The organism is Ruegeria sp. I1, assembly GCF_056532675.1.
The window spans coordinates 171,425-229,095 of record NZ_JBQFNM010000006.1 but is presented as its reverse complement, the minus strand read 5'-3'; the positions used below and the strand labels follow the sequence as shown (position 1 = coordinate 229,095).

The 57,671-nt window shown below is 56.1% G+C and carries 54 protein-coding genes and 1 riboswitch (1 of these 55 cut by a window edge); of the genes, 38 read left to right on the top strand and 16 right to left on the bottom strand.

The genetic code is table 11. The annotated features are described in order from the left end of the window. Positions 1 to 168: 168 nt before the first annotated feature. The 5 genes from ACR0DH_RS13365 to ACR0DH_RS13345 all read left to right on the top strand — a co-directional run bounded on the left by ACR0DH_RS13365 (position 169) and on the right by ACR0DH_RS13345 (position 7,307). Entirely contained in the window at positions 169 to 981 is an 813-nt protein-coding gene (locus ACR0DH_RS13365; RefSeq protein WP_480549780.1) for a type IV pili methyl-accepting chemotaxis transducer N-terminal domain-containing protein, read from the top strand. A 141-nt stretch (positions 982 to 1,122) separates the two neighbouring features. Further along, entirely contained in the window at positions 1,123 to 2,739 is a 1,617-nt protein-coding gene (locus ACR0DH_RS13360) for a phosphate ABC transporter substrate-binding/OmpA family protein (protein WP_480549778.1), read from the top strand. Between the two features lie 157 nt (positions 2,740 to 2,896). Continuing rightward, positions 2,897 to 4,465 (top strand): phosphate ABC transporter substrate-binding/OmpA family protein, encoded by a 1,569-nt coding sequence (locus ACR0DH_RS13355; RefSeq protein WP_480549776.1) that lies wholly within the window; start codon positions 2,897 to 2,899, stop codon positions 4,463 to 4,465. Positions 4,466 to 4,566: 101 nt separating this feature from the next. Beyond that, positions 4,567 to 6,408: a serine/threonine protein kinase gene (locus ACR0DH_RS13350; RefSeq protein ID WP_480549774.1), complete on the top strand. Its 1,842-nt coding sequence runs from the start codon at positions 4,567 to 4,569 to the stop codon at positions 6,406 to 6,408. A gap of 80 nt (positions 6,409 to 6,488) precedes the next feature. After that, complete coding sequence (locus tag ACR0DH_RS13345; protein WP_480549772.1) at positions 6,489 to 7,307, top strand: PP2C family protein-serine/threonine phosphatase; 819 nt, start codon at positions 6,489 to 6,491, stop codon at positions 7,305 to 7,307. 192 nt (positions 7,308 to 7,499) lie between these two features. Here the strand turns inward: ACR0DH_RS13345 and ACR0DH_RS13340 are convergent, their stop codons facing one another. Both ACR0DH_RS13340 and ACR0DH_RS13335 read right to left on the bottom strand, forming a co-directional pair. Further along, positions 7,500 to 8,120: an HD domain-containing protein gene (locus tag ACR0DH_RS13340; RefSeq protein WP_480549770.1), complete on the bottom strand. Its 621-nt coding sequence runs from the start codon at positions 8,118 to 8,120 to the stop codon at positions 7,500 to 7,502. A gap of 189 nt (positions 8,121 to 8,309) precedes the next feature. Continuing rightward, positions 8,310 to 8,621: a hypothetical protein gene (locus ACR0DH_RS13335; protein ID WP_170535406.1), complete on the bottom strand. Its 312-nt coding sequence runs from the start codon at positions 8,619 to 8,621 to the stop codon at positions 8,310 to 8,312. Between the two features lie 127 nt (positions 8,622 to 8,748). Next, positions 8,749 to 8,954, bottom strand: a riboswitch (cobalamin riboswitch). A 170-nt stretch (positions 8,955 to 9,124) separates the two neighbouring features. On the opposite strand from ACR0DH_RS13335, the gene speB reads away from it, so the two are divergent. From speB to ACR0DH_RS13320, 3 genes are all read left to right on the top strand, one after another. After that, positions 9,125 to 10,087 carry an agmatinase gene (gene speB, locus ACR0DH_RS13330; protein ID WP_480549902.1) on the top strand — a complete coding sequence of 321 codons (963 nt, stop codon included), beginning with the start codon at positions 9,125 to 9,127 and terminating at the stop codon, positions 10,085 to 10,087. A gap of 111 nt (positions 10,088 to 10,198) precedes the next feature. Further along, the gene (locus ACR0DH_RS13325) at positions 10,199 to 11,617 is read left to right on the top strand and encodes a tyrosinase family protein (protein WP_480549768.1); all 1,419 of its coding nucleotides are present in this window, start codon (positions 10,199 to 10,201) and stop codon (positions 11,615 to 11,617) included. A gap of 18 nt (positions 11,618 to 11,635) precedes the next feature. Then, on the top strand, positions 11,636 to 11,947 hold the full coding sequence (locus ACR0DH_RS13320; protein WP_480549766.1) for a hypothetical protein: 312 nt from the start codon (positions 11,636 to 11,638) through the stop codon (positions 11,945 to 11,947). A gap of 19 nt (positions 11,948 to 11,966) precedes the next feature. Here ACR0DH_RS13320 and ACR0DH_RS13315 read toward each other — a convergent pair whose 3' ends face one another. Together ACR0DH_RS13315 and ACR0DH_RS13310 are read right to left on the bottom strand one after the other, a co-directional pair. Beyond that, entirely contained in the window at positions 11,967 to 12,761 is a 795-nt protein-coding gene (locus ACR0DH_RS13315; protein ID WP_480549764.1) for a maleate cis-trans isomerase family protein, read from the bottom strand. Continuing rightward, positions 12,761 to 13,903, bottom strand: coding sequence for a M24 family metallopeptidase (locus ACR0DH_RS13310; protein ID WP_480549762.1), 1,143 nt, complete (start codon positions 13,901 to 13,903; stop codon positions 12,761 to 12,763). The genes ACR0DH_RS13315 and ACR0DH_RS13310 overlap by 1 nt, the downstream gene beginning before the upstream one ends. Before the next feature lie 68 nt (positions 13,904 to 13,971). Between ACR0DH_RS13310 and ACR0DH_RS13305 the strand changes: the two genes are divergently transcribed. Then, complete coding sequence (locus ACR0DH_RS13305; protein WP_480549761.1) at positions 13,972 to 14,196, top strand: hypothetical protein; 225 nt, start codon at positions 13,972 to 13,974, stop codon at positions 14,194 to 14,196. A gap of 68 nt (positions 14,197 to 14,264) precedes the next feature. Further along, positions 14,265 to 14,714: an Lrp/AsnC family transcriptional regulator gene (locus ACR0DH_RS13300; protein WP_353009789.1), complete on the top strand. Its 450-nt coding sequence runs from the start codon at positions 14,265 to 14,267 to the stop codon at positions 14,712 to 14,714. 55 nt (positions 14,715 to 14,769) lie between these two features. On the opposite strand, the gene ACR0DH_RS13295 is transcribed toward ACR0DH_RS13300, so the two are convergent. Genes ACR0DH_RS13295 through ACR0DH_RS13285 form a run of 3 tightly spaced genes read right to left on the bottom strand, consistent with a single transcriptional unit; the run spans position 14,770 to position 18,270 of the window. Beyond that, a complete protein-coding gene (locus ACR0DH_RS13295) occupies positions 14,770 to 15,939 on the bottom strand; it encodes a M24 family metallopeptidase (RefSeq protein WP_480549759.1) in 1,170 nt (389 codons plus the stop codon). Continuing rightward, entirely contained in the window at positions 15,929 to 17,122 is a 1,194-nt protein-coding gene (locus ACR0DH_RS13290) for a diaminopropionate ammonia-lyase (protein ID WP_480549757.1), read from the bottom strand. The genes ACR0DH_RS13295 and ACR0DH_RS13290 overlap by 11 nt, the downstream gene beginning before the upstream one ends. Next, positions 17,119 to 18,270, bottom strand: coding sequence for an amidohydrolase (locus ACR0DH_RS13285; protein WP_480549755.1), 1,152 nt, complete (start codon positions 18,268 to 18,270; stop codon positions 17,119 to 17,121). The genes ACR0DH_RS13290 and ACR0DH_RS13285 overlap by 4 nt, the downstream gene beginning before the upstream one ends. 518 nt (positions 18,271 to 18,788) lie before the next feature. On the opposite strand from ACR0DH_RS13285, the gene ACR0DH_RS13280 reads away from it, so the two are divergent. Then, on the top strand, positions 18,789 to 19,952 hold the full coding sequence (locus ACR0DH_RS13280; protein WP_480549753.1) for an iron-containing alcohol dehydrogenase: 1,164 nt from the start codon (positions 18,789 to 18,791) through the stop codon (positions 19,950 to 19,952). Positions 19,953 to 19,980: 28 nt separating this feature from the next. On the opposite strand, the gene phnX is transcribed toward ACR0DH_RS13280, so the two are convergent. The 3 genes from phnX to ACR0DH_RS13265 all read right to left on the bottom strand — a co-directional run bounded on the left by phnX (position 19,981) and on the right by ACR0DH_RS13265 (position 22,911). Beyond that, entirely contained in the window at positions 19,981 to 20,766 is a 786-nt protein-coding gene (gene phnX, locus ACR0DH_RS13275; RefSeq protein ID WP_480549751.1) for a phosphonoacetaldehyde hydrolase, read from the bottom strand. 256 nt (positions 20,767 to 21,022) lie between these two features. Further along, positions 21,023 to 21,913: an amidohydrolase family protein gene (locus tag ACR0DH_RS13270; protein ID WP_480549749.1), complete on the bottom strand. Its 891-nt coding sequence runs from the start codon at positions 21,911 to 21,913 to the stop codon at positions 21,023 to 21,025. Next, the gene (locus tag ACR0DH_RS13265; RefSeq protein WP_480549747.1) at positions 21,910 to 22,911 is read right to left on the bottom strand and encodes a nuclear transport factor 2 family protein; all 1,002 of its coding nucleotides are present in this window, start codon (positions 22,909 to 22,911) and stop codon (positions 21,910 to 21,912) included. The genes ACR0DH_RS13270 and ACR0DH_RS13265 overlap by 4 nt, the downstream gene beginning before the upstream one ends. 146 nt (positions 22,912 to 23,057) lie before the next feature. Between ACR0DH_RS13265 and ACR0DH_RS13260 the strand changes: the two genes are divergently transcribed. The 15 genes from ACR0DH_RS13260 to ACR0DH_RS13190 all read left to right on the top strand — a co-directional run bounded on the left by ACR0DH_RS13260 (position 23,058) and on the right by ACR0DH_RS13190 (position 37,436). Then, a complete protein-coding gene (locus ACR0DH_RS13260) occupies positions 23,058 to 24,107 on the top strand; it encodes an ABC transporter ATP-binding protein (RefSeq protein ID WP_170535381.1) in 1,050 nt (349 codons plus the stop codon). Between the two features lie 84 nt (positions 24,108 to 24,191). After that, entirely contained in the window at positions 24,192 to 25,418 is a 1,227-nt protein-coding gene (locus ACR0DH_RS13255) for an ABC transporter substrate-binding protein (RefSeq protein WP_480549745.1), read from the top strand. Between the two features lie 65 nt (positions 25,419 to 25,483). Then, positions 25,484 to 26,512, top strand: coding sequence for a carbohydrate ABC transporter permease (locus tag ACR0DH_RS13250; protein ID WP_480549743.1), 1,029 nt, complete (start codon positions 25,484 to 25,486; stop codon positions 26,510 to 26,512). 1 nt (position 26,513) lies between these two features. Next, a complete protein-coding gene (locus tag ACR0DH_RS13245) occupies positions 26,514 to 27,395 on the top strand; it encodes a carbohydrate ABC transporter permease (RefSeq protein WP_170535375.1) in 882 nt (293 codons plus the stop codon). Between the two features lie 135 nt (positions 27,396 to 27,530). Then, the gene (locus ACR0DH_RS13240) at positions 27,531 to 28,061 is read left to right on the top strand and encodes an ester cyclase (RefSeq protein ID WP_480549741.1); all 531 of its coding nucleotides are present in this window, start codon (positions 27,531 to 27,533) and stop codon (positions 28,059 to 28,061) included. Between the two features lie 11 nt (positions 28,062 to 28,072). Next, positions 28,073 to 29,404, top strand: a complete 1,332-nt coding sequence (hisD, locus tag ACR0DH_RS13235) for a histidinol dehydrogenase (RefSeq protein ID WP_480549739.1) — start codon at positions 28,073 to 28,075, stop codon at positions 29,402 to 29,404. Further along, entirely contained in the window at positions 29,401 to 30,453 is a 1,053-nt protein-coding gene (locus tag ACR0DH_RS13230; RefSeq protein WP_480549737.1) for an ester cyclase, read from the top strand. Before hisD ends, ACR0DH_RS13230 begins: the two co-directional genes overlap by 4 nt. Position 30,454: 1 nt before the next feature. Then, positions 30,455 to 31,222: an SDR family NAD(P)-dependent oxidoreductase gene (locus tag ACR0DH_RS13225; RefSeq protein ID WP_480549735.1), complete on the top strand. Its 768-nt coding sequence runs from the start codon at positions 30,455 to 30,457 to the stop codon at positions 31,220 to 31,222. Further along, positions 31,222 to 32,241 (top strand): LacI family DNA-binding transcriptional regulator, encoded by a 1,020-nt coding sequence (locus ACR0DH_RS13220; protein ID WP_480544596.1) that lies wholly within the window; start codon positions 31,222 to 31,224, stop codon positions 32,239 to 32,241. Before ACR0DH_RS13225 ends, ACR0DH_RS13220 begins: the two co-directional genes overlap by 1 nt. Continuing rightward, positions 32,238 to 33,212: a nuclear transport factor 2 family protein gene (locus tag ACR0DH_RS13215; RefSeq protein WP_480544597.1), complete on the top strand. Its 975-nt coding sequence runs from the start codon at positions 32,238 to 32,240 to the stop codon at positions 33,210 to 33,212. Before ACR0DH_RS13220 ends, ACR0DH_RS13215 begins: the two co-directional genes overlap by 4 nt. A gap of 150 nt (positions 33,213 to 33,362) precedes the next feature. Beyond that, on the top strand, positions 33,363 to 34,322 hold the full coding sequence (locus tag ACR0DH_RS13210) for a cupin domain-containing protein (protein ID WP_480549733.1): 960 nt from the start codon (positions 33,363 to 33,365) through the stop codon (positions 34,320 to 34,322). After that, positions 34,319 to 34,921 carry a class I SAM-dependent DNA methyltransferase gene (locus ACR0DH_RS13205; protein ID WP_480549731.1) on the top strand — a complete coding sequence of 201 codons (603 nt, stop codon included), beginning with the start codon at positions 34,319 to 34,321 and terminating at the stop codon, positions 34,919 to 34,921. Before ACR0DH_RS13210 ends, ACR0DH_RS13205 begins: the two co-directional genes overlap by 4 nt. A gap of 9 nt (positions 34,922 to 34,930) precedes the next feature. Further along, positions 34,931 to 36,052, top strand: a complete 1,122-nt coding sequence (locus ACR0DH_RS13200) for a cobalamin-independent methionine synthase II family protein (protein ID WP_480549729.1) — start codon at positions 34,931 to 34,933, stop codon at positions 36,050 to 36,052. After that, entirely contained in the window at positions 36,049 to 36,744 is a 696-nt protein-coding gene (locus tag ACR0DH_RS13195; RefSeq protein WP_480549727.1) for an alpha/beta fold hydrolase, read from the top strand. The genes ACR0DH_RS13200 and ACR0DH_RS13195 overlap by 4 nt, the downstream gene beginning before the upstream one ends. After that, positions 36,741 to 37,436, top strand: coding sequence for an RraA family protein (locus ACR0DH_RS13190; RefSeq protein WP_480544605.1), 696 nt, complete (start codon positions 36,741 to 36,743; stop codon positions 37,434 to 37,436). The genes ACR0DH_RS13195 and ACR0DH_RS13190 overlap by 4 nt, the downstream gene beginning before the upstream one ends. Positions 37,437 to 37,519: 83 nt before the next feature. Here ACR0DH_RS13190 and ACR0DH_RS13185 read toward each other — a convergent pair whose 3' ends face one another. Further along, positions 37,520 to 38,542: an AraC family transcriptional regulator gene (locus ACR0DH_RS13185; RefSeq protein WP_480852361.1), complete on the bottom strand. Its 1,023-nt coding sequence runs from the start codon at positions 38,540 to 38,542 to the stop codon at positions 37,520 to 37,522. Between the two features lie 114 nt (positions 38,543 to 38,656). Between ACR0DH_RS13185 and ACR0DH_RS13180 the strand changes: the two genes are divergently transcribed. The 10 genes from ACR0DH_RS13180 to ACR0DH_RS13135 all read left to right on the top strand — a co-directional run bounded on the left by ACR0DH_RS13180 (position 38,657) and on the right by ACR0DH_RS13135 (position 49,150). Further along, on the top strand, positions 38,657 to 40,420 hold the full coding sequence (locus ACR0DH_RS13180) for an acyl-CoA dehydrogenase family protein (RefSeq protein ID WP_480549723.1): 1,764 nt from the start codon (positions 38,657 to 38,659) through the stop codon (positions 40,418 to 40,420). A 22-nt stretch (positions 40,421 to 40,442) separates the two neighbouring features. Continuing rightward, a complete protein-coding gene (dmdD, locus tag ACR0DH_RS13175; RefSeq protein WP_480549721.1) occupies positions 40,443 to 41,252 on the top strand; it encodes a methylthioacryloyl-CoA hydratase in 810 nt (269 codons plus the stop codon). A 16-nt stretch (positions 41,253 to 41,268) separates the two neighbouring features. After that, complete coding sequence (locus ACR0DH_RS13170) at positions 41,269 to 42,882, top strand: AMP-binding protein (protein ID WP_480549719.1); 1,614 nt, start codon at positions 41,269 to 41,271, stop codon at positions 42,880 to 42,882. Between the two features lie 184 nt (positions 42,883 to 43,066). Then, a complete protein-coding gene (locus ACR0DH_RS13165; RefSeq protein WP_480852364.1) occupies positions 43,067 to 43,741 on the top strand; it encodes a hypothetical protein in 675 nt (224 codons plus the stop codon). Further along, positions 43,738 to 44,406: an ABC transporter ATP-binding protein gene (locus ACR0DH_RS13160; RefSeq protein ID WP_480549715.1), complete on the top strand. Its 669-nt coding sequence runs from the start codon at positions 43,738 to 43,740 to the stop codon at positions 44,404 to 44,406. Before ACR0DH_RS13165 ends, ACR0DH_RS13160 begins: the two co-directional genes overlap by 4 nt. Next, positions 44,403 to 45,572, top strand: a complete 1,170-nt coding sequence (locus tag ACR0DH_RS13155) for an ABC transporter permease (protein WP_480549713.1) — start codon at positions 44,403 to 44,405, stop codon at positions 45,570 to 45,572. Before ACR0DH_RS13160 ends, ACR0DH_RS13155 begins: the two co-directional genes overlap by 4 nt. A gap of 16 nt (positions 45,573 to 45,588) precedes the next feature. Next, positions 45,589 to 46,359: a DUF4198 domain-containing protein gene (locus tag ACR0DH_RS13150; protein ID WP_480549711.1), complete on the top strand. Its 771-nt coding sequence runs from the start codon at positions 45,589 to 45,591 to the stop codon at positions 46,357 to 46,359. Then, positions 46,356 to 46,691, top strand: a complete 336-nt coding sequence (locus ACR0DH_RS13145; protein WP_480549709.1) for a hypothetical protein — start codon at positions 46,356 to 46,358, stop codon at positions 46,689 to 46,691. Before ACR0DH_RS13150 ends, ACR0DH_RS13145 begins: the two co-directional genes overlap by 4 nt. Positions 46,692 to 46,693: 2 nt before the next feature. Further along, positions 46,694 to 47,587, top strand: a complete 894-nt coding sequence (locus ACR0DH_RS13140; protein ID WP_480549707.1) for a metal ABC transporter substrate-binding protein — start codon at positions 46,694 to 46,696, stop codon at positions 47,585 to 47,587. Positions 47,588 to 47,656: 69 nt separating this feature from the next. Then, on the top strand, positions 47,657 to 49,150 hold the full coding sequence (locus ACR0DH_RS13135; protein ID WP_480549705.1) for a cryptochrome/photolyase family protein: 1,494 nt from the start codon (positions 47,657 to 47,659) through the stop codon (positions 49,148 to 49,150). Between the two features lie 66 nt (positions 49,151 to 49,216). Here ACR0DH_RS13135 and betA read toward each other — a convergent pair whose 3' ends face one another. The 5 genes from betA to choX all read right to left on the bottom strand — a co-directional run bounded on the left by betA (position 49,217) and on the right by choX (position 55,211). Beyond that, on the bottom strand, positions 49,217 to 50,860 hold the full coding sequence (gene betA, locus ACR0DH_RS13130) for a choline dehydrogenase (RefSeq protein WP_480549900.1): 1,644 nt from the start codon (positions 50,858 to 50,860) through the stop codon (positions 49,217 to 49,219). Between the two features lie 11 nt (positions 50,861 to 50,871). Then, positions 50,872 to 52,323 carry a betaine-aldehyde dehydrogenase gene (betB, locus tag ACR0DH_RS13125; RefSeq protein WP_480549703.1) on the bottom strand — a complete coding sequence of 484 codons (1,452 nt, stop codon included), beginning with the start codon at positions 52,321 to 52,323 and terminating at the stop codon, positions 50,872 to 50,874. A 33-nt stretch (positions 52,324 to 52,356) separates the two neighbouring features. Further along, complete coding sequence (gene choV, locus ACR0DH_RS13120) at positions 52,357 to 53,379, bottom strand: choline ABC transporter ATP-binding protein (RefSeq protein WP_480549701.1); 1,023 nt, start codon at positions 53,377 to 53,379, stop codon at positions 52,357 to 52,359. Between the two features lie 2 nt (positions 53,380 to 53,381). Next, positions 53,382 to 54,212 (bottom strand): choline ABC transporter permease subunit, encoded by an 831-nt coding sequence (gene choW, locus ACR0DH_RS13115; RefSeq protein ID WP_170535328.1) that lies wholly within the window; start codon positions 54,210 to 54,212, stop codon positions 53,382 to 53,384. An 81-nt stretch (positions 54,213 to 54,293) separates the two neighbouring features. Then, on the bottom strand, positions 54,294 to 55,211 hold the full coding sequence (gene choX, locus ACR0DH_RS13110) for a choline ABC transporter substrate-binding protein (RefSeq protein WP_170535326.1): 918 nt from the start codon (positions 55,209 to 55,211) through the stop codon (positions 54,294 to 54,296). A gap of 113 nt (positions 55,212 to 55,324) precedes the next feature. On the opposite strand from choX, the gene betI reads away from it, so the two are divergent. Beyond that, positions 55,325 to 55,909, top strand: coding sequence for a choline-binding transcriptional repressor BetI (betI, locus tag ACR0DH_RS13105; protein WP_480549698.1), 585 nt, complete (start codon positions 55,325 to 55,327; stop codon positions 55,907 to 55,909). A gap of 185 nt (positions 55,910 to 56,094) precedes the next feature. Next, a protein-coding gene (locus ACR0DH_RS13100; RefSeq protein WP_480549696.1) for a vanadium-dependent haloperoxidase crosses the window boundary here: on the top strand, positions 56,095 to 57,671 show its 5' portion. Its footprint extends 223 nt past the window's final position; only the first 1,577 of its 1,800 coding nucleotides appear in the window; its start codon is at positions 56,095 to 56,097; the stop codon falls past the right edge of the window.

The window sequence follows — 57,671 nt, the reverse complement described above, 5'->3', positions numbered from 1 at the left end:
CCAACCACAATACAGCTCGATTTATTGCCATTGTTAACACAATCGGTGGGTAAAAAGTGAGAGAAGGTAAGGTTAGCCACTATGAAAATGAACCGACGAGTATTTCTTAATAGCGCATCGTTGGCTGCATGTGTCGCGATAGTACCCGTGGGGGGAAGTGCGCTGGCAATGGCGGCCGGGCAGGTTGCGCATCGCATACTGGCCGCAGACAAGCTGAGTTTCTTGACCGAGAAGGTTGCGAAGGCAGTTGTGCTGCTTAGCCTGGGTGCCGAAGTCGAAAAGGATCTGGCTGAACTGCAAGAAGCCCATGATGAGTTTGACGACATTCTGTTGGGCTTTCGCGAGGGCAAGGGATCTTCGGGCGTTGACCGTGAGCGGTTTGTTTCCGTGAACAACGCGCTGAAAGAGGTCGAAAAGCTTTGGATGCCTTACCGCAAGGCGATCGAAGAGATTATCGAGGCGGGAAAGGTGGATGATGAGCATCTGCACCTAATTGTCGACAATGATGAGGTTCTGGAAAAAACCTGCCACGAAGTCGTTCGTAAGCTGGAAGAGGCCTATGGCGACGTGGATATCGATCTGGCACTGGCATTGGCACTGGACTTTGCAGGACGTCAGAGAATGCTGACACAGAAGATCTGCAAGGAAATCGCACTGGCAGCAACAGGTCAGGACACCGAAGAGCACCACAAGAAATTCAAGAAGAACGCCAAGAAGTTCGGCAAGATTGTCGACGTTCTGATTGAAGGTGGAAGCAGTTCGATCACGATGGCCAAACCGCCAAGCAACGCGGCGCTTGAGGCATTGACCGAAGTTCAGACCCATTGGGCAAAACTGCAGCCGGTTGTCGAGCAACTTGACAGCGTAGACGTGCCAAACGTCGATGACGTAGCTCACTTCTGTGCCGAGATGGATGTGCTTGAGATTGAGTCCGAAAAGGCCGCGCTTCTCTATGAAGAGGCCATCAAGCTGGATTCCTGAACGCTAACCCATGTCTCACGTGATTTGGCCCCAAACTACAGCACCTGAACGGAACTCGTAGCAAAACCAAATTGCGACTACTTTGATGCCTAAAACATGCATCGGAAAAATACTAAATGAGTGCTAACTCGAGGAGTTAAAATGTTAAATTCACCATTCACGCGGCTTTGTGTTGCCGCATCGATCATCTCAGGCGCTGTCACCACCGCGTCATTTGCACAAGAGGTTCGCCTGGTCGGGAAGGACAGCAATATCGACGTGATCGGCAATCTTCTGTCGTCAAAAGACGGGAAGTATCTGGTCGAAACGGATATCGGCGAGTTTGTGATCAATCAGGATCTGGTGACCTGCGAAGGTGAGGCTTGTCCGACCGAGCAGACCTATGTCTACGACCTTGAAATTTCCGCCCCCGATGAGATCGCAGAGGTTCTGGTTCCGATCATCGCAGAAGGATATGCCGCTGCCGCTTTGGAAGCAGAGGCCCAGCTTTATGACGAAAACGGAGAGCCGGTAGATACCGAAACCGTTGACGTGGGCGACCACAAATACGGCGAGGAGCATGACTTTGCATTGCTGCTGACCGATCTGGAAGGCGATGATGTTGCAACATTCGGCATCCATACAGCCAATGGCGCACGCCTGTTCGAGCGTCTTGCCAAGAAAGATGCCTCGATCATCTTTACCGAAACCTCTGCACGTAAGGCTGATCGCTCGATCGTGTCCGAAAGCAGTGGCGGCAATCTGCGCGACTTTGATCAGGAGCGTGTTATCGCGGTGGACGGTTTTGCAATGATTGTGAACCCGCTGAACCAGATCCCTGATCTGAGCGTCAAGCAGGCTCGTGACATCATGTCCGGTGATATCGTGAACTGGTCTGAAGTTGGCGGTTCGGATGCACCCATCCATGTCTACTCGTTCGACCCTGATACCGAAGCGTATCATCACATCGAAAAGCTTCTGTTCAAGAAGTCCGACAAGACGCTGACGAACGAGTCGAGCATTGTGCACGACCGCACGGAGTTGACGACCGCGATCATGGAAGATGTGGCCGGCTTCGGTATCGTCAACTACGCTGCTAAGCGCGATGCACGTGCCGTTCCGCTGCGCACAACCTGCGGGATTGTTCAGGACCCCAGCCTCTTCAATCTGAAGACCGAGGAATACTATCTTCAGGAACGTGTTGTGGCCTATAACCGCTCGGATATCGACGGCTATGCCCGTGAACTGGTTGATTTCCTGGATGATGGCAGCCTGGACGGCCTTGTCGCTAAAGCGGGCTATATCGACCTGTCGATCACTTCGGACAGCCAGGAGCGCGCCGCAGAACGTCTGGTCGCCGAGCTGGAGGAGGGTGAGAATGAGTATGAGGCAGAGCTTGTCGAAGACCTGCTGAAAAACATGAACACCCACGCACGTCTGTCGACAACGTTCCGTTTCGCGCCTGGCTCGAAGCGTTTCGATAACAAAGCCGAGCGCGACCTGATGCGTATGGTGAACTATCTGGCCGAAACCAAGCCGAGCGAAGTTGTGATCGTCGGGTTTACTGACAACAAGGGCCCCTTCGACTCGAACCTGCTGATTTCACAGGAACGTGCTCAGGCTGCGTTGGACCATCTGGTCGAGGTTGCCACCGGTGGCGAACTGGACGGGATCACCCTGAAGGCAGTTGGTTATGGCGAACTTGAGCCTGTCGCCTGCAATGACAGCCCACGTGGCCGCGCGATCAACCGTCGCGTCGAAGTATGGATCGCTGGTTAAGGTGAGTACAGGCAAGCCGCGGCGATCTCGTCGCGGCTTGCGCATCACTGGTGTAGTTTCTTCAGGGTTCGAGGCGAGTATGAAAAGTTGGTCAAAATATGCTGCAGCAATAGCGTTTGGTTGCATCGCGTCTTCGGGGCTTGCGCAGGAAGTAACGTTGACCGCGAAAGACGGCTCTAGGTCAGTGACTGGTGAGCTGGTTACGATCCAACCCGGCAAGTTCATCGTACGATCGAATGTCGGGGTTCTATCCCTCAATACAGCAGAGTTTCACTGCAGTGGCGCGGCTTGCCCAGCAAGCCTGCCAACAGACACCGATCTCGTTGTGGCTGGTGGCGCCGGTTTGGCCGACATCCTTCTTCCGTTGCTTGCCGAAGGTTTTGCCGCTGAACAGGAGCTCTTCTCGGATGTTTTTGATCTGCAAGGCGTCCCCCTGGGCGAACAACATGCGTTTGGGCAAGACGATACAGTTTCTGACGCGATCGGATCTGAGGCTTTCGACATTCTGATCATGGATGAAGAGGCCAGCCCAGTTCATAGCATTCTTGTGAAAGAGGCTTCGGGTCAGAACCTTTTTGAATCCTTGATGACGCGTGAAAGCGATCTGATCGTCAGCGAAGAACCGGTTTCACCCCGGAACTATACGCAGGCCAAAAAAAGTGGTCTGGGCGAGCTGACCTCATTTCAGCAGGAACATGTTCTGGCGGTTGATGGCTATACGGCTACTGTCAATCCTGAGAACGATCTGTTGTCCCTGACAATCGAGCAGATATCGCAAATTCTGTCGGGTGAGATTGTAAATTGGACTCAGTTTGGTGGGCCCGATCACAAGATCAACGTCTACACGTTACCACAAAATTCAGAAGCGTTTCACAGGGTCGATGGGCTTATCCTTTCGCCCTTCGAACGCGATTTTCTGACCGATAGCAACATCGTAAACTCGAACCGAGAGCTTTCCCGAGCGATTGAAACTGACCCATATGGCTTCGCCGTCATGCGGTTTTCGAATATTCGTGACTCACGCCCGGTGCCGTTGCGCAGTGAATGCGGAATCATTCATCAGCCCAACCAGTTTTCAATGAAGACCGAAGAATATGGGCTGCAGAACCGGGTGACCGTCTACAACGGCAGCGATCTTTCGGGTGTGGGTACGGCATTGGTCGAATTTCTGGACAGCCCAAGAATAGATGGGTTTGTGTCCAAATCCGGTATCACCAGCCTTTCGGTTATCGCTCAGAGTGAAGACGAGAAGTTTGCCAGACTAAAATCAGACGTTGCCGAGATGACAGTCTCGGCCAATGCGTCCGAACTCCGCTCGTATGTGAGTGACAAGCTGACAACCACACGTCTGTCGACAACATTCCGCTTCTCGCCCGGGTCTTCGTTTCTGGACAACAAGGCAAAACGGGATATCGAACGGATTGCTGAATACATCCGCGATGTCGAACCCCACAAAATCGTCTTGGCGGGATTTGCGGATGCTGGCGGCAGCTACGGGAAGAATCGTCAGCTCTCGCTCGCCCGCGCCAAGCAGGTCCTGAGGGAGCTTTCATCAAGCATGGAAGCCAACGGTCCCGTTAACACAGTGATCGAAGTACGCGGTTATGGGGAAATGGCCCCTGTTGCATGCAATACCAACCCAGTGGGTCGCGCAAAGAACCGCCGTGTCGAAGTCTGGAGTGAAGTGAGCAGCCCTGATGCGGAGATACGCGCATGGGGTGGATAATGAAAAGAACTGCGGTTTCTGAGGTCAGTTTCCCTCAAGCTTCGGTCGCAAAAAAAGCACGGGCGCGTCTGCATCCGGCTACAGCAAGGTAAGTGTTTCTTATGGTACAATCAGCCCACACAAACGATCAGTTCCCGGACGAGCTTGCTCCGGGTACCAAATTGCTGTCCGGTCAATACACGATCATGCGGTTTCTCAACAGCGGTGGCTTTGGCATCACTTACCTTGCCAAGGACAGCCTTGAGCGCACGATCGTGATCAAGGAATGCTTCCCCGAGGCGATCTGCCGTCGCAGCCAGACAGCGGTTCGCCCGCGGTCCCAGTCGCATACATCTTCGTACGAAGCGCTGGTGAAATCCTTTGAAAAAGAAGCGCGCAATCAGTCAAAACTTGTGCATCCGAACATTGCCGGTGTCCACCAGGTGTTCAGAGACAATGAGACCGCCTATATGGCGATCGATTTCATCGAGGGCAAAGATCTTCTGGACACGATCGAAGAACGTAAGACGATACCGCCCGAAGAGGTTGAACAGCTGTTGCGCACCACGCTGGAAGCCGTCGGTTTCATTCATAGCGAAGGCATGCTGCACCGGGACATCTCGCCAGATAACATCCTGATCAACCAAGACGGCGAACCGATGATTATTGATTTTGGTGCCGCCCGTGAAAGCGCCGCCAAATCTGACCGTGCAATGTCTATGCTGAGGGTCGTAAAGGAAGGGTATTCGCCGCAAGAGTTTTATCTGCAAGGCGCGGAACAGGATCAGTCGAGCGATCTTTATGCGCTGGCGGCTACGTTTTATCATGTCATCAAAGGGGCTGCCCCGCAGGACAGCCAGACCCGGCTGGCGGCTTTGGCTCAGAATGGCAAAGATTGCTATGAACCACTTGAGGGTGCGGTCGAGGGTTATCCTGTCAGTTTCTTGCGAGCGATTGATCGTGCCCTGAGTATTCCGCCCGAAGACAGGTTCCAATCTGTTCAGGAATGGCAGGATGCGATTGAAGAAAGGATGCCGATCGAAGCGAAGCCCGAACCGGTTGCTACGGTCGACTTCAACGATAAGGTCGCGGTCAACAGCAAAGCGCCGCGCAAACGCTCAAACTCTATGCTGATGATCGCGCTGATCGTCGCCGGGGTAGTCGGTGGAGCAGGGTACTATTTCAGCCAGGGTGGTGAAGCGGATCAGGATGTGGTCGCGATTGCTGCTACCCAGCAGGCGGCTCCGCAACCAGCCACCGATGAAGAGCCTGAAAGCAGCGGCGCGACGGCACAGGAATCGGAACCGGAACCCCGGCCTGCAGCCGCAGAGCCAGAAGTGGAGAGTGTTGCTTCGGAACCAGCGACGACAGATTCAAACTGGATAGCGTGGACTGGTCCCGCTGTGGATCTGCCGTTTGCGACCGTTACAACATCGCAGCCGCAGGGCAGGTTCTCGATGGTATCGCTGGTGCGATCTGACCTTGATCAGGCGACAACGGATTGGTTGAAATCCGGCACGATCATCTATTCCGTAAATGGTCATTTGGTGGTGGATGACAACTCGATCATTCGCGCAATCCAATCACGTGAGGCTAATCCCGAAAGTGGCGAGATTCTCGTGGATATGCGGGTCAGAACCGAAGAAGATAGCCCGGTTTCTGAAAAGAACCTGACCCTTCAAACGGGTAAGGTGGTTGAGCTCACAAATGGAGTTCAGTTCATTACGGTCACCAATGGCAATGGGAAATGGATCAGTAAGGTATTGCGTGCTCCGGCGTCGGCCAAATCAGTTCGCGTGGGCGATATTGTCGTATCAGAAACCGCTTCGCAGATTTCCATCGAGGGTGAGAACGGTATTACCCAGTTGTTCGAAGAGCTTAGCAATACAGGTGCAGAGCTTGCGTTGTTGACCATCGCGCGGAATGGCGAACTGCAATCGGTGGATCTGCCACTTACGCATTAATGCTTTGGCGGCTTTTATAGTTAAGAGCCGCCTACATTGCCTTGAAGGAAATTCAAGTGTCTCATTCTGAAAGATCTCTGATGCAAGTTCACGAGCCCAGATTTCAACAGGCGGAGGAACGCCTGCGTGAAGCCTTCGATATTTCAACCGTGCTTAACCAGGGTGCCCGCGAGTATCAGGAAGATGCCATTCTTTCTGAAAAGCCGATCGGATCGGAGTTAGGGTTCGTGGTTCTGGCAGATGGTATGGGTGGCCACGCGGCAGGGGATGTTGCCTCTAACCTGATCGTTTGTGAGGTGATGAAAGGTTGGTTGGCCGCCGGGCTGAACAAAGACTCGTCAAATTCGGAAGTTGTCGCATTCTTACATGACAGTGCCGAGCGCGCGAACAAGCAGATTTTCGAAGCCAGCCGCAACGATCTGAATGTAAAGGGAATGGGAGCTACGCTTCTTATACTGATCTGCATCGAAGATCGCGCGTATTGGTTTTCCGTCGGGGACTCGCCGCTCTATCTCTGGCGGTCTGGCGAGCTAATACAGCTGAACGAGGATCATTCAATGGCGCCTCAAATCGATATGATGGCGAAACTTGGCATGTTGGATCCCGATTTGGCCCGAAATCACCCCGATAGAAACATGCTTACGTCTGTCATACATGGTGGCGACATCGCGAAGATCGATTGCCCTTCAGACCCGTTTAAGCTTCTGCCAGATGATATTCTCATTGCAGCTTCGGATGGGCTTCAGTTTCTAGAAGACAAGGACATTCAAGAGGTTGTCACGCGCAATCATGAAGTGAGTTGCGACGCTATTGCGGATAAGTTGATCAGAGCCTTGATTAGCCTTGATGATCCAGATCAGGACAACATAGCTTTCTCTGTTGCAAAGGTTTGTTCTTAGGCGTTGATAGCTGGCGTTGAACTGATGTCGTGGCGCATCTGCACTTATTGTAAGCTGCCTTGTCGCAACTGATTTCTTCGATTTTCGTAGTGGCGATTGGCCCGTTTTTGTGCTGAACGAGTATCAAATCACCTCTACCAACTCCGCATGTTTGAACAAAGCAGGCCGTGATTTGACTAGATCGAATACATCCTACGCCCATCGCATTTCAGCAACGGCGTCATCGGTGAGCGGAACCCGGACGCCAGGTTGAACAACAGCCGGATCATAGGGTGTGCGATCAAACACCTCACGCACCATATCTGCAAAGAAAGACAGTGGTTTGCTGGGATAAGCGGGATCAAAACTCGATTGATCCCAGCGTTCACAGAACTCGGCACAGTCATCGAAATAGATGCTGTCACGATGAGCTTGGCGTTTTTCGGGGTTCGCGCCTACGTGCTCTCCGAAGTAAACAAGCTGAAAATCCCCATGGGTATGCACGCACCACGTGACCTGTTCGCGTAGGAAGGGTTTGAGGATTGAGGCCGCATATTCATCGTGATTATGCGGCGCATAGATGTCACCGATATCATGCAGCAAGGCGCCAACGATCCAATCTATGTCTGCCCCGTCAAACCAGGCGCGGGTTGCTGACTGCACCGAATGGCCAAGACGTGTGACTTGATAGCCGGACAGGCTTTTGTCGAGCCTCTCCATCGCCTCCAGCAAACGATCTGCCGTTCCTTTGCAGTACTCACGCTCCAGAGTATCGAGGAAGGTGTAGTCCTCTTTGTCCCCGTCCTTCATCTGCGTGAATTTCACCTGATCCATAGCATGTCCTTTGGCGTTTACGTGTGGGTCAGCGGGCGCAAGCAAGCGTGTAATTCCGGACTATCCACGCAAACACCGGACTCGGCAAATGAAACCTGTTGTGCCGGTGAAAATTGTAGTCGCCGGAGGTGGGTATCGACGTCTTTTAAGAGCACAAAGCCGTGCGATAATCCCGCAGCCCGTTCTATGTCACAGCGGCATGCGAAAAGATCGGCGGGCCTGCGCTCCGCCACGCCTTTCACGTTTTGGCATGGCAAGCGGCAAAGGTCTGAATGGTTGCTCCAGCGAAGTCAAAAGCAAGTCGCAGAACGCTGCAACGGCAGGTGAGTGATCTTTAAATGGTGCAGCTGTTTCGTAAGCATGCCTCGCAGCTACTTCATAGCAGGCATTGCCAGGAACACCCGCGATCCATTGCATATAGCCAAGCTGTCCCATCTGACGTGCTTCATCCGCAGGCATGGGGCCTGTATCGAGTTGAATAATCGTCCGTTCCAATAACATCGCGCCCTCCGCGCAAAAGGGACGAGTGTGGCTGGTCACGGTGATGTGCCGGGGACGCTTGGTCCTTCGGTCGTCTCTGCCGTTCCCAAGGCACCCCGCCCGGGTTCAAGTTGACTGCGGCGCATGGCATCACACACCGTAGATGGCAGGTCTCCTGACTTGCGGGTCAACGCTTTCCCGTTCCTTCCCGAACCCTAGGGCTCAGTGGTTTCCAACGGGGTCGCTCGCCGCTTACAGTTGCGGGGGCAGTCACGGAATTGGGTATGAACCCGCACCGTGTTCCCTTTTCAGCCGACTCGAACCGAGCCGGACACCATCGCTTTCACTGTCTCATACGCGATTCACTATGTCCACTGGGTTTGGCGCAATCTGACAACGCTGAAAATGTCCGCCAAAGCTGAAACGGCAGTGAGTTCAATCCATGCAAAAGGCTTTACAGGGCGTGGCATTCGGGTGCCTTAATGTTTACAGAATTTGACGATCTGAACAGAAAGAGCGCGTATATGTCGAACCATGGCTACGACTCCGGCCGATTGAACCTGCCTTTCGTTGGTATCTGTACCTTTGGCAAGTATCCCTATGTCGAGGATTGGGACGCGATTGACGCCGACGTTGCGGTTCTTGGCGCCCCGTTTGATTTTGGCTGTCAATGGCGGTCCGGGGCGCGGATGGGGCCACGCGCGATCCGTGAGGCGTCGACGCTGTTCTCATTCGGCCATGCTGGCGCTTATGACCACGAAGATGATGTCACCTATCTGGATCCGGCCAAAGTAACCATTGTTGATATCGGCGATGCAGACATCGTGCATACCGACACAATGAAAAGCCATGCAAATATCGAGTTTGGGGTGCGCAAAATACTGGAGGCGGGGGCGCTACCGGTCGTCTTGGGCGGCGATCATTCGATCAATATCCCCTGCATCAATGCCTTTGATGATCAAGAACCAATTCATGTGGTGCAAATCGACGCGCACCTGGATTTTGTCGATGAACGGCATGGGGTGCGCTATGGCCACGGAAACCCAATGCGCCGTGCCGCCGAAAAACCCTATGTCACCGGCCTCAGTCAGATCGGCATTCGCAATGTGTCGTCCACCGCTAAGGATGGCTATGCGGATGCCCGCGCCATGGGATCAGACATCCAATCTGTCCGGCAATTCCGCAAAATGGGGGTCGATGGGATGCTGGCCCGCATTCCAGGAGGCGCGCGGTATTATGTGACTATAGACATTGATGCCTTCGACCCATCCATCGCCCCAGGTACAGGTACACCAAGCCATGGCGGATTCATTTACTACGAAGTGCTAGAGCTCATGGCAGGTCTGGCCAAGCGGGGCGACATTGTCGGACTCGATCTTGTTGAAGTCGCACCGGATTATGACGCCACCAGCTCCACCCAAATCCTTGCGGCGCAGCTGCTGATGAACATCATCGGGCGGGTGCTTCATGAGAAAGAGCAGCGTTAGATCCGCCAATCGTCATCTATGCGTGCAGAGCGTTTGAGCGTGCCGCCGCCATTGGCGGTGGTTTTGTGCTATACTGGGCGCATTGAAGCACTCCTTAAGGGGGATTTTTAGATGACTACGATTGCCAAACTGAATTTTCTTAGAAAACAAGCCGGATTGCCGCTGATCCGTTTCGACCTGATCAGATTGCGCGAGGAGGATATTCAGGACCTGCGCGACGCCTATGCTGCGATGTACGAAATCTCGGACATCGCGATGGGTGATCGGCGCGGATATTTCGCTCTGGCGCGTGGGCATGGTTATGATCAAGACCTTTGCCATGACGATGACCGCACGTTTCTGACCTGGCACCGGTCCTATGTTTATTCCTTCGAAAAAGCGCTCAACAGCGCGCTGCAGTGGAAGCGCGGGGATGACGAACTAGAACTTACTCTTCCCTATTGGGATTGGACCCAGTTTGCCACGGCGACACATGCCTCGAACGGGCTGCCCAAAGTGGTGGATGATGCGACCTACACAAACAGTGCCGGGGATGATGTTCCAAACCCGCTTGCCCGCGCACACAGCATCTATCGTAGCATTGCGCTGGGTTTGACCGGCGACGAGGTCTTTACACGCAGATACACAACGCGCCTGCGCAGCAATATCCCGTTGCTGGAGGATGAGGTTGAGCGCTATTTGACCAACCCAAACTTTGAAGCCTTCCAAGCCGATTTCAACTTCGCGGCTCATGGCGGTATCCACGTCCTGACGGGGGGCACGGATACATCGTCGCCCTTGCCCCGCTCGATTGGAGATATGGGTAGCACAGTGTCTGCCTCATATGACCCGGTATTCTGGCTGCACCATGCGATGTGCGACAAGGTTTGGGCAGATTGGCAGGCGCTATGGCCCGGGGCCAATGTTCCACAGCATGTTCTCGACACAGTCGTATATGACGGTCGGGTGGGCCGCGATTTGATCGACGCGGAAACCTCGCTCAGATACATCTATTCCGAGGATTCCGTTGAAGCCGCGATTGGTGCTTTGGGAACCTCGGACAGCGCACCCGTGGCCACATTGTCAGCGGCAGCAAGTCATGTCACCGAGGTTCGGCTGGGCACAGTGAAAGCCGGATTTGTCAGGGCCGAACTTGAATTCCATCGCATGCGACCGCCGACCGAAAGCTTTGAGCTGCGTGCCTATGTCGACAACGCCAATTGCGATGCCTCAACTGGGTACAAAGACAAAAGCTATGCGGGGCGCCTTGTGTTTTTTGGCCATGGCACCTGTCCGGGCGCGCCGGGTCACTGTAACCCTGCCTTAGCCGTCCGTGATGACTATGATCAAAGATACAAGCATCCGCTTAGATATGAACACACGCGGTATCGGCTGGACATCACACGCGGTTTGCGGCGCTTTATTGGTCGAAAGAAGACGGTAAAAAACCTGAAGATTTACCTTGTGACGCTGGATGACAAAGGTGAGTCCGTCGCGCCCGAGACGCTGGTCTATGATCAATGTTCGCTAAGAACCTATGCCAAAACCTAAACTGCTGGGGTCGGATCCTTGGACGTTAGACTTACGGATAAAGCTGTCAAAGACAGGGTTCTAAGGATCTGGCTGCGCCGTGTCCCAGAAGCGGGTGGTTTTCTTCAGGCCTGGCATATTGATGCAAACGAGAATGAGCGGCAGATCGGCAGCGCAACTTTGTATGGCAGAGGGGTCGGATCGACGGCGCAGGAACGCGCAATGCTGTTGTTTCGCCTGCCTCCGGATACCGATGATCTGAAGCTTTCAGTTGGGGATCGCGTTCAAGTTCGTATTGAAGAAGGAAGCGACTTCAAAGAGCTGAATCTCGATGTATCTGAGGTCGAGTAGTGTTTGGAATTTGAAGAACTTAGCCAGTTTTGCTTAGATGCCTACCAGGGTGTTCGAAGATTTGTCCGAATCCTTCAAGCTTATCCATAATTCCTGCGCGGCGTAGACAGGACCAGAATTGCGCCTGGTTCGATGTGATGACCGGTTTGCCTGCTGCCTGTTCAATCTCATCCACCACTTCCAATGATCTGATACCCCCACAGGACAAGAAGATTGCATCGGCTTCGGGCCGGTCGATCTCTAGGGCAAATTCTTTCCAATAAGATGGCTCGACCTTGCCGAACTCAATACCGGTTGCAAGACACAGGCCTTGAATGTCCAGAACATCGAACCCTGCGGCTAATAGATATTCGGCCTCGGCGGTGTTAACGTCATCCAGATAAGGTGTGCCAACGACGATCTGTTTGGCACCAACCTCACGCAGGGCGTCCATGACGCCAGTGACAATGCACATCGGTTGCGCATATGGCGCGCCTTTGCGGATTTCTCGAAAGACGTTCTCTTCGCGGCAAACAATCGACCCCGACGTGCAGCTGTAGCTGATAACGGATGGTTTCACATCGGGCTGTAGGCGCGAAGCGGCGTCGGCCATGTGATCGATGTGGCGGGCCAGAGTTTCATTTGTTGTATAGTCGTCAGTCTTCAGGCGGGTGATATGAATGCCCACACCTTCAGGGGCCATCGCATTTAAATCCGCCTCGCTGGCAAGATCGGTCGACATCAAAATGAAGCCCAAGCTGCCACGATGAGCGATACCGCCTCCCATAAGCGGCGTGCGAGCTATCGAGTGCACAATATCTCCGGTCTTAAACATCAGACGATGACCTCCTCAATTGCCTTGGGGTGATGTGTAACCTGTTCCCAGCCGGTTTCGGTAATGATGAACGTATCGCCAACCTGTGCGCGAAAGTCATCGGTCGAAACCGCGCCATCGACGGCAAAGACCATACCGGGCTGAATGACGGTCTCGTCCCCGGTTACCAGCTGCGGTGCCTCAAGAAAGCTGAATCCTGTAGCCCGGCCGCAGCGAAACGGATATTCAAACCCGGCGTCCTGAATGACTTCGGCATAGGTGGCATGCACACTTTCTGCGGACACACCGGGTTTGAGCGCATCCAGCGCAGCCTGTTGGCTGGCGACGGCGACCTCGTAGATTGCGACCTGCTTTGGGTCGGGATCGCCGATCCAGAACATGCGGTCAAATCCGACCTTGAAGCGATGAAAATTGGTCAACCCGCAGAAACACATGAACACCGGCTCGCCATGGCGCATAATACGGTTTGTGGCGCGATGATGTGTCTTGGTCAGTTGATCGCCCGAGGCCAAAATCTGCAGGAAATGCATGTTGGGCGACATGTCGCTGTCTTCGTAATGCGCCGCTAAAAGTTCTGCCGCTTTGCGGGTTCCTGCTTGCGAGGTGGCAATCGCAACCTCATACTCGGGCACCCCATCCCCGATGGCTGCACGACCCGCCGCCACCATGGTCGAAGCGACTTCACCCGCGTGACGGGCCAGTTGCAGCTCGTAAGGTGATTTGATCATTCGCATATCGGTCAGGATCGGGGTCGCACTGGCCAATCGGTCTGTTCCGACAAGCTCATCCACGTATGCGCGTACAATGGGCGGCATATGGTCCGGTTCAATCCCAACCTTGGTGGCGCTTTTGACTGCGTTGGGCAGTTCCGCGCGCCATTCTTCGCCCATCCCATCATTCCAGGCTGCGATCCGGTCCACACGCGCAGAATACCTGGCCGCATTCAGATCAATCGTCGGTGTGATCAGTAGCGAAGGACCATCTTTTGGAACTGCCAATATGGTTGGACGGCCAAACTCCATATGCAGATAGTCATAATATCCAGTCAGGTAGTAGACATTGTCGTCATCGGTGATCAGCGCGATGTCGATTCCCGCCTTGGCCAGTTTGGTTTGAAACCGGGACAGCCTTTCGTCAAACATATATGGCTTCCTTGCGTGTTTGGTTTTTTGGCATCGTTCCACAGATGGTTCGGCGACGTGCATGTCTCATGAGCCAGCATACAATTCGCAAAGCAACCTTTGATATGAATTCATCATGGTTGGGGGAGATGGAAATACGCTTACCGTTCAGGACAAAACCATCCCTCAGATGCAAAGACGTAACTGCATTTTTTGGGTTTGTTTCTGCCAACATGGCTTCCGTGGTGCGCTGGATTGAGCATTTATTCAAGAAACATTCTGTCGTCATCTTAGACAATGATGGCGAGGTTTGACGTCGAACACTATTCGTTAGGTGAGGTTTCGCGTTGCTAGTGGCGCCAAGTAAGAGCATTGTGATCGTATGGATGACAAAGACTTAGAGCTGCTCGCGCTGGTGCAGAAAAACGCACGTCAAACCGCCGAATCCTTGGGTTTGGAAATCGGTTTGTCGACCCCGGCGGTTCAGAAACGTTTAAAAAAGCTACGCGAAACGGGCGTGATCGAGAAAGAGATTGCGGTTCTCTCGCCGCCCAAGCTTGGGCGGGAACTGACGGTTATCGTCGAAGTTAAATTGGTTCGGGAAAGCCGTTTGCATCTGGACAATTTCAAGCGGTTGATGCGGAACAGCCCGGCGGTCCAGCAATGCTACTATACGACAGGTGAGGCAGATTTTGTTGTGATCGTCGTTGTAGCGGACATTAAGGAATATGAGGCGTTTACACAGGAATATTTCTTTGACGATTCCAATGTGAACGGGTTCACCTCTTCCATTGTTATGGATCGTGTAAAAGTATCGCTTGATATCCTGTGACGGCGCGATTGCGCCCCCAGACGTTGAAGTCGGGAAGCGCGTCGATAGTAAATCTCTAGATCACGATTAGGCTCTGCGGTGCGCGGGTGGTCAAAAGCTCTGCGCCGTGTTTGCGGATAACGATGTTTTCTTCATGCACCATCATCAAGCCGGACCCGTAAGACAGCGATGGCTCAAGCGTCAGCACCATGTCGTCTTCAAGAACTGTTTCATCGAAGGCCGCGTGCGAAGGTTGTTCAGTCAGTTGCAGTCCCAACCCATGTCCCAGGCGGCCAATATCGCCGCCCGAGGGGTCGATTTCAGCGATCACCTCTGACATGGCCCGAAACAGATCTTTGCAAGTGTTTCCGGGTATTGCGGCCTCTAACCCGGCTTCGGTCGCGCGCCAGAGCGTATCATAGGCCTGGCGGGTCGCATCATCGGCGTGACCGATGGCCCAGTTGCGGTCAAAGTCGCAGAAATATCCATCCCAGACGCAGCCGGTATCCAGCATCACCACATCACCCGCCTGAAGCGGGCGGCGAGAAGGAGGCGAGATGACATCTGCATATCCGCCAGATGCGGCTGCCCCCACGAGATAGGGCGCATTATCTGCACCCTGTGCCAGCGCTTCGCGGCGAAAGGCGCGGAATACATCTTCCAGCGGCATGCCCTCGGACACGAGTTCGGGCACCCGTGCAAAGGTGGCTGAGCCGATGGCGCAAATATGGGCGAGTTTTTCGATCTCGGCCTCGGATTTCACCATGCGCAGATGTTGCATCAGGCGGGTTGCGTCGGCGATGTGCAAGCCGGGCAGGGCGGCAACCAGCCGCTCCCAATCCCCAAGAGGCATGCGCAGCTGCGTCTCATGCCCTTTCAGGACACCGATCCTGTCACCAGCTTTTGCCAGCGGCGCAAGAAGATCGGTTAGCAGGCTGATGCCATCATCTTCGGGGCAGGGTGCGCTCCATGTGCGGATATCATCCAGCCAGGTTTGACGCATCAGCTCTGCCCCAATCTCGGGGATGATCGCGATAGGTTTGCCCGCAGCGGGGACGAATAGAAACCAGGGGCGCGTTGGGCTTTGCCAAAACAATGTCTGGAAGCCGGTAAAGTAGGCGACTTCGGGTTCCGTCATCAAAAGAAGACCGGCAAGGCCGTCTTGGATCATTCGGTCCTGGGCTTTTGCGGTGCGCGCCGCGAATTCTGCTTCGGGGAAGCCGCGTTCGGGGGCGCTAGGCTGCATCGCGGCCTTCCATAATCATCTGGAAAATGGCCGGATCTGTCACACCTTCGGACCCGATCAGCAACACGCGAGACTCGCCGTCCAGACCCAACTGCGCCGATACATCGTCATCCGTGCGTGCCATGATCAAAGCCGCCAGACCGGCAACCGCGCTCTCACCTGCTTCAAGCGCTGTGTCTCCGGGCAACGGCCGCGCCAACAGCCGTACTGCCGGTGCAACAACGCTTTCCGGGATCGTCAGGAAATCGGTGGCTTCCTCGGCGAGGATCTCCCACGCCAGAGGCGAAGGTTCGCCGCAGGACAGACCCGCCATGATCGTCTCTTCAGCGATCGCGACAGAGGTGGCGGCACCCGCCTTTGCGCTTTCGAACAGGCAGGCCGCCAGTTCTGGTTCAACGATGATCACGCGCGGAGAGCTCTCGCCCCAATATTGGCGCAACGCGGCGGCAACACCTGCTGCAAGCCCGCCAACACCACCCTGCAAGAAAACATGGGTCGGTGCCTGATCCAATGCCTCACAGATTTCGCGAGTCATTACCCCGTAGCCCGCCATGACATCGCGTGGCGGTAGGGAATAGCCGGGCCACGAGGTGTCGGAGACCACAAACCACCCGTTCTCGTGGGCCTCGGATTTCGCCAGAACGACCGATTCATCATAATCGCCCGCGATCCGGATCACGTCCGCCCCCAAATCGCGCATGGCTTCGGCACGGCCTTCGCTGACCTCCGCGTGAATATAGATGCGGCAGGGCGCGCCAAAGCGCTGACACCCCCAGGCAAGCGAGCGTCCGTGATTGCCGTCGGTGGCCGAAACCAGCGTGATTTTGGCCACTTCATCGCTGTATTTACCCTGACGGATGTCCGACAGGCTAGCCTCGGCTCCAAGGCGCTTTGAAATCTCGCGCTGCAGCACACGCAGGGCCGCATAGGCCCCGCCAAGGGCCTTGAAGCTACCAAGGCCAAAGCGCGGGCCCTCATGCTTGTACAAAACCTCGCCAACACCGATCTGCTTGGCCAGGGTTTTCAGGGACACAAGGGGTGTGGGCGCATAGCTGTCCCAGGCCATGATCTCGGATTGGGCTGTGGCGAAATCTGCTGCGGTAAGGACTCTGTCTGATGCATCACCGGTTTTGCGGGTCACAGCGACATGGCCCAGATGGGCTTTTGGAAGAAGGTCGGTCACGATTTGTCCTCTTTGGCAGGTAGGCGATCCCGCACCAGCGCGGCCCAGAAGGCTGCGCCGATTGGCAGAAGCGCGTCGTTAAAGTCATAATCCGCAGCATGCAGCGGTTGGCCATGCGCACCCTCGGTGCCATTGCCAAGCAACAGAAAGCAGCCCGGCACAGCGGCAGAGAAATGGGCGAAATCTTCCGAAAAGCTCATCGGTGGGCGCTGACCATCGGCTTCAAGCCCGGCAGCCTGCGCGGCGCGCAGAACCGCATTGACGGGTTCGGGTGCGTTTATCGTTTCGATGAATTCCGTGTTGAATTGCATCGTCGCCGTCACGCCGTGTGTGGCGGCCACACCATCGACGATCTGGCGCATGAAATGTTCGACGGCCTGACGATCCTCGGGCAGCCGTGCCCGAACATCGCCTTTCAAAACCGCGTTCCCCGGCAGGACGTTTCTTTGCCCATCGGTTGTGAACTCGGTCACCGACACCACGGCGCCCGCACTGGGGGCCAGTTTGCGCGAGACGATGGTCTGCAGGGCCAGCACCATTTCAGCACCCACTGTGATCGCATCCACCCCCATCTGCGGCATCGACGCATGACCGCCTCTGCCAGTGATCTGAATTTCGAACAGGCTTTCTGAGGCGCAAATTTGACCCGGACGGGTCGAAACCTGCCCCACAGGGGCACCGGGCAGATTGTGGATGGCGTAGACCTCTTGAATCGGGAACCGCTCCAGCAGCCCTTCCTCAATCATCGCTTGCGCCCCCAACCCGTGTTCTTCGTTTGGTTGGAAGATGAACACGACCGTGCCGTCGAAATCTGTGTCACTGACCAGCATTTCTGCGGCCCCCAACAGCATCGCCATATGGCCATCGTGACCACAGGCATGCATGACGCCGGGATTGGCGGATACATAGTCATGAGTGCTTTGTTCCGCGATTGGGAGGGCATCCATATCGGCCCGTAACCCGATGGCGCGGTTTCCGGTTCCGGCCTTTAGAATGCCGACGACCCCGACACCTTCGTGCACTTCGAGCCCCAACTCGCGCAAACGAGCAGCAATGACCGCCTTAGTGCGGTGTTCATCGAAACCAAGCTCTGGGTCCCGATGGAATGCTTGCCTGAGTTTGATGAGATTCTGTAGATGCACGTTCAAAATGACTCCTGTGGACCGCTACTGAGACGATAGCCTGGGCGATGATTTCTTGGCGTCGATCATTCGACAATGTGTGATTAAAATTGTCACAAACCTCGCAAATCATGAGGCTTTCCCGAGAGTAGCGCAAGTTGCGCCAGCGGTGGGGTGGCGAATCGGATTTTTGATATCTAGCCGTTTCCAAAAGTGCACACTCGTTGGGTTGCTTACTGCGCTTGTCTGCGACGAAGCCATTGATCTCGGCAGGCAAGTTGCGTGTTCTCGGTTGGAGGATGGTGAGGTGTTTAAGGGCAAGAATTTGATGCTCAAGCCCGTCTACATGTCCATCGATGACTTCAAAACAGCGAGATACCGCCGTGGTTTTGCAGAGGTCTGGCCCGGGCATTCAGGCTCCGATGCGCATTTACACTGGTTGAGTAAAAAATTTGTCGGTTCAGGGACATCTGTGTCGTTTCTTTCTACCCAGATGAAGGTGCGTCGTTACACTCTGTTGGAAACACAGACGGCAGGAGATGCATATGCCACCATTCAACGTAGGCCGGGTTCCTCCGGCAACTTTCGGTGCGGGCAGGATTGCGAAAGTACCAAAAATCGTCAGCGAGTTAGGTGGCGGTCCGGTGCTGATTGTATGTGACGCCTTTCTTGCTGAAATCGGGGCCACCGAAAGGTTGACCAAAGGGTTGTCTGCCGAAGGCATTGCCTTTGACTTGGCAGCCGATGTGTCCGGTGAGCCAAAAGAAGCGTTGGTGGATAGTCTGAGTGCGCGTGCACGCGAGATTGATGCCGGTGTGGTTGTTGGTCTCGGCGGCGGTGCGGCGATGGATGCGGCCAAACTGGTGGCTGCGATAGCCCGGTCCGGTCGAGCCGCTGCCGAATTTGCGCTGGCGGCTCAGCCGTTGCCCGCAGGTGGCATCCCGGCAATAGCGATCCCGACCACCGCCGGTACCGGTTCAGAGGTGACCAGAACGTCCGTAATCTCGCAGGCAGATGGCAGCAAGATTTGGTTCTGGGGAGAAGAACTTATGTTCGCGCAGGCCGTGCTGGATCCTGAACTGACGCTTAGCTTGCCAGCGACCCTCACAGCTTGGACCGGCATAGATGCTGTTGCGCATGCCCTAGAGGGTGCGACAGCGCGTAACACCAGCCCTGCAGGCCAGCTTTACGGTTTGGAAGCGCTTCGTATTCTAACCGATGCCTTGCCGCGGGCCGTGGCGGACGGCACCGACCTTGAGGCGCGCGGACGTGTTCTTTGGGCCAGTATGGTTGCGGGTCTCGCGCTGCACAATTGCAACACGCATATGGGCCACAATATCAGCCACGCTCTGGGGTCTTTGGTGCGTATCCATCACGGGCTGGCGACGGGTCTGGCGTTAGAGGCCAGCCTGCCGTGGCTGGTTGCACACCCTGAAGGTGCTGAAAACTATGCGCGCGCAGCGAAGGCGATGGGGGCAGCAGAAAGCGCCGAGGCTTTGCCAGAGGCTTTGTCAAACCTTATGCGCAGGTGCCAGATATCGCCAGAGCTGCCCGCAGAATGCGCCAGCGTGACAGTGGAGGCCTTGGCGACCGAAATGCGAATCCCGGCCAATATTGGTATGGCCCAAAACGCGGCCTGTTCGGTCAACGACGATGATCTGGATCAGATGGCCTCACTGATGCTGCGTAAAACAGTAGTGAACGCATGACACTCTGGTCGCACCGATTGACTTGATGCTAAGCGGAGCTGCTTAGCTGCCTGACCAATGCTGGCAAGTCAGCAACTGTGTCGATGACATAGTTGGCCCCGGCGTCCGTGAGGATTTTCGTTGCCTGGACGCGCAGGTGGTCAACCTCTGCATCGGATAGCGCATTCAACTCTTCCGGCGTTTTGCCGACGGCATTGCCCGAAAGGGATACTCCGACTGTGACACAACCGGCTGCAACGCCTTCCTTGATGCCCGGTTCGGTATCGTCAACTTTGATGATCGCCGAAGGCGGGTAGGCCACCAGATCAACCATGCATTTGTACATGCCCAGAGGGCCAGGGCGACCTTCGGGTAAGTCGTCTGAACACACCAGATTGTCGGGTGAGTACCCCTGACGTGCCGCAACAGGGAGCACGTGCTCCATGATGGAGCGGGTATAGCCTGTGGTCGAGCCGATCTTCAGGCCCATGGCACGTAGCTCATCAATCGCAGTTTTGCCGCCCGGTACAAGATCAGCGTAATCGGCAGCGACCTTTTCATTCATGGGCACAAAAACCTCATAAACTCTGTCGACATCTGTATCAGAAGGCGCTGAACCATATTGACTTTCCCACTGAGCAGCGATGTCGGGCATGTCCATCATCTGACGAATGTGATCCCATTTCGGAGCGCCCATCGGTGCGCGGGTCTGTTCAATTGTTGCCTCGATACCGAATTGAGCGAATGCTTTGACGAAGACACCCATGGGCGCGAAGGAGCCAAAATCGACCATGGTTCCTGCCCAATCAAAAACAACAGCTTTGAAGGTGTTCATTGGAATTCCTTGTGTTCGAGGCGTTGGCCGTTTTGTGGCATAGAACGACTATAGTTGCACTGTTTGAATGGGATGTGACGGCTGGTGGTGTTGCAGAAGCAGAGAACCCCTAAAATCCCAGGTTCAGAAGACAAATGAAACCCGACTGCTTTCTAACTCACATCCATTGTGAAACTTAAGCTTGGATCTTGCTGGGCATCGTGCATAGGCCCCTAAAAGTCGGCCCATTCTGACCCCGTTGTTTCATACAGGAAGTTCATTTGGCCGACGTATAAAGACCATAGAAGTGCGCGGCTGTGTCCCGAAACACGAGCGCATGCGCGTCGACTGGGATCAGCTTCTGATATGCCCGCATCAACGTGACGTAGTCGCCGTAAAGCTTATCGACGGGGAAGTTCGATCCGAACATGACCCGCTTGGGTCCGAATTGATCCAGGCATTCTTCGACCATCGGACGAATGCTATCAACGGTCCAGCCATGATCGAACATTCCCAATCCAGATAGTTTGCAGGTGACATGGGGTAGCTCGGACAGGCTGCGCAGTCTCTGGGCCCAGTCCTTCAGACCGGCCGAGCTTCGGTCATGGGGTGATCCTGCGTGGCAAAGGGCAACAGGTGTGTCAGGCGCTTGTTCCAACACGCGGGCGGTCTTGTCCATCAGCTCAGGAATAAGCTGCAGGTCAAAGCTGAGGCCTCGCTGACCGGCTTCTGTGAGGCCACTCAAAAAGCCAGGGTGATCCAGCAGAGTGTTGGTGCCGGTCTGCGCATCCTCTCCTGGCGCGCGTCCAATGATTTGGCGAACACCCCGGACCGTCGGCAAGGTCTGAAACGTATCCAGTTGCGTAGACAAATCCGCTGAGATGAGATCACAAAACACCACCTGCGCCATGGGCCAGTCGGGATTGGCATCAGCGACGGATTGCACCCACCGGGCTTCCTGTAACCCGCTTTCAGCGCCCACCTGAATATGAACCGAGGCGCGAATACCGCAATCTGCGGCCTCCGACCGGAATTCGGATAACAGATAGTCGCGCTGAATAGGTGTCGGGTCGCCAAAGAACCGTTTCACCCCGCGCGCCATAAGCCAGGGATAGTGGACAGCGCTCAGGTCCCAAAGATGATGATGGGCGTCGATCCAATCGGTCATGTTCTGGGCACCTCGGCCATTCGGGCCAGAATATCGACCCCTTGTTGCTTCCAGAAGTGAAGAAGGTCGATGAATATCCAGTTTTCGGCCAGTTTATCCCCGGAGCGCCGATAGATGTCGATCACCCGGAACTCACCCGCCTTATCGGTCGCAGGCATGCCCATGAAACCGCCGGTGGGACGTGCAGTGAAGTTCGGCCAGCCAAAGAACCCACCATAGTGCCCTTCAGCCATACGGCAGATGTGATTGGTCTTGGAACGCTCAGCGAACGATGCCCGGAACGGTCCTGCATGTTGTTTCGCATAGCGTTCGATCGTGTAAGTCGCGCCGATGCCAGAGGGGCCCCACCAGATCATATCCTCACACCATGTGCGGCGCAGCTCGTCCTCAAGGCTCAGGCCGCTGTCCCAACGGCCAAGATCGGAGATCATTGCGTTGATTATGGCAAGGGTCCGGTTGCCTTCTTCGGTGGGCTGCGGGCCGAACATCAGGCCATCATGTGTCATCGGTCCCGGCTGAACCAATTGGGCGGCGGTTTGCGGCGGGAAGGGGTGCAGACCGGCCTGCATCATCAGATGAGGGATGTCGAAATACATCGCTGTTTCGGTGATTTTGCCGTTCTCAACCCTGTTGAACTCGCAATATCGCAGAAAGGCCATCTTGCCGGTGGGCGGGATGCCCAGCCAGCTTGTGTCGAACAAGCCCATCAGATGACCCATTGAGACGACCCAAACCGAGTTGAACCCGTCGATCTCGTTTGCGCCTGCCATGAACACATCCATTCGGCGCTGTAAACCGGTCAGGCTGGCGCTGAGTGGTTGCCAGAATGCACGGGCGACTTCATCGATTCCCTGTAGTTCGTTGAAGGGGTGGAATCCCCGCCAAACAAGCCCGTCAGCGCAGTATCTTGAGAGTGTTCCCACGACGGTTGCGTCCTCGCATCGACTCAGCGCTTCGTAAAAACTGAGGACGAGTTTCTTCTCGGATTCATATGGCATTCTGTTATCTTTCAATGTGTTAATGAGGGCTTGGTGGTGCTGTCCACAGAGTTTGCATTCGCATGCAAAAAAAGCTTGCCATAGGCTTTTCTGAATGTCTATGTTTCTGCAAGCGTATGCACAATGAATGCGCAAGGGAGGACAGAATGGCCGAAATCCAACTTCGCAATGTCGGTAAACGTTGGGGATCATTTGTCGGCGTGGACAATTTTGATCTGACAATTGCCGACAAGGAGTTTCTGGTTCTTCTTGGCCCGTCAGGATGTGGCAAAACCACGACCATGCGCATGATTGCAGGGCTTGAAGATGCCAGCGAAGGTGACATTCTGATTGACGGTGCACGCGTCAATGACATGGAGCCCAAGGACCGTGATGTCGCCATGGTGTTCCAGTCTTATGCGCTCTATCCGAACATGAATGTCTATGAGAACATTCGCTTTCCGCTGAAAGTTCGCGGCATTGACCCCGCCACCCATGATGAAAAGGTGCGTCGCGCTTCGGCGATGGTTGAGTTGGACGATTTCCTGCACCGCAAACCGGCCGAACTGTCCGGTGGTCAGCGTCAACGGGTTGCCCTGGCGCGTGCTATTGTGCGGGAGCCGAACGTGTTCCTGATGGATGAGCCGCTGTCGAACCTTGACGCCAAGCTGCGCGTTTCGACGCGCGCTCAGATCAAGAACCTGAGCCATGAGCTTGCAGTCACCACCATCTACGTGACCCACGACCAGATTGAGGCGATGACGCTGGCGGATCGCGTGGTGATCATGAAGCAGGGTGTGGTTCAGCAGGTTGGCTCACCCACCGATATCTACGATGAACCCGCCAACACATTTGTAGCCAGCTTTATCGGCAACCCGGCGATGAACCTTGTCGATGGTGAGGTTCAGGGCGGCGTGTTCCGCGCCCAAAGCACCGAGGTGCACGGGCTGAACGCGCCTGATGGCCCCATCACACTGGGTTTTCGCGCCGAAGACGCAAATGTTGTGGAAAGCGGCGGTGAGATCAACGCGCCAATCTACACGCAAGAGCTTTTGGGCGACAGCACCATGGTCTCGGTTCGGATCGGTGGTGCGCTGGTCTCGGTCAAGGCTGACAAGACCTATCGGGCTGAAATCGACGATCAGGTTTCGATCCACATCCATACCGATCACTGCCATCTGTTCGATGCACAAACAGGTGCGCGCCTGACCGGCTAAACGGTGAAATCAAGCCCGCAACGACGGGTCAAACCCGGGTGCAGACTTCGAAGATGCACCCATTCCATCTAGGGAGGAATACTCATGTTTCTAAAGAGAATTGCATTGGCTGGCTCAGTCGCCGCCTTTGCCGCAAGCGCAGGATATGCCTGCGAAATCGGCGGTCGGGTCAACATTGTTGGCAACGAATTTGCGGCCATTCAGGCGGTTGCGGCCGGTGCCAAGGAATGTACCGGCGCGTCGGTTGAATCCAACCTGACATCCGAGCACCAGACGATCAACGTGGCTGGTCTTTCGGGCAACCCGTCGGAATACACAAGCGCCATTATCGCCAACAGCTCGATTGTGGCTTTGATGAACGAAGATGTCATTCGTCCGCTGAACGATCTGGTGGAAAAGCATGGTCAGGATCTGCAGCCGGGACAGCTGATCAAGATCGGCGATGACATCATGGCCGTCGCCTTCATGGCGAACGCGCAGCACCTGATGTACCGCAAGGACGTGCTGGAGCAAGCGGGTGTCGAAGTGCCGACGACCTATGAGGAACTGCTTGAGGTGGCCGAGGCCATTCGTGAGCAGGGCATCATGCAGAACCCTGTTGGCGGTGCTTACCAATCCGGTTGGAACCTGGCGCAGGAATTCAACAACATGTTCCTTGGCTATGGCGGTCAGCACTTCCAGCCCGGCACAGCCGAGCCCAATGTGAATTCTGAGGCTGGTGTGAATGCGCTGAACATGATGAAGGCGCTGTCGGAATACATGAATCCCGACTTCCTGACCCATGATTCCAACGCCACCAACGCTGAATACCGCGCCGGCAACGTTGCGATCATGAACATGTGGGGATCGCGTGCCTCGCAGCAGACCACCACCGAAGGCGTGCTGCAAGAGGTGATCGATGGTCACGCAATTGGTGCACCGCTGACAGTGGGCGGCGGGGAAACCCCGGCATCGACCCTATGGTGGGATGGCTGGACCGTCGGCAAGAACATCTCGGATGAAGAGGCCGAGGCCACCTTCATCGCCATGAAACACGGCATCCGTCCGGACATGCTGAATGATGAGACCACGCCGCTGGCGGTTTGGCTGATCGAAGGCTACGAGCCCGCTGCTGATGCAGAAGGCGTGTTTGCAGCGGCTAAAATGGGCACACCCGCCTATCCGATGCTGCCGTACATGGGTCTGATGCACAGTGCGCTTGGCAACGAACTGGCCGACTTCATGCAGGGCAAGGAAAGCGCTGAACAGGCCCTCGCCGATGTCGAGGCCGCCTATCGCGCCGCAGCCATCGAGCAAGGCTACCTGCAGTAAAACGCAGCTTGTGCGGGCGCCTCTGGTAGCCGCCCGCACAAACACACCGATGCAAGGATTGCGACATGCGCCATAAGACATTCCTTTGGTTCTTCCTGCCCACAGGACTTGCGATGTTGCTGTTCATCGCGATGCCCATCGTGTCGGTCGTGATCCAATCGATCTTTGCACCACATCCCGCCGTTCTGTTGGAAGTAGAAAACTGTACACCGCTGATCGGCTGCACAACAGAAACGACCATCGACCAAGAGGCCACTGCCGCCCTGCGGGAGGCTCAACCTTTGGGTCGGTTTGTTGGGCTGGGCATCTATTTTGACCGCGGTCACCTGGCGATCCAGGAAATCAGCCAGATGTGGGCGGCCAATGAGACTTTTGGCGGCTTTTTCTCGGACCTAGGTAACCTGCCATTCTATCGTGCAATGGCGTTTACGCTGACGTTTACCTTCATTGTAACGCCGCTGACGATCCTGCTGGGTCTGGTCATTGCACTGGCTGTGAATTCGTTGCATCGGCACCTCAAAGGGCTGATGATCTTCTTCTCTCTTCTGCCCATGATCGTCACTCCGCTGATCGGTTCGCTGATCCTGTTCTGGATGATCGACAGTCGCGGTGTCATCGGAAACGCCCTTGTGTACATGGCAGGAGACCCGAATTTCAGCCTCAAGGCCTCGACCGGGCTGATGTGGGTGGCCTTGATGGTTTATGGCGTCTGGAGCTCGGCCCCATTTGCCTTCGTCGTGTTCTATGCCGGGCTGCAAACGCTGCCACAGGATCAGATCGAAGCTGCACAGATTGATGGCGCAACCCGCTGGCAACAGGTCAAGTTCGTGGTCGTCCCGCACCTGATGCCTCTGGTCACGTTTGTGGCTCTGATCCAGCTGATGGATAACTTCAAGGTGTTTGAACCAATCATCGGCTTCAGCGCTCAGGCACACGCGCAATCTCTCAGTACCTTCATATTTGATGACCTTGGCGGTGAAACCCGCCAGCTCTCATCTGCCGCCGCAACCTCTGTGATGACGATAATCGGCGTCGCCATTCTTCTGTCGCCCGTGCTTGTCCGCACCTGGCGCGACTTTAAAGGAGCACGATAACATGGCCAGTCGCGCACAAAGAATGCCAACAAGCCTTCGGGTCGCCTCGTCCCTGTTCGTGCTCCTTTGGTTTGTCCTAGCGGCCTTTCCGTTCCTGTGGACGGTATGGGGGTCGTTTAAGGTTGAGCTTGATTTCTTCTCAATCGCAGATTGGACCAATGCCCTAACCGGTGCCCGGACTGAGGCTGTCTATGGCTCGCCCTTTACCACCACCGGGTACGAGGGCGCGTGGATCCAAGAGGAGTTCTGGCGCAATGTTCTGAACACAGGGATCGTCTGTTTCTTTGTGGTAACCATCTCGCTGACGATTGGCACGCTGGGAGGTTATGCCCTGTCGCGGTCGTCCTACAATTACACCTTCTGGTTGCTGATTACCGCGCTAATCTTCCGTGCCATGCCGCCGATCACGCTGGTTTCAGGGTATCTGCTGCCGTTCTTTGAATGGAACATCTGGGGCATTCTACCGACCACGATCATCGTACTGGTGGCGATCAACCAGCCGTTCACCCTGTGGATGTTGCATTCCTTCTTCAAGAACATTCCAAGCGAGTTGGACGAAAGTGCCAAGGTTGATGGCTGCAACCAGTTCCAGGCCTTCCGCCGCGTGATCATTCCGGTGATGTGGCCGGGCGTGATTACCACCGGGCTGTTTTCCTTCCTGCTGGCCTATAACGACTTTGCCGTGGGCGCGATGCTGCTGTCTGAAAGCAATCGTACCATGGTGCCTGCCATCGCGGCCTTCCTCGGGACCACCCAAACAGAAGGCAATGTGATGTTTGCGGTCGCCGCAGTGGTTTCAGCCACCGTGCCTCTGTTCATCCTGGTCATGTTCTTCCAGCGCCAGATTGTCGGTGGCCTGACCGCCGGGGCGGTCAAGGGCTGATGAGCGCGAGTGCAAGACATAACGCCGTTGCGCGCCACCCGGCACTCAACCGGATGCCAAGGGATTTTCTGATAGCCGATTGACCCTCCCAGGCGACGCAGAAAACCTCTTGGCAACCAAATAAGGAATAGAAACATGAAGGGTTCGCGCCCCGAACAAGCCGTGCTGACCAAAAACACGGATATGTGCAAAACGGAAGAAACCCGCGCTGTCATCGAAGGCATGGTTGACGGGTTGAACGATCACCGCATCGACGATATTGGCGAATTCTTCGCCCAAGGCTTCCGCTGGATGGGTAATCAAGGCTGTGGCACCAAAACCGGCCTGCAGGAGTTTCAGGAAAACTGGCAACGCCCGTTCCAGGCCGCGTTCTCGGACAAGACCTGCATCGATGAGGCGCGTCTTTACATGGGGGAATGGGCGGCCGCCTTTGGCCGTCAGGAAGCCACCCATTCTGGTGAGTTTCTGGGGATAGCCCCCACCGGGAAAAGAGTTGAAATCCGGTACATGGATTTCTGGAAAGTCGTCGACGGCAAGATCGTCGACAACTGGGTGAATGTCGATTTCGCCCATGTTGCTGCTCAGCTTGGTGTTGATTTGTTCAACGGGCAGGGCTGGGAAACATTCGACCGGGGAGAGAGAACTCCGCCCCGGCCCGACAACTGAGGATCAGGACAATGGCTATCGAATATCTCAAACGCGGCAAACCCGAGGCTGACAGAGCAGAGGATGACGCCAAAACACGCGCAGTCGTCGAGGCAACGTTGAAGGATATCGAAACGCGCGGCGATGCGGCCGTACGCGAGTTGTCCGAGAAGTTCGACAATTACTCGCCGGAAAGCTATCGCCTGAGTCAGCAGCAGATCGATGACCTGATCGCCTCGCTGTCTGATCGCGAGCTGGCGGATATCAGGTTTGCGCAAGAGCAAGTGATGAACTTTGCGCAAGCGCAGCGGGATTCGATGCTGGATATCGAGGTTGAGACGCTACCGGGCGTGATCCTTGGCCATAAGAACATCCCGGTTCAATCCGTGGGTTGCTATGTGCCTGGCGGCAAGTTCCCGATGGTGGCCTCGGCGCATATGTCGGTGGCCACAGCCAAGGTGGCAGGTGTGCCACGGATTATCGCCTGCACCCCGCCGTTCAATGGCAAACCAAATGCAGCCGTGATCGCGGCAATGCATCTGGGTGGCGCGCATGAGATCTATGTGATGGGCGGTATCCAGGCCGTCGGTGCAATGGCGATCGGGACTGAGACGATCGAGCCTGTGCATATGCTGGTGGGCCCCGGCAACGCATTTGTCGCCGAAGCCAAACGTCAGCTCTTTGGCCGTGTGGGTATCGACCTGTTCGCAGGGCCGACCGAGACTATGGTCATCGCCGATGAAACTGCCGCCGATGCGGAACTTTGCGCGACCGATCTGCTGGGTCAGGCTGAGCACGGATATAACAGCCCCTGTGTATTGCTCACCAATTCGCGCAAGCTGGCCGAAGATACGCTGGCCGAGGTTGAGCGCATTCTGGGTATCCTGCCAACCTCGGGCACCGCGCGGGTCAGCTGGGATGAGTATGGCGAGGTGATCGTCTGCGACACGTATGACGAGATGCTGCAAGTGGCAGATGACATCGCGTCCGAGCACGTGCAGGTGATGACAGACCGTGATGACTGGTTCCTGGAGAACATGACCTGCTATGGCGCGCTGTTCCTCGGGCCGCGCACCAATGTGGCAAATGGCGATAAGGTAATCGGCACCAACCATACCCTGCCTACCAAGAAAGCCGGGCGCTATACCGGTGGTCTCTGGGTCGGTAAGTTCATGAAAACTCACAGCTATCAGAAGGTCACAACCGATGAGGCCGCGACCATGATTGGCGAATTCGGCTCGCGCCTGTGTATGCTCGAAGGCTTTGTGGGTCATGCCGAGCAATGCAACATCCGGGTACGCCGCTATGGCGGGATCAATGTGCCCTATGGCGAAGGCGCACCCTATCGCGAGGCCGCAGAATGAGTGATGTGCATTCAGCGAACAAAGCGCTGATTGCGCCGCTTCGTGCGGCGATGCACGATTTTGATGATGTGCGGGTGCAGGCAACGCTAAACGGCGCGTTTGCCCCGGACGCCATGGTTCACATGCCGCATCCTTTCGGGGATCTTAAGGGGCCGCAGGCGCTGTATCAGATCTGCCATGCGCCACTGTTGAAGGCGATGCCTGATCTGGAACGGCGCGATTGGATCGTAGTTGGCGGGTGCACCGAACATGGCGATGACTGGATCGGGTGCGGGGGCCACTACTACGGCACTTTTGTCGCCCCTTGGCTGGACATTCCGCCAACAGGTCACTTGACCCATATGCGGTTCCACGAATTCTACCGGATCGTCGATGGTCAGGTGGTCGAGCTTCAGGCGATCTGGGACATTCCCGAGGTCATGATGCAGGCCAGGGCCTGGCCGATGGCTCCATCTTTGGGGCTGGAATTCTGCGTGCCGGGCCCGGCAACTCAGGATGGTATCGTACCGGGCCCGTGGAATGAGGCGCAGTCGAAGTCCTCCTGTAATCACATTATCGACATGCTGGACCATCTCAAGAAACATCCAAGCCAGGGTGGGCCAGAAGTGATGGAGATGCAGCGGTTCTGGCATCCACGCATGAATTGGTACGGCCCCGCCGGAATCGGCACCGGGCGCGGGATCGCCGGGTTCCGCAACTGGCATCAGATACCGTTTCTCAACGGCATGCCGGATCGCGGAAAATACGTCGACGACATCACGTATCATTTCTTTGGAGATGCGGATTACGCCGCCGTGACAGGTTGGCCAAACATGATCCAGACCGTCACCCATGATGGGTGGATGGGTATCGCGCCGTCGAATAGGCGGATCAGTCTGCGATCGCTTGATTTCTGGCGGCTTGAGAATGGCTTGATCCGCGAAAATTGGGTATTGGTCGACCTGTTGGATGCCTATCGGCAGCTGGGTGTTGACGTCTTTGCGCGTCTGCGCGAATTCAACAAGGCCCGCGTTCCGGGTGAAATACCATTCCCGGTTGGCGAGGTTTAAAATGGCTCAATTCCCCACGACACCCAGTTTCAAGTTGACCGGCAAACACGCACTGGTCGCCGGGGCCTCATCCGGCATAGGCCTAGCCTGCGCCGTGGCACTGGCCGAACACGGGGCCGAGGTGACCCTTGCTGCGCGCCGCACAGATGCCCTGAAAGAGATCGCCGCAGATATGACCGCGCGCGGGTGGTCTGCCAAAGTGCTCGAACTGGATGTAACCGATATCGAGGCGACAACTGCGGCCGTGGCCGAACATGGCCCCTTTGACATCCTTCTGAACTCTGCCGGTTCGGCGCGCCACAGCAAGGCGGTCGACACACATGCCGAAGATTTCGATGCGGTGATGAACATCAACGTCAAAGGCGCTTATTTTCTGACGCAAGCCGTGGCCAAAGGGCTGTTGGCCGCAGGGCGTCCCGGTTCCCTGATCAACATATCCAGCCAGATGGGCCATGTCGGCGGGCGCGAGCGGGCGGTCTATTGCGCATCGAAATTCGCGGTCGAGGGGTTCAGCAAGGCGATGGCGTTGGAATTCGCACCCGCAAAGATACGCGTCAACACAATCTGCCCGACCTTCATTCTGACCGATCTGACGCGCCCGACTTTCGATGACCCGGACAAGCGCGCCTGGATCCTCGACAAGATCAAACTGGGCCGTCCGGGCGAAATCGAAGATATCATGGGCGCGGTTGTCTATCTGGCCTCGGATGCATCGGGGCTGGTGACCGGAACATCTATGATGGTGGATGGAGGTTGGACAGCGGATTGATGGCAGTGCAAAAAGTCACATCGATGGATGTCGCGCGACTGGCCGGTGTAAGCCAGTCCGCCGTCAGTCGTGTGTTCACGCCAGGTGCGTCCGCATCCGCAAAAACCATTGCGAAAGTCCGCAAAGCTGCGGACCAATTGGGGTATCGACCCAATGTTTTAGCCCGCGCGGTGGTCTCGGGCAAAAGCCGCATCATCGGGCTTGTTGTCGCGTATCTGAACAATCAGTTCTATCCTGAAGCGCTTGAGAAGCTAACCAACACGTTGCAGGAGCGCGGCTATCATGCGTTGGTGTTCATGGCCTCGAACTCGGCTCAGAACATAGACAAGGTTGTCGGAGAAATTCTGGATTTTCAGGTTGACGGGATCATCGCCGCCTCGGTTGCGCTTTCATCCGATCTGTCTGCGCGCTGCCAGTCAGCCGGGGTGCCCATGGTTCTGTTCAACCGGGGGCAGGACGATCCGTCCATGTCGTCAGTGACATCGGACAATCTGGCCGGAGGCCGGAAAGTGGCCGAGTTCTTGTTGGCTGCCGGACACAAGAAAATCAGCTACATCGCCGGGTGGGAAGGCGCTTCGACCCAGCGAGATCGTGAGACAGGGTTTGTCGCGGCTCTGAACGAGGCACGCGTGACACTACACAGCCGCGAGATCGGCAACTTTGGTACAGAAGAGTCCAAAGAAGCCGCCCGCCGAATGTTCGCCTCAGACCCACCCGATGCTGTCTTTGTGGCCAATGACCATATGGCGATTGCCGTGATGGACACGCTGAGGTTCGAGTTGGGTTTGAAGATCCCTGAAGACGTTTCCGTAGTGGGGTATGACGATGTCGCCGTCGCGGCCTGGCCCAGCTATGACCTGACAACGGTCCGGCAGCCCGCCAACCGCATGGTGGCTGAAACCGTGGACATATTGCTCAGCAAAATCGACGACCCGGAGATAGAACCCAGGCAGCTTGAGATTGACGGACCGCTGATCATTCGCGGGTCTGCCCGCATACCTGAAGGATGGAAGACATGAAGGGATTTGATCCCAAATTCAAAGACTTTCCCGACTATATTATCGGGATCACCAAAGAGATCTGGGAAGATCGCGGCATTGCCACGCTGCATGACTACTACGGTGCGGATATCGTTGTGCGCACCCCCGGTTCTGTGGTCGTCGGCAATCAGGGCGTGATTGCGGCCACGATGGCAACGCTGGCCGAATTTCCCGACCGCACGCTGCTGGGCGAAGATGTCATCTGGTCGGGTACGCCGGAACAAGGGATGTTGTCGTCGCATCGCATCATTTCGACGGCGACCCATTTGGGCAATGGTGTCTATGGCAATGCAACAGGCAAGAAACTGGTCTATCGTATCCTGGCTGATTGTCACGCGATCAACAATAAGATCGACGATGAATGGCTGATCCGGGATCAGAGCGCCATCGTGCAGCAAATGGGTTGGGACCCCAAGGACTATGCCCGCGACTTGATCATGCGTGAGGGCGGCCCCGAGGCCTGTGTGCAGCCCTATACCCCTTTAAATGAGCAGCCGGGACCGTACAAAGGCAGCGGCAATGACAACGAATGGGGTGAGAAATACGCCGATATCCTGAACCGGATCATGAACGCAGATATGGCCGCAGTTGAGGCCGAATACGACCGGGCCGTTCAGTCGGAATATCCCGGTGGTGTAACTGGACACAGCTGGGGCCCGGTAGATCGGTTCTGGATGGGACTGCGCGCCTCATTCCCAAATGCCGAATTCGCCATTCAGCATCAGATCGGTCGAGAGGACCCGATGATGCCTCCGCGTGCGGCGATCCGCTGGACCTTGCACGGCACGCATGACGGCTGGGGCGTGTTTGGCAAACCAACCGGTGCCGAGGTCTTTATCCTTGGCATCAGCCATGCAGAGTTCGGCCCCTGGGGCCTGCGCCGCGAATACACTCTGTTCGACGAAACATCTGTCTGGAAGCAAATTCTGTTGAAAACCGGCGATCTGTAACATGCGACATCTGATGTCAAATCTGGACGCACGACAGTCGATGCGGCGCTACCACGCCCATCGGGCCAGTCTGCGCGCGCGGCGGTTAAATAACCGCCCGCCCGGATTTGGGGTTTTGAACCAGAAACCCCAAACAAAAGGAAGACAGAGATGAGTACAATTCAAAGCCGCATTGTTCGCTATGGCGAGTTGCAACCCTGCAAAACCGCGTTTATTGACGCACATACGCCGGGCTCGGACCAGAAAGAGAACTTTACCATTGTGGGCGGTGGTGTTTCAGAAAGCCCGGACCAGCATGTCCACATCACCGACAAGATCGGGTTCAATATCGGCGCGGCGGGGCAACCGCCGAAATGCCGCAACTCGCTGCACAGCCACACGACGGCCGAGGTGTTCTTTGTCGCCAAAGGCCGTTGGCGGTTCTTCTGGGGCCGCTATGGCACGGCGGGTGAGTTCATCGCAGAGGAAGGCGACATCTTCAACATCCCAACGGGCATCTTCCGTGGGTTTGAAAATGTGGGTCAGGATTATGGAATGATCATGTCGATCCTTGGCGGCGACGATGCGGGCGGAGGCGTAACATGGGCCCCTCAGGTTATCGAGGATGCGCAAGCCCATGGTTTGATGCTGGGCAACAACGGGGTTCTGTACGACAGCAAGAAAGGCGAGGAACTTCCTCATAACGTGCAGCCTATGCCGTTGCTGACCGAAGAGGAACTGAAGGCTTACCCGGAGGTTCCGGTTGGGGAAGTGATCGGCAAATATGTCGCCCGGTATTGGGACCTGATGGCTTTGGCGGCCAATGAACCTGCGGTGGTGATTGGCGAAAACGGCCTGATCAAAGATAAGCCGGGTTTTGAGGTCGATTTCCTGACCCGTGGATCGGCAGTGAACGGCCCGTTGAAAGCTGAAAAACCTGTGGTTCTGATGCCCGCAAGCGGTCATTGGCGGATAGCGATCAACGATGTTGAGACCACATTGTCCAACGGTGATACCGCGCTGGTCTTACCCGGCGAAACCTATAGCGTCGCACCGTCCATGACCGGGCAGGCGGGCCTGTACCGGATCACAGCCACCGACGATCCGGCCGGTGCCACCTGGGTCGGATGACGGTAAACCCCGACGATACCCATGCCGTCTATGAACGGCAGGCCAGGGCCTATGACGAGCAACGCTCGCGGGCCCTGTTCGAAGCGCGCTGGCTGGCGCGCTTCACCGCCAACCTGAAACCCGGTGGTCATGTGCTGGACCTGGGGTGTGGTGCGGGCGAGCCAATTGCGCGTTGGTTCATGGCCGAGGGGTTTAACGTCACGGGTGTTGATTTTTCTGAGGCTATGCTTGAAATCGCCCGCAGCCGTTGGCCCAAAGGGGATTGGCTACAGGCCGATATGCGGGATTTTGAGCTGAGCCAAAGGTTCGACGGGATTATTGCCTGGAACAGCTTTTTCCACCTAACCGCGGACGAACAAAAAGCCTGCATTGCGCGAATGGCGCGCCATCTGCGCAGCGGCGGTATGTTGATGCTGACTGTGGGGCATAGCGCGGGTGAGGCGCAAGGGACCGTTGGTGGTGAACTGGTTTACCACGCCTCGCTTTCCCCGGCTGGCTATGCGGCCTGTCTCGAAGACAACGGTATGATCTTAAGCGGATTTCTGGCCAAAGATCCCGAAACCCAAAGCCATACCGTGCTGATGGCACACAAGATGTAAGGAGGTCCCATGACCGTCAAAACAACACATGTCGGGTCTCTGCCGCGATCTCAGGAGGTTGTGGATTTCATTTTCGCACGAGAGAATACAAAAGAGTTTGACCAAGCCGAATTTGATGCGTGCATGACGTCAGCGGTGGCTGAAACCGTCCGCAAGCAGGTCGAGGCTGGGGTCGACATCGTGTCGGATGGCGAAACCTCGAAGATTTCATACGCGACCTATGTCAAAGACCGCTACACCGGATTTGCGGGGGATAGCCCTCGCAACGCACCAGCGGATCTGAAGATGTTCCCAGGTTTTTTGAAACGTCTGGCCGATGATGGCGGCACCCCTCAATATGCGCGCCCTATGTGTGTGGGCGAGGTGCGCTCGAAAGGGCAGGGAGAGTTGCAGAAAGATATAGCGAACCTTAAGGCGGCAATGGCGCAGCATGGAGTTGATCGCGGGTTCATGAATGCAGCGAGCCCCGGCGTGATCTCGCTATTCCTGCAAAATGATTTCTACCCCACGCGCGAGGCCTATCTGTCCGCGCTCGCCGATGCGATGAAGAACGAGTACGAGACCATTGTCGCTGCCGGTTTGGACCTGCAGCTGGACTGCCCCGATTTGGCCCTGTCTCGCCACATGCTGTTCACCGAGCTTTCTGATGAAGAGTTCGTCAAGGTTGCCGATATGCATGTCGAAGCCCTGAACCATGCGCTGCAGAACGTGCCCGCAGACAAGGTGCGCGTGCATATTTGCTGGGGGAATTACGAAGGGCCGCATTGCTGTGACATCGGCATGGACAAGGTGTTCACAACGCTGATGAACACCAAATCGCGATATGTGCTGTTTGAAACCTCGAACCCGCGCCACGCGCATGAATGGACCGTGTTCCGTGACCGCAAGGATGAGATACCGGACGACAAGGTGCTGGTGCCTGGCGTGGTCGATACCACGACCAATTTCGTCGAACACCCCGAAGTGGTCGCCCAACGTACCCAACGCTTTGTTGATATCGTTGGCGCTGATCGTGTGGTGGCCGGCTCGGATTGCGGCTTTGGGACCTTCGCCGGGTTCGGCGCGGTTGATCCCGACATCGCCTATGCCAAGCTGGGGGCGCTGTCCGAAGGGGTTTCCCTGCTCAAATGACCCCGCTTGTTCTATTGCCGGGTATGATGTGCGATGCACGCCTGTTTGCGCCACAGATCGCGGCGTTGTCAGGACACAGGCCAATCATAACCGCCCCAATTGGCGCGAGCGACACGGTGGAGGCGCTGGCTGCCGAAGTACTGTCCTTCGCCCCCCCGCGCTTTGCCATAGCAGGGCTGTCCATGGGCGGGATCGTTGCGATGGAGGTTCTGCGTCAGGCTCCCGACCGCATTTGTGGGCTGGCCCTATTGGACACCAACCCTTTGGCAGAAAAAGACGAGGTCAAAGCCAGACGCCAACCTCAGATCGACGTCGTCTTGGGTGGCCAGTTGCGCGCGGTAATGGCCGAGGAGATGAAGCCCAACTATCTGACTGACGGGCCAAATCGCAGCGCTATTCTGGACCTTTGCATGGAGATGGCAACCGACCTCGGGCCTGAGGTTTTTGTCAATCAGTCCAAGGCACTCCGAGATCGTCCGGATCAAAGCGCGACCTTGCGGGCCTATGACGGCGCTGCGCTGGTGCTATGCGGGCGAGAGGACACTCTGTGCCCAGTATCACGCCACGAGCTGATGCATAGTCTGATGCCCCAAAGCCGGTTTGAGATCATCGAAGATGCGGGCCACCTGCCCACATTGGAACAACCCGAGAGAACAACAGCGGCGTTGACCCGCTGGTTGGAGGCGATATGAAACAAACCCTTTTGGACCTGCTCAGATCAGTCGATACCCCGACAGTCTGCAACGCAATCGAAGTGGCGCAAGGCAAGCGTGGCTTCAACGCATTTACCCGCGGGACCATGCAGTGTTCTGACCCTGAAGCGAAACCCATGGTCGGATATGCCCGCACCGCAAAGATTGCCGCCGTGAACCCACCTACGGAATCGCCCGAGGTGATCCGAAAACGCCGGATGGAGTATTATCGGCATATGGCAACCGGGACCGGCCCGGCTGTTACTGTGGTGGAGGATCTGGACTATCCCGATTGCATTGGCGCCTATTGGGGCGAGATCAACACCACCGTCCATAAGGGGTTCGGCATCAGCGGCGCGCTGACCAATGGCGTGATGCGTGATCTTGGCGATCTGCCCGATGATTTCCCGGTTGTTGCTGGGTCAATCGGACCCAGCCATGGGTTCGTGCATGTGTGCGAAATCGGTACTCCGGTGTCCATATTCGGCCTTGAGATTCAGAACGGCGATCTTGTTCACGCCGACCGCCACGGCGCTTTGGTGATCCCGCCCGAGGTTGTGGACCGGCTCGAACAGGCAATCCTCAAATTGCTTGAAACCGAAAAACTGATCCTTGCCCCTGCACGCGCAGCAGGATTTGATTTTGAAGCCTTTGAAACAGCCTGGGCTGCGTTCGAGGCGTCGCGCACTTAGCGTCGCGACCGTGTGGTTCCGATCAGGACGTGTGTTGCAAAGCCTTTGGTTCTGGGCCAGATGGGTAAAGAAAGTTAGCGCATTTATGGAGTGTGCTTCTTGTAGGACCCAGGGGTCCGGTTTGTCCATTTCCGAAAAGCCCGGTAAAAATTCGCTGGGGCGGAAAAGCCGGTCTCATAGGCGATCTGCTCGATGCTATCTTGTCCCTGTAGCAAGGCACGTATGGCGATGTCGCGGCGCAAAGCGTCTTTGATATCCTGAAAGGATGTGCCTTCCTCGTTCAATCGCCGGTTCAGTGTGCGGGGTGTCATCTGAAGGGCAAGGGCAGCATCCGGCAGCTGACAGGTTTGCCAGGACGCGCTGTATAGAAAGGCGCGGACCCGCAGGCTGCAGGTATGCGCGCGTGAACCGGTGAAAATCCAATCAAGCGGCGCGCGCAGAAGAAAAACCGAAGCTTCGGTAGAACTGCGTGCAATCGGACGGCTGAATTTGCTGGGATCAAATAAAATGCTTGTATACGGTGCGTCAAATTCGACGGGGCAGGGGAAGACCACGGCATAGTCGGCTGCAAAATCGGGACGGGGAAAGGCAAAGTTCACAGCTTTGACCGGTGTCTCCACCCCGCTGAGCCAAGATAAAAGTCCATGCGCCAGTTTCAGCAATAGCATATGACCAAAGCGTTGCGGTCGGGTATGATCCAGATAGGGGATCAGCTTCAACTCCACCTGATCGGATGCGGTATCCAGGACCAGCCGGAAATCATCAAGCAACAGGTTCCAGAATGTCGTAAACCGATACAGGGCCGAAGTCAGACTGCCCGCCTCACGCTGCACGGTCACCAGATGTTGCAGCGCGCGGGGGCGGATTGGGCGGCTCCACAATCCCATCATCTCGTCGCCGGTCTCGGGCGCGGCTAACTGATAGAGCTGTGCGATCTCGTCGAGCGTAACGCGCTGGGTCGATGCCATTGGGCCGGGTTGCAGGCCCGAGCGCCGTAGCAGAGAGGACATCTCCGGCGGGGTGCAACACGATGTCAGAGCGTCCAGCCAATCTTGGACAAAACCCGCCGATACGGTGGTCAGAGAGATGGGGTCGGGACGAGTCATAGCAACTATAGTTTGGCGCAATCGGATACAAGCTTGTCAAGATATGAGCTTATCTGCAAGTCTTGGCACAGATATATGACGCGAAACCATAGTTGCCGAGAGGAGGAGGCAGTCATGTCCTATCAACCGCCCGTGCAGGATTTGATGTTTTGTATTGAACACCTCTCGCATTGGGATCAGGTGTCCTCTTTGGCGGTGTATTCGGACTATGATCTGGCGGACATTGGGGCTGCTTTGGATGGTTACGCCCGGTTCTGCGGTGAACAAATCGCGCCGTTATCTCATATCGGAGATACATTGGGTGCCCGGTTCGACAAAGGGCGGGTAACGATGCCTGAAGGGGATGCGCAAGCTTATGCACAATTCGTCGAAATGGGTTGGCAGGCCCTGACCCATCCTGTGGAATACGGCGGCATGGGGCTTCCGAAAACAGTTGGCGCAGCGGCGGTCGAGATGCTGAATGCCGCCGACATGAGCTTTGGCCTGTGTCCCTTGCTGACCGACGGCGCGATTGAGGCGTTGCTGCTGACAGGCTCGGACGCGCAGAAAGCTATTTATTTGGAGCCTTTAATTGCAGGGCGCTGGTCGGGCACGATGAACCTGACCGAACCGCAGGCGGGCAGCGATCTGGGTCGCGTCTCGACCAAGGCGGTGCGGCGCGAGGATGGCAGCTATGGCGTGTCCGGCACCAAGATCTTCATCACATATGGCGCGCATGACCTGACTGAGAACATCATCCATCTGGTTCTGGCGCGCACCCCTGACGCGCCCGCCGGACCGAAGGGTCTGAGCCTGTTCATCGTCCCGCAAAAGATGGTGGCAGAGGATGGCTCGGTCGGGGCCGAGAATTCGGTGAACTGTGTCAGCATCGAACACAAGCTGGGCGTGCGCGCCAGCCCAACGGCGGTGTTGGAATACAAAGACGCAACGGGCTTCCTGATAGGTGAAGAAAACCACGGGCTGGAATATATGTTCATCATGATGAACGCCGCACGCTTTTCGGTCGGTGTTCAGGGCATCGCGACATCAGAACGCGCCTATCAGCGCGCCTTGGCTTATGCGCGGGACCGGGTCCAAAGCCGCCCCGTGAATGGTCAGGCCAAGGACGCCGTGGCGATCATCGAACACCCCGACGTGCGCCGCATGTTAATGCGGATGCGCAGCCTCACCGAAGGCGGGCGCGCTATGGCGGCGGCCACAGCGGGCCTGCTGGACATCGCGCATCATCAGGATGATCCGGATATGGCCGCTCTGGCTGAGTTCATGGTTCCGCTGGTCAAGGGCTTCTGCTCGGAACGCGCGGTCGAGGTCGCCTCTCTGGGGGTTCAAATCCACGGTGGCATGGGCTTCATCGAAGAAACCGGAGCCGCTCAGCACTACCGCGACGCTCGCATTCTGCCGATTTACGAGGGCACCACCGCCATTCAGGCCAACGACCTTCTGGGCCGCAAAGTCATGCGCGACGGGGGCGAGACTGCGCGCCGGTTCGCCGCCCGCATTGCGGCAACCGAGGCCGAGTTGGCAGAAGGCGATGCCACCGCGCAAGCCATCGGCGCAAGCCTTGCGCAGGCACGCGCCGCATTTGAAGCCGCGTTGGAATGGCTATTGCAAAACAGCCGCAAAGATATCGACGCCGCTTTTGCGGGCTCGGTCCCGTTCCTGATGCTGGCAGGTACGCTTGCGGCGGGTTGGAAACTGGCAAAGAGTGTCACGCCCGCGCAGGCAGCGTTGAACGATGGGCAGGACACGCAGTTCATGACGCAGAAGATCGCCACCGCGCTCTTCTTTGCCCAGCACATCCTGCCGGAATGTAGTGCCGAACGCACTCGCATCTTGCACGGCGCGCGCAGCTTGCTTGACGCGGCCTTCCCCGAATAACGCCTTTAAAAGGATCCGCAATATGAATGATGTCGTGAACCCCGCCACTTATGAGAACCTCGCGATTTCCGAGCGTGACAATGGCCTCTATGTCGTGACCCTGAACCGCCCGACCAAGCGCAATGCATTGGACGTGGCCACGATCGAAGAACTGATCCGCTTTTTCAGCGGCGCACGCATGGCCGGCGTTAGGGCTGTTGTGCTGGCCGGCGAAGGCGACCACTTCTGCGCAGGTCTGGATCTGGTGGAACACTGGAAAGCCGACCGCAGCCCCGATGACTTCATGCATGTCTGCCTGCGCTGGCATGAGGCGTTCAACAAGATGGAATATGGTGGTGTGCCGATCATCGCCGCCCTGAAAGGCGCGGTGGTTGGCGGCGGGCTGGAGCTTGCCAGCGCCGCCCATATCCGCGTCATCGATCCCGGCACCTATTTCGCCTTGCCCGAGGGACAGCGCGGGATTTTCACGGGCGGAGGCGCAACCATCCGTGTCTCGGACATGATCGGCAAATACCGCATGATCGACATGATCCTGACCGGCCGCGTCTATCAGGGGCAAGAGGCCGTCGATCTGGGACTGGCGCAATACATCACTGAAGACGGCGGCAGCATGGCCAAGGCAATGGAACTGGCGGAACAGATCGCGCAGAACCTGCCTTTGACCAATTTTGCGATCTGTTCGGCGATCAGCCATTTGAACAACATGTCCGGCATGGATGCTGCTTATGCCGAAGCCGTGGTCGGCGGTGTGGTCAACACCCAGCCCGCCGCGCGCGAACGGTTGGAAGCCTTTGCCAACAAGACCGCCGCCCGCGTGCGGCCCAACAGCTAAGACAGGCGGGACCCGGATGCGTCACCATTTCGAAGCTCTTCAGAAGACACGGGCCAACCATGTGCCTTTGTCCCCTTTGTCCTTCCTGCGCCGCGCCGAATCCCTGCACGGCGCGCGCACCGCTGTTATCTATGGTGATATCCGACGAAGCTGGGCGGAAACCGCCGCCCGCATTCGCGCGGTGGCCAGTGGGTTGGTCGCACTTGGCGTGCAGAAGGGTGACACGGTCTCGGTTCTCAGTCCAAACATCCCGGAACTGTTTGAGCTGCATTTTGCCCTTCCCCTGTCCGGAGGGGTGCTGAATACGCTCAACACCCGGCTCGAGCCGGAAACCATCGCCTATATTCTGGAACATGCGGATACCAAGCTGGTGATCGTGGACCGGGAACTGGTGCCGCTTTTGTCCAAAGCATTTGATCTGCTGGGTCGCACAATACCTGTGGTCGAAATCGCCGATCCTGCCGCCACTGGTCAAACCCTCGGCGGCCAGACCTATGAGGCACTGACCACGGCCCCACCCTTGCCGGTCAATCTGCCCGATGATGAGTGGGACGCGATTGCATTGAACTACACCTCGGGCACCTCGGGCCGCCCCAAGGGTGTCGTCTATCATCACCGTGGCGCTTACCTGATGGCGCTGGGTACTGGCACCGCATGGCAGATACCGCCCTATCCGGTCTACCTGTCCGTTGTGCCGATGTTCCACTGCAACGGCTGGGGCCATCCCTGGTTGATGGCGATGCTTGGTGGGACGGTTGTCTTTACACGCATCCCCGCCGCAGACCCTATTCTGGAGGCGATCCGCACCCATGGCGTGACCCATTTCGGTGCCGCCCCTATCGTGCTGCAAATGCTGGCAGAGGCCGAAAGCGACGCTGGCCCCTTTGATCCCGCAATCCGCGTGTTGACCGCCGGCGCGCCTCCGCCTCCTTCGGTTTTGGAAAAGACCCGCGCGATGGGGTTTGACGTCATGCAGGTCTATGGTCTGACCGAGACTTACGGCCACATCTCACAATGCCTCTGGCAGGAAGAGTGGAACGATCTCAGCCCAGCGGAACAGGCTGAATTGCAGGCACAACAGGGCATCGCCTTCCCGATGGTCGAAGAGGTCACGGTGATCGACCGCGACAGCGGCGCACCGGTACAGCGCGATGGTGCCACACAAGGTGAGATCGCCATTCGGGGCAACACGGTCATGGCCGGGTATTACAAAGACGCCGAGGCGACCTCGAACGCCTTCGAGGACGGCTGGTTCTGGTCCGGCGACGGAGCTGTGATGCATGAGAATGGATACATTCAGATCCGCGACCGCCTGAAGGACGTGATCATCTCGGGCGGCGAAAACATCTCATCCGTCGAGGTCGAAGCGGTGCTGTATCGCCATGACGCGATTCAGGCCGCCGCCGTGGTCGCAATGCCGCATGAGAAATGGGGCGAGGTCCCCTGTGCCTTTATCGAATTACGCGACGGGGCCGAGGTAACCGCTGAGGATATCATCGCTTTCTGTCGCGATCATCTGGCCGGGTTCAAAGCCCCAAAAGCGGTTGTTTTCGAGACGCTTCCTAAGACCTCAACCGGCAAAATCCAGAAATTCCAACTGCGCTACCGCGTCAAAACACTCGCTCTTTGAAACCCGGTACACGTCGTAGCTAAGGATCGAAGCCTAACGAGTCATGAAATCGTCGATCAGCGGCGAAGCTCGCTGATCAGAACTGCTTGACCGCAGCCCTAGCTTTGCCAATGACTGGTCTCAGCCTTAGATGCGCGCCGCTTCGATGGCCGCTGGGCGGGGCGGTCGATAAGAAGGCCAAGCAGTGCAATACCCGATACGGGTCAGGGCTTTTATTATTGATCCAATCGACGTTCTGGAACGTAGTTGGTTTAAGCTGGGATTTGGATACATGGGTCAGAACGTTCTGTTAGCCATAGTTTTTGCATTGGGCGTTGGCGGAATTGCTGGCTTTATTTTTCTATCGTCCGAAAGATCGGCAGATGCATTGCCACCCGGGGCTTATTCGGTACCAAACATGCCCGGAATGACGGTTCCGGTCGCCTATGAGCTATCAGATGAGTTGATTCCGGCGTTATTGATCGTGATCTACGAGGCCTTCGCGCAGACCCAAGAAGATACCATTTATGACCAGTTGGCAAAGGTCACGCATGGCGACGCGCTGGAGTATCTTTACCTCGAACGGGTTGGTGCGATGGAAGGGAATGGGCTGGATCAAGCGGATCAGACCATCCACGAAATCAGCCTATTGGACAGCCTCGTGACGCAAAGCGATGAGACGCTTGAGGTCGATGCAACATGGCAGGTTATTGGGACGGTCGGTCACGCTGAACACCTTCATGTACGAGGTAATACCTATTATGCCGCCTTGTCGATCTCTCCGATTGAGGGTGCATGGCGGATTACAGATTTCGACTTGCTTGAGGTCAGCCGCGACAGTGCAGGTGAGGTTTTTCAGGTTTCGGAAGAAAATCAATGATCCGCGTCGAAGACCTTAGTTTTAGTTACAGTTCCGGCGCGTTTCGCTTGCGGGTGCCGCAGCTATCCCTGAGGGAGGGCGAACGTCTGGCCATCGTTGGGCCAAGCGGCAGTGGAAAGACAACCCTGCTGAACCTGATCGCGGGTATTCTGACACCTGAAACAGGGTGTATCGAGGTGGCCGGAACAAATGTCTCGGGATTGCCAAATGCGGCGCGTCGTCGGTTTCGCGCCAGCCATATCGGTTTCGTTTTTCAGGATTTTGCTCTGCTGGATTACCTGAGTGCACGGCAAAACATCCTGTATCCTTATCGCATTACACCAGCGCTCAAACTGGATTCCGCGGTGTGGAGCCGGGCAGAGGCTTTGGCGGAGGCCTGTGGTATTGGTGATAAGCTGGACAGGCATCCCGAGGCCCTTAGCCAGGGGGAACAGCAACGCGTCGCCATCTGCCGTGCTTTGGTGACCCAACCCAAGCTTATCCTGTCTGACGAGGCGACCGGCAATCTGGATCCGGAAAGCAAAGGACGCATCCTGGATTTGCTGTTCGAGCAAGCCGCAAGCGCGGGGGCGACGGTTCTGGCCGTGACCCATGATCACGAACTTTTGCCGCGTTTTGAGCGAGTTATCGACTTTGCGCAATATCGCGAGGCGGCCGAGCTATGAATGCGCTTTACCTCGCCTTTTCCTATCTGCGTTATCATTGGGCGCGCAGTCTTGTGTTGGTGATTGCGACGGCGCTGATCCTGTTTGTGCCGGTTGCCACACAGATCTTGCTTTCCACAAGTCAGACATCCTTGGTCGCGCGGGGTGAGGCGACGCCACTGCTGTTGGGAAATCGTGGATCGCGGTTGGATCTGACAATGGCTGCCCTGTATTTCTCAGATGAACGCCCTGATCCCATCGCAATGCGAGAGGTGGATGTGATCTGGGACAGCAATTTGGCTCTTCCCATCCCGGTCCATACTGCGTTTTCGTCTGGCGGTTTCCGGATAATCGGCACGACGCTCGACTATTTTGAGTTTAGGGATCTGGCGCTTGCAAACGGGCGGGGCCTGTCCTTTCTGGGCGAAGCAGTGATTGGGGCCAAAGTTGCCCAGGAGTTGAGCAAGGACGTAGGGGATACTTTGGTCTCCGCACCCGAAAATCTGTTCGACCTTGATGGCGTTTACCCTCTAGAGATGCCAATTGTCGGGGTGTTGGCTCCGACCAACACGCCAGACGATCAAGCGATTTTTGTTGATATCAAAACCGCTTGGGTGATCCAAGGGATTGGGCATGGCCACGAGGATGTGGTGACCGCCGCGGATATTGCAGCTAGGACTGATGCACTGGCGAATGCAGCTGTGGTGCAATATCAGCGTATAACGCCGGACAATATCGATAGCTTTCATTTTCATGGGGCACAGGCTGGGTTTCCGGCCACTGCTGTGATCTTGATCCCGAATGACCGGCGATCGGCCACGATCTTGAAAGGGCGGTATCTGGACAGCGAAAATCCCAGCCAACTGTTTGAACCGGCGCAGGTCATACAAGGGCTGGTCGATCGGATATTTCGGATCAAATCACTATTGGACGTGGTGACGGCGATCATCGCGGTGGCGGCTGTTGCCGCCGTTGGGCTTGCCGTTTTCCTTAGCTATCGGCTGCGCGCAAAAGAGATTGCGACAGCCGTCAAGTTGGGGGCCAGGCAGGGCATGGTTTTGCGTCTGCTGGCAGCCGAAACAGTCACTCTGCTGTTCATTTCAGGGTGTATCGCAGCCTTTGGTGCTGCATTGGTGTCACGACATGCTGAGACTTGGGTGGGATGGCTGCTCTCGCTCGGCACATGATCAGAAAGGAAAGACTATGAAACAGCATATTCTTCTGGCGGCATTGGCAGGCAGCGTTTCTGTCACACCTGCGCTTGCCCACTACGGAATGATCATCCCGAATGATCCGATGATCAGTCAGGAAGATGGCCGCAGCTTATCCTTGACCATGTCCTTCTCACATCCGTTTGAACTGGACGGGATGACACTGGAAAAACCTGCAGCCTTTACCGTCACACATGAAGGGCAAACAACAGACATCCTGAGCAGCCTTGAGGGTGCCACTGTTATGGATGAACAGGGATATACGCTCGATTTTCCGCTTGAACGCCCGGGCACTTACATCTTTGCGATGGAGCCCAAACCTTACTGGGAACCCGCTGAAGATGCTTTCATTATTCACTACACCAAAACCTATGTAACGGCTTACGGAGATGATGAGGGTTGGGATGCCGAGCTTGGTCTCAAGACCGAGATTGTGCCCCTGTCTAAACCGTTTGGTCTGTGGGAGCGCAATGTCTTTCAGGGTATCGTCAAGATGGATGGCACGCCCGTACCTTATGCCGAAGTTGAGGTAGAGTTCTTCAACAATGGCGCCGGTGCAACCGCGCCGGATGAGTTGATGATCACGCAGACAGTTAAGGCAGACGCAGATGGTGTCTTTACCTATGCGGCGCCATCCGACGGTTGGTGGGGTTTTGCTGCGCTCAATACGGCGGACTATACCTTGCCTCAGGATGGTGAAGACAAGGCTGTCGAACTGGGCGCAGTTCTGTGGGTGCATTTCGAGGAATGGACAGGTCAGTGATCCGAACACTTGGTTTAGCCGCCCTATGCGCCGCTGCCCCCTTGGCTGCGGCTGCACACAAACTTGTCGTTTTCGCCTCGGTCGATTGCAAAATGGTGACGGTTGAAGCGAAGTTTTCGAACGGCAAACCCGCCCAAAAAGGTGAGGTGCGCGTACTGGATGGGCAGAATGCTTTGCTGCAAACCCTCTCGGTTGACAGTGATGGCATGGCGCAAATCCCCCTCAGCAGTGTTGATCATTCAACCGGTCTGGTGATTGAGGTTGATACCGGAGACCACGATAACTACTGGATTGTCACGCCCGAAGATATCGCGCGGAAATGCGGGAGTTGATCATGAAAAGGATGCTCACGTGTGGTGCGCTGATGGTTCTGGGTCTGCTCGTGGCCACGTTTGCGACCGCACAAGAACGGTCAAAAATTGTAGCAGTTAACTACCCGTTGCAGTATTTCGCCGAACGCCTTTTAGGGGATGCCGCAGATGTGGTGTTTCCCGTACCCGCGGATGTCGATCCTTCGTTTTGGCGGCCCTCTATCGCTGATATCAGCATGATCCAATCGGCAGACCTGATCCTGCTGAACGGTGCCGCCTTTGCCACTTGGATTGATCGCGTGTCTCTGCCGCGATCCCGGTTGGTCAACACCTCTGCCGCGCTTGAGGACCGATACATCGCTACCGAAAGTATCACCCACAGCCATGGTGAGGGTGGAGAACACTCGCATGAGGGATTAGCATCCTACATCTGGCTTGACCCAACTTTGGCGATTAAGCAGGCGGAGGCAATTGCGAAGGCCGCAACTCAGCGTGCGCTTGCCCCGCCCGATGAAATTGCAGCTAAGCTCGATACGCTCCGCGCTGAGTTGCTGGCGTTGGATCAAAGGGCCCAATCGCTGCTTGCGGGCGGCACAGATGTCACTCTGATCGCGACGCATCCAAGGTATCAGTATTTCAGCCGCCGCTACGGTCTGGAAATCGCATCGCTTGAGTGGGAGGCTGGGGCCGCTCCAAATTCGGAGCAATTGGCCGAATTGCTTGATCTCAAACAACAGACAAGTGCAGAGGTATTGATCTGGGAAGCAGATCCACCAATGGCAGCGTTGCGAGCTGTGGAAGAGCTGGGGATGCAGAATGTGGTCTTCCCACCTCTTGTCCATAGGCCGGAGGGTGCAGATTTCGTAAACAGCTACGAAGATTCGGTTCTTGCCCTATCGACGGCATTGGCGAACTGACACACCTTTCTGCGCCTGTGTAGATGTGCGCCAGCTAGGACCAATGACTTTCTAGCTTGGAGATATGGATTGACCGCGGCGACACTCATTCTTCCCAATCAGCTTTATGCCGACCATCCAGGTTTGGTCGACGCTTCGGCGCGTGTTATCTTGTTTGAGGATCCTCTGTTCTTTGGCGACGCGCAGTACCCGGCAAAGATGCACAAGCAAAAGCTTTGGTTGCACCGTGCAAGCATGTCCCGGTATCATCGCAACCTGCTGGATAAAGGCCTGAATGCTGAAGTCTTTTCTTACGAAATGCGAACAGATGCGTGCGGTCTCTTGTTCCAGGGGCTGTCACAGGACGGTGTCAGTTCGGTTGTGATGGCTGACCCGGTAGATTTCATTGCAGAGAAGCGCCTGCAAAAGGCCGCGCTTCATGCGGGTATCGCGCTTGAAATTCGTCCATCTCCCGGTTTTCTGAATACTAAGGCAGACAATGAAATTTGGCGAAGTGGTCACAAACGCTGGTTCATGGCCGACTTCTATAAGCATCAGCGGCGCCGACTGGGTGTTTTGATGGATGGCGATGAACCAATCGGTGGACAATGGAGCTTTGACCACGACAACCGCAAGAAAGTTCCCAAAGCCCTTCTGGGCTGTTTACCTGGGATCGACTGGCCGGAACATGGCGCGCTGGATCACGCTGCAAGGGATAGTATAAACGCAGATTTTCCAAACGCTTATGGTTCACTGGACAGGCTGTATTACCCGACATCTCATATGGCCGCCGAGATTTGGTTGAACCAATTTCTCGAGCGCCGTTTTGATCGGTTCGGCGACTATGAAGATGCAATTGTCGAAGGCGAAAGCTGGCTCTGGCACGCGGTCCTGACGCCCGCGCTAAACATCGGGTTGTTAACCCCAAAACAAGTAATCGACGCAACTGTTGATTATGCGCAATTCCGAGACGTTCCGCTCAATTCCATAGAAGGTTTTGTCCGTCAGATCATTGGTTGGCGAGAGTTTATGCGTGCCACTTATGAAGACCTTGGCGTACGTATGCGGACGACCAACCATTGGGGACACAGCCGAAGGATGCCGACAGCGTTTTATGATGGCACAACAGGGATAGGCCCAATCGACGATACCATCACGAGGGTTCTTCACACCGGATATTGCCATCACATTGAACGGCTGATGGTTTTGGGTGGGTTTATGTTTCTGTGTGAAATTGATCCAGACGACGTGTACCGCTGGTTCATGGAGATGTTCGTGGACAGCTACGATTGGGTCATGGTCCCAAATACGTATGCCATGAGCCAGCACGCAGATGGCGGGCTTATCACGACCAAACCTTATTTCTGTGGCTCAAACTACATCCGCAAAATGAGCCATTGGGCCAAAGGGCCTTGGTCAGAGGTCTGGGATGCCTTGTATTGGCGGTTCATAATCAAGCATCAGGACAATCTCGGGCGAAATCCACGCTGGGCTATGATGTGCCGAACTGCGGCCCGAATGAAGCCAGAGAGAAGAGATCGATACGTTGCGACTGCGGATGCCTTTCTTGCGCGTCTATCCTGATCCAGTAGTAACCTTGCTTCTACCAATCAATTCTATGCGTACCGATGCCGGCGCGCATTCTGACTTTCAACTCGTGTGCAACCATGGCTTAGCATTTGAGGGCGGCAGGGGCGTCTGACCCAGGATATGGTCAGACGCTTTTTCCCCCACCATGATCGATGGCGCATTCAGGTTCCCGTTGGTAATGCGCGGGAAGATCGAACTGTCAGCAACGCGCAGCCCGTCCACTCCGATCACGCGGCATTCCGGGTCAACTACGGCTGTTTTGTCGTCGGCTCGGCCCATTTTGCAGGTCCCGCAGGGGTGATAGGCGCTCTCGGCATGTTCGCGGATGAAACCGTCCAGATCGTCATCGGATTGCAGCGCCGAACCGGGCTGGATTTCAGATTTCACATAGGGTTTGAACGCGTCCTGCGCGAAAATCTCGCGTGTCATGCGGATGCACCTGCGGAAATCGATCCAGTCTTGTTCGGTGCTCATGTAGTTGAACCGGATTTCTGGCGCAGCCAACGGGTCCGCCGATTGCAGCTGAATCGACCCGCGCGACGGCGACCGCATGGGGCCGACATGGGCCTGAAACCCATGACCTTCGGCAGCGGCTTTACCGTCATACCGTACTGCCATGGGCAAGAAGTGATACTGCACATCCGGGTAGGTTTTTGACGGGTCAGACCGCAAAAACGCGGCCGATTCAAACTGGTTCGACGCCCCAAGACCCTTTTTGAAAAACAGCCATTGCGCCCCGATCACTGCCTTGGAGAACAGGTTCCAGTGTTTGTACAGTGTGATCGGCTGCTTGCTGGCCATCTGGATATAGAGTTCGAGATGATCCTGCAGGTTCTGCCCAACCCCGGGTCGGTCGGCGACGACCTCGATCCCATGCTGTTTCAGATGCGCGGCTGGCCCAATGCCGGACAGCATCAGCAGTTTCGGAGAGTTGATGGACGAGGCCGCAACAATCACCTCTCGGTTTGCATGCAGAACCTCGGTCTTTGATCCGTCGACCACTTCGACACCAGTCGCGCGGCCGTTTTCGATCACGATCCGTTTGGCAAAGGCGCGGACAAGGCGGCAGTTTTCGCGCTTCAGAGCCGGTCTCAGATAGGCATTTGCGGCAGACCAACGCCTACCTTTGTAGACGGTCTGTTCCATCGGGCCGAAGCCCTCTTGCTTTTCGCCATTATAGTCCTCGGTTAACTCGTATCCGGCCTGATGACCAGCCTCGACAAAGGCGTGAAACAATGGGTTTTTTCGCGGGCCGCGCGTTACATGAAGCGGCCCGTCCGTCCCTCGCCACATCGGGTCGCCCCCGTGCCCGGCGCTGTTCCAGGTTTCCATCCGCTTGAAATAGGGAAGCACGTTCTTGTAGGCCCAGCCATCAGCGCCGGCATCCTGCCAATGGTCATAGTCCAGCGCATGACCACGGACATAGACCATCCCGTTGATCGACGATGATCCGCCGACAACCTTGCCGCGTGGCGTCGCCAAACGTCGGTTGTTTAACTGTGGTTCCGGTTCGCTTTGGAACCCCCAATCGTATAGGGGCATGTTCATCGGGTAGGACAGCGCCGCGGGCATTTGAATAAACGGCCCCACATCCGAGCCGCCAAATTCGATCACCAGAACCGAATGTTTGCCATTTTCTGACAGCCGATAGGCCATCGCACACCCGGCAGAGCCTGCGCCGATGATGATGTAATCTGCATTCAGCTTGGTCATGATCAGTACGGAGCCTCAACCGGTGTCATGCGCACGAAAACCGTCTTGAGCTGGCTGTAATGCTCGATTGCAGCCTTCGAGTTCTCGCGCCCAACGCCCGATTTCTTCATGCCGCCAAAAGGGATTTCGACCGGTGCGTCGTTGTAGGAGTTGATGAAACAGGTGCCCGCATCCAAGCGGTCAATCACCCGATGCGCGCGCGTCAGGTCCGAGGTGAAAACGCCCGCTGCCAGCCCCAATTCGGTGTCGTTAGCACGGGTGATCACCTCGTCTTCGGTTTCGAACTCAAGTATCGACATGACCGGGCCGAAAATCTCTTCACGCGCGATAGTCATGTCATCGTGCACATCCGAGAAGATGACCGGTTCAATAAAGAACCCATCTCTGTCGATCTGCGCGCCGCCATAGGCGAGGGTTGCGCCTTCTGCTTTGCCTTTGGCGATGTAGCCTTCGACGATCTCAAGCTGGCGGGCCGATACCATTGGACCCATCTGGGTTTCTTCGTCCCTGGGATCGCCGATGATGATCTTAGATGTCCGCTCGATCAGGCACTCCAAAAAACGGTCCTTGATCCCGGATTGTACAAAGACACGTGTTCCATTCGAACAGACCTGGCCGGTCGAATAGAAGTTGCCCAGCAGCGCGCCGCCAACCGCGTCTTCAAGCGACGCGTCGTCGAAGACGATCAGAGGAGATTTTCCTCCCAGTTCCATCGTCACATGTTTCATGCCCGCTGCCGCAGAGGCATAGACCTTGGCCCCGGTCGCAGCCGACCCGGTCAGCGAGACCTTGTCGATATCAGGATGCTGGGTCAGCGCCGCGCCGACATCTCCATAACCCTGTATGACATTGAACAACCCTGCCGGTGCACCGGCCTCGATCAGAATCTCGGCAATTTTCAAGGCGCTCAGTGGCGTGAATTCGGACGGCTTAAAAACCATCGCGTTTCCGCAGGCCAAGGCAGGAGCCCCTTTCCAGCACGCGATCTGAGTGGGGTAGTTCCACGCCCCGATACCGGCACACACGCCCAGAGGGACGCGTTTTGTATAGGCCCAATCTTCACCCAGCGGGATATGTTCGCCGGTCAGGCTAGCGGCAAGCCCGCCGAAATACTCCAGTGCATCCGCGCCCGAGGTTGCATCGGCGCAGATTGTCTCCTGCAGCGGTTTGCCCGTGTCATGGGTCTCCAACCAGGACAGATCATGATTGCGCGCGCGGATCAGATCTGCGGCGCGTCGCAGAACCCGGCCCCGCTCGGTTCCGGTTTGTTTGGCCCACTGGATTTGCGCTGCGCGCGCCGTTTTGACGGCAAGTTCAACAATCTCGGCTGTGGCTGAATGCAGGCGGGCGATCTCTTCGCCATTTGCCGGGAAGACACAGGAAATCGGGGTTCCGTTTGCATCCTCGATATAGGCGCCATTCACGAAATGGCTGGCCTTTGGTTGAAAGTCCATCTTGATATTCCGTTATGTCACCGGGGCTAATGCTCAGCACCGCTCGGACAGGTTTTTGACCAGTGAGGTGTTCGAAATCTCGCCCAGGCGCGATCCGTCGCGCATGACGATCAAAGGCGTTCCGTCATCGGGCAGAATTGACATGACGTCTTTGACGGCCATTTCTGCCGGAATCTCGCGCCCTTCCGCCTGACCGGGTGGCCCCATGACATCTTCGGCAGTCAGTACGCCCAGAGGATTCATGTGATTGACAAATTCCGTCACATACTCGTTCGCGGGGTCCGTATAGATTTCCTTTGGTGTCCCGCTTTGCACGATGCGCCCGCCTTCGAGGATGGCGATTTTGTCGCCCAGCTTGAAGGCTTCATCCAGATCGTGGCTGACAAAAACGATCGTGCGTTTGAGTTTGCGCTGAAGCTCCAGCAACTCATTTTGCAGATGGTTGCGGATTAGCGGGTCCAAGGCCGAAAACGGCTCGTCCATCAACAGGATCGGCGCCTCGGTGACAAAGGCACGCGCCAGCCCAACGCGTTGCTGCATGCCGCCTGACAGTTCTGAAACCTTCAGATCGGCCCATTCGGACAGACCAACAAGCTCCAGTTGTCGGTCCACGCGCTCCATGGTTTCTTTTTGCGGCGTGCCGCTCAGTTCCAGCCCAAGGCCAACATTTTCACGGACGCTGCGCCAGGGCAGCAGGCCGAATTGCTGAAACACCATCGCAACGCTGCTTTGGCGGATGGAGCGCAGGGTGGACGCATCTGCGCGGTTTACGTTGACCAGTGATCCTTGATGGCGCAATTGCACATCGCCGCGCACCACGGGGTTCAGGCCATTCACACTGCGCAGCAGGGTTGATTTACCGGATCCGGACAGGCCCATTAAGACTAGGATTTCGCCCTCATCCACCGTCAGCGAGCAATCATGGACCCCCAGAACCTGACCGGTCAGATCGCGGATTTCAGCGCGATCCTTTCCCTGATCCATCTCGGGCAGGGCGCGCTTTGGGTTGTCCCCAAACACAATCGAAACATTGTCGAACTTGACTGCGGTTGTCATGGTCAGCGCTCCATTCTCAGCATGCGGTCAAGCGCGATGGCGATGACCACGATGACCAAGCCGCTTTCGAACCCAAGCGCCGTGTTGACCTGGTTCAGGGCACGCACAACCGGAACACCCAGACCGCTGGCCCCGACCAGAGCCGCGATCACCACCATCGACAGCGACAGCATAATGGTCTGGTTCAAACCAGCCATGATCTGCGGAAAGGCCCACGGGATTTCAACTTTGACCAGCTTCTGAAACGGGGTCGCGCCAAAGGCATCCACAGCCTCGAGCAGAGACTCGGGCGTCGAAGACACGCCCAAATGGGTCAGGCGGATCGGGGCGGGCAGAACGAAGATAACCGTCGCTATCAGTCCGGGCACCATTCCGATGCCAAAGAAGACGATTGCCGGGATCAGATAGACAAAGGTTGGTAAGGTCTGCATCAGGTCCAGCACCGGTCGCAAAAAGCTGAAAAATCGCGGACGATGGGCTGCAGCAATGCCAATTGGCACGCCGATTGACATACAAACCACACAGGCCGACAAAACCAGCGTCAGGCTTTCGGTGGTTTCTTCCCAATAGCCTTGGTTGATCACAAACAGGAAGGACAGAAACACCAACAAACTGGTCTTCCAATTGCGCTGCAAAAGATAGGATATTGCGGTAAATGCAAGCACCGTAATCAGCGGGTTGGGGGTTTGAAGAACCCACAAAATACCGTCAATCAGCGCCTCGAGGCCTGTTGCCAGGGCATCAAAGAAGAATGCACCCTTGTTCTGCACCCATAGGAAAATCTGTTCGAGAAACTTCCCGACCGGGATTTTCGAACCCTCTAGCCAATCCATGGTTTCCCTTTCGCATCACAAAAAATCTCCGACCCCCACGGAGAAATAAGGGCCGGAGACAGAGTTGGTTTTTAGCTGAGATCAGAGACCCAGAGCGCTTTTGACAGCGGCATTCGCGTCACCGCCATCCAGCGTTGTGACCCCGTCCAGCCAAACCTCGACAGTGTCCATATTGCCTGCGAGCCAAGCCTTGGCCGCATCTGCTGGATCCTGACCATCTTCCAGAATGGCAGCCATGATTTCGTTTTCCATCGGCAGCGTGAACTCAAGATTGGTCAGTAACGCGCCAACGTTGGGGCATTCGGTGACATAGCCACTGCGGGTGTTGGTATAGACGTCGCCCTCGGCGCCGAACCATTCCTCACCCCCCGTTAGGTAGGTTAGCTCCATATTCGAGTTCATCGGGTGTGGTGCCCAGCCCAGGAACACCACGGGTTTGCCGCGGCCGTCGATGCGCGATGCTTGCGCCAGCATGCCCTGTTCCGAGCTTTCGACCAGGTTCATCGCGGACAAGCCAAACTTATCTTCGGCAATCAGGTCCAGAACAATGCGGTTACCGTCATTGCCCGGTTCGATCCCGTAAATTGTACCATCCAGAGCATCTGCGTGGGTGGCGATATCGGCAAAAGTGGCAATGCCCAGATCACGGCCCGCCGCGTTGGTGGCCAGCGTGTACTGAGTGCCCTTCAGGTTGGCGCGAACCGTGTCGACGGTGCCCGCTTCGCGGTAGGGGGCGATGTCGGCTTCCATCGTGGGCATCCAATTGCCCAGGAAGACATCCACATCCCCAAGTTCGAGCGATTTGTAAGTCACCGGCACGGACAGGACTTTGACATCCGTTTCATAGCCCAGCGCTTCAAGAATGGTTGTGGTCGTCGCTGTGGTCGCGGTGATGTCTGTCCATCCCACATCCGAAAATGTAACCTTGTCGCAGGCGGCATAAGCTGCGTTTGCGCTCAGAAGCGCCGCCAGCGCCGTTGCAGTCACTTTAAAAGACATCATGTTCTCCCGTTGGTTTCTTGTATATTTGTTGACGTATAATCAAAAAATTGATTCATTAGTCAATAATCAATTTATTTGACCCTGTTTCTATGATGAACTAGGCGCTGGATATGCCAAGAACAAAAATCAAAGACATACGCAAAAACGAGATCATCGAAGCCGCCATTGCCGAGATTGGTCGGACCGGATCAACCGACATTACGGTTGCAAAGATCGCGGATGTTGCCGGAGTGTCCAGCGGGTTGGCGCATCATTATTTTGGCAGCAAGGAACAGATCTTGATCTCGGCCATGCGGCGTATTCTGACGATCTTTGGGGCCGATGTACGCAAAGGGTTAGCGCGATCACAGTCGCCTGAACAGCGCCTGGAAGCCATTGTTATATCGTGTTTTTCCAGCCAGAACTTCCGTCCGGGGATCACCAATGCCTGGCTGAGTTTCTATGTGCAGGCGCAATATTCCAAAGACACTGAACGCCTGTTGCATATCTACTATCACAGGCTGCAATCCAATCTAAAAAGCAATCTGAAACCACTTATCGGCACGCGGGCTGAAGAGGTTGCGGTGGCGCTGGCATCGTTGATTGATGGGCTCTACATTCGATTGTCGTTCAAGGGCGGAAACCTCAGCCCGGATGACGCAACCGATATTGCCTTGGGCTTTCTGCGTCAGAGCCTTTCAGCCACTTCCGCATAACATCATCTGCAACTGATCTGATTATTTCCAAGCAGGTCAAAGGCCAATCTTTGGGCAAATGTGATCTGTTTCACGGCGGGCAAACACGCTCTGTGATAGAGACCAGCACGCGTTGACGTTATTTTCGCGTCAGCGTTTTAAGACCAATTCAATTTAAAATTTTTATTTTCAAAGGAGTGTTAGACATGGCAGTCAACCGCCGCGAGGCCGCATTTGAAGGCCGGGTATCCGCTGCGCGCATGGCGCGTGACCGGGTGCATCCAGACCATACCGCCAATGGCGACGAGCAGAGATACGCCACTGCACATTATCCGATGAGCTTTACCAAGGGGCTCAATCATAACTCTGCTACCGGGCTTGTTGATGACAAAGGGCATTTCGAAGCGTTTCGTCAGGCCATTGATGAAGGCTGGATCGAGCCGTTCACATCCCGGGTTCCTGTACCAACCCCGCCCAGGGGAAAGGGGCGCAGAAAATGGGAAGCACCGACCGCCGGAGTGGTCTACGATCTTGAAGGGCCCGATGCGCAGGCCGTAACTATGCCGCCGGCGCCCGAACTCTGTAGCGACGAGCTGACCTTTGAAATGGCCGAAGTCTACGAGTTGGCCATTTTGCGCGATGTGTCATTTTCACAGTTTCAAACTGGTGGTGCTCAGCTGTCCAACTCCGTTGCGCGGCTGAATGCGCTTGATTTTGCCCAAGCCGGTTTCCCAGGTGGCAGAGGTCGCACGAGTGCGACAACAACTACGTTGGATGCTCAAACTGCCTTCAGAGGCTCGTCCCCGGGCTGTGATAAGGGACCGTACCTGTCACAGCTTATGTTGATTGGTACCCGCGATCAGGCTGGATCCGTTGATCTAGAGGACGGGTTGATCAGCTTTGGTGCTCAGCAGGTAGACCAGCGTGTTTTGGTTGCCGCGAAAGGCGATGACTACATGAAGACATGGAAAGAGTGGCTTGATGTTCAACAGGGCTATGACGTCAATATGTGTGGCGCTGGTCAGGATTTTAGCGAGAAGAAGCGCTGCTTCATAAAAACACCGCGCGATCTGGCTACGTATGTGCACTACGACGCGCTCTATCAGGCCTATCTCAATGCTTGTCTAATCCTACTGGGCATGGGCACGCCGTTTGATCCGGGGTTTGCAAATCTCTCGGGCATGCGCGATGTCTACGATCCTAGCTCGGGTCAGCCACAGAATGCTGGCGGGTTTGCACTTTATGGTGGTCCACATATTCTGACTCTGGTGACCGAAGTGGCGACACGCGCGCTGAAGGCGGTTCGGTTCCAAAAGTTCAATAACCATCTGCGTCTGCGCCCTGAAGCATTGGCCGCGCGGCTCGCGAAGGCCGACGTGATCGAGCAATATCACCCCAGTCTTTGCGGGGCTTTCAGCAAGATGTGTGATGATCTGATGTCGAACAAAGGGCGCGATGGTAAATCGACCCTTGACAAGATCGCGCACGGCAACCCAAGGCAGCCAAAGCAATTCAACAAAGGTAACTTTTTGCTGCCTATGGCATTCGGTGAAGGTTCTCCGATGCATCCAGCTTATGGTGCCGGGCATGCGACCGTTGCGGGTGCCTGTGTAACGGTGTTGAAAGCCTATTTTGACACCAGCACAGTTCTGGGAAAAAACGCTGATCGCGATAGCTGCAATTGTGGCAAGGACGGGTTCTACCGTTCTATTTCTGAGGCGAGCGAATATACAGCGCCAAAGAAAGGCTGCGACAAGCTTGACCGCAAGGTCGTCAAGTGCCC

Coding starts and splice junctions, on each gene's coding strand:
- ACR0DH_RS13170 (WP_480549719.1), top strand. CDS start 41,269: ATGCGTCACCATTTCGAAGCTCTTCAGAAGACACGGGCCAACCATGTG.
- ACR0DH_RS13265 (WP_480549747.1), bottom strand. CDS start 22,911: ATGCCATATGAATCCGAGAAGAAACTCGTCCTCAGTTTTTACGAAGCG.
- choW (WP_170535328.1), bottom strand. CDS start 54,212: ATGGATTGGCTAGAGGGTTCGAAAATCCCGGTCGGGAAGTTTCTCGAA.
- ACR0DH_RS13305 (WP_480549761.1), top strand. CDS start 13,972: ATGAGCCAGCATACAATTCGCAAAGCAACCTTTGATATGAATTCATCA.
- ACR0DH_RS13140 (WP_480549707.1), top strand. CDS start 46,694: ATGAAAAGGATGCTCACGTGTGGTGCGCTGATGGTTCTGGGTCTGCTC.
- ACR0DH_RS13215 (WP_480544597.1), top strand. CDS start 32,238: ATGAAGGGATTTGATCCCAAATTCAAAGACTTTCCCGACTATATTATC.
- ACR0DH_RS13180 (WP_480549723.1), top strand. CDS start 38,657: ATGTCCTATCAACCGCCCGTGCAGGATTTGATGTTTTGTATTGAACAC.
- ACR0DH_RS13160 (WP_480549715.1), top strand. CDS start 43,738: ATGATCCGCGTCGAAGACCTTAGTTTTAGTTACAGTTCCGGCGCGTTT.
- ACR0DH_RS13335 (WP_170535406.1), bottom strand. CDS start 8,621: ATGTTATTGGAACGGACGATTATTCAACTCGATACAGGCCCCATGCCT.
- choX (WP_170535326.1), bottom strand. CDS start 55,211: ATGTCTTTTAAAGTGACTGCAACGGCGCTGGCGGCGCTTCTGAGCGCA.
- betI (WP_480549698.1), top strand. CDS start 55,325: ATGCCAAGAACAAAAATCAAAGACATACGCAAAAACGAGATCATCGAA.
- ACR0DH_RS13360 (WP_480549778.1), top strand. CDS start 1,123: ATGTTAAATTCACCATTCACGCGGCTTTGTGTTGCCGCATCGATCATC.
- ACR0DH_RS13365 (WP_480549780.1), top strand. CDS start 169: ATGGCGGCCGGGCAGGTTGCGCATCGCATACTGGCCGCAGACAAGCTG.
- ACR0DH_RS13250 (WP_480549743.1), top strand. CDS start 25,484: ATGCGCCATAAGACATTCCTTTGGTTCTTCCTGCCCACAGGACTTGCG.
- ACR0DH_RS13310 (WP_480549762.1), bottom strand. CDS start 13,903: ATGTTTGACGAAAGGCTGTCCCGGTTTCAAACCAAACTGGCCAAGGCG.
- phnX (WP_480549751.1), bottom strand. CDS start 20,766: ATGAACACCTTCAAAGCTGTTGTTTTTGATTGGGCAGGAACCATGGTC.
- ACR0DH_RS13190 (WP_480544605.1), top strand. CDS start 36,741: ATGAAACAAACCCTTTTGGACCTGCTCAGATCAGTCGATACCCCGACA.
- ACR0DH_RS13210 (WP_480549733.1), top strand. CDS start 33,363: ATGAGTACAATTCAAAGCCGCATTGTTCGCTATGGCGAGTTGCAACCC.
- ACR0DH_RS13150 (WP_480549711.1), top strand. CDS start 45,589: ATGAAACAGCATATTCTTCTGGCGGCATTGGCAGGCAGCGTTTCTGTC.
- hisD (WP_480549739.1), top strand. CDS start 28,073: ATGGCTATCGAATATCTCAAACGCGGCAAACCCGAGGCTGACAGAGCA.
- ACR0DH_RS13340 (WP_480549770.1), bottom strand. CDS start 8,120: ATGGATCAGGTGAAATTCACGCAGATGAAGGACGGGGACAAAGAGGAC.
- ACR0DH_RS13280 (WP_480549753.1), top strand. CDS start 18,789: ATGCCACCATTCAACGTAGGCCGGGTTCCTCCGGCAACTTTCGGTGCG.
- dmdD (WP_480549721.1), top strand. CDS start 40,443: ATGAATGATGTCGTGAACCCCGCCACTTATGAGAACCTCGCGATTTCC.
- ACR0DH_RS13220 (WP_480544596.1), top strand. CDS start 31,222: ATGGCAGTGCAAAAAGTCACATCGATGGATGTCGCGCGACTGGCCGGT.
- ACR0DH_RS13200 (WP_480549729.1), top strand. CDS start 34,931: ATGACCGTCAAAACAACACATGTCGGGTCTCTGCCGCGATCTCAGGAG.
- ACR0DH_RS13230 (WP_480549737.1), top strand. CDS start 29,401: ATGAGTGATGTGCATTCAGCGAACAAAGCGCTGATTGCGCCGCTTCGT.
- ACR0DH_RS13225 (WP_480549735.1), top strand. CDS start 30,455: ATGGCTCAATTCCCCACGACACCCAGTTTCAAGTTGACCGGCAAACAC.
- ACR0DH_RS13245 (WP_170535375.1), top strand. CDS start 26,514: ATGGCCAGTCGCGCACAAAGAATGCCAACAAGCCTTCGGGTCGCCTCG.
- ACR0DH_RS13185 (WP_480852361.1), bottom strand. CDS start 38,542: ATGACTCGTCCCGACCCCATCTCTCTGACCACCGTATCGGCGGGTTTT.
- ACR0DH_RS13350 (WP_480549774.1), top strand. CDS start 4,567: ATGGTACAATCAGCCCACACAAACGATCAGTTCCCGGACGAGCTTGCT.
- ACR0DH_RS13295 (WP_480549759.1), bottom strand. CDS start 15,939: ATGCAGCCTAGCGCCCCCGAACGCGGCTTCCCCGAAGCAGAATTCGCG.
- ACR0DH_RS13325 (WP_480549768.1), top strand. CDS start 10,199: ATGACTACGATTGCCAAACTGAATTTTCTTAGAAAACAAGCCGGATTG.
- ACR0DH_RS13205 (WP_480549731.1), top strand. CDS start 34,319: ATGACGGTAAACCCCGACGATACCCATGCCGTCTATGAACGGCAGGCC.
- betB (WP_480549703.1), bottom strand. CDS start 52,323: ATGGACTTTCAACCAAAGGCCAGCCATTTCGTGAATGGCGCCTATATC.
- ACR0DH_RS13270 (WP_480549749.1), bottom strand. CDS start 21,913: ATGACCGATTGGATCGACGCCCATCATCATCTTTGGGACCTGAGCGCT.
- ACR0DH_RS13315 (WP_480549764.1), bottom strand. CDS start 12,761: ATGTTTAAGACCGGAGATATTGTGCACTCGATAGCTCGCACGCCGCTT.
- ACR0DH_RS13155 (WP_480549713.1), top strand. CDS start 44,403: ATGAATGCGCTTTACCTCGCCTTTTCCTATCTGCGTTATCATTGGGCG.
- ACR0DH_RS13345 (WP_480549772.1), top strand. CDS start 6,489: ATGCAAGTTCACGAGCCCAGATTTCAACAGGCGGAGGAACGCCTGCGT.
- speB (WP_480549902.1), top strand. CDS start 9,125: ATGTCGAACCATGGCTACGACTCCGGCCGATTGAACCTGCCTTTCGTT.
- ACR0DH_RS13260 (WP_170535381.1), top strand. CDS start 23,058: ATGGCCGAAATCCAACTTCGCAATGTCGGTAAACGTTGGGGATCATTT.
- ACR0DH_RS13240 (WP_480549741.1), top strand. CDS start 27,531: ATGAAGGGTTCGCGCCCCGAACAAGCCGTGCTGACCAAAAACACGGAT.
- ACR0DH_RS13195 (WP_480549727.1), top strand. CDS start 36,049: ATGACCCCGCTTGTTCTATTGCCGGGTATGATGTGCGATGCACGCCTG.
- ACR0DH_RS13300 (WP_353009789.1), top strand. CDS start 14,265: ATGGATGACAAAGACTTAGAGCTGCTCGCGCTGGTGCAGAAAAACGCA.
- choV (WP_480549701.1), bottom strand. CDS start 53,379: ATGACAACCGCAGTCAAGTTCGACAATGTTTCGATTGTGTTTGGGGAC.
- ACR0DH_RS13255 (WP_480549745.1), top strand. CDS start 24,192: ATGTTTCTAAAGAGAATTGCATTGGCTGGCTCAGTCGCCGCCTTTGCC.